This is a genomic window from Nocardiopsis sp. NPDC055879 (genome assembly GCF_053615935.1).
Window position 1 is genome coordinate 229,525 of record NZ_JBSHCT010000007.1, and the last position, 46,568, is coordinate 276,092.

Sequence of the window (46,568 nt, forward strand, 5' to 3'; positions counted from 1 at the left end):
CGCGGGCCTTGGCGGGGAACAACGGCGCGCGCTTGCCGGCGCTGACCCCGGGCACGAACACCACCGGCCACTCCAGACCCTTGGCGCCGTGCATGGTCATCAGCTTGACGCTGTCGGAACCACCCACCCGCTCTCCGGGGCTGAGCGCGCTCTCGTTCTCCTCGGCGGCGTTGAGGTAGCCGAGGAAGCCGCCCAGGGTGGGGTCCTCGGTGTTGCCGACGAAGCGCACGGCGTGGTCGACGAAGGCGTCGAGGTCGGCGCGGGCCGACAGGGGGTCGCGGTGGATGCGCGCCCCCACCTCGATGTCCAGCCCGAGCATGCGTTCGATCTCGGTGATGAGGTCGGGCAGGGGCTGGCCGAGGAGCTTGCGCAGTCCGCGCAGTTCCTCGGCCAGTCGGCCCAGGCGTTCGTAGGCGGTCTCGGAGTAGTTCTCGGCCGGTCCGGGATCGTCGACGGCGTCCACGAGGCTGCCGCTCTCGGCGGTCAGGTCCAGGACGGTGCGGCGCAGTAGGTCCTCGTCGGGCTCGTCCTCTTGGTCGGGGCCGGAGGTGGTCAGGTCACGCCTGGTGTGCCGGGCGAGTTCGGCGGCGCGGGAACCCAGGGCGGCCAGGTCACGCGGGCCCAACCGCCAGCGGGGACCGGTGAGCAGGCGTGCGAGTTCGTTACCGGCGGAGGCGTCGTGGACGACCCTCAGGGTGGCGATGATGTCGCGGACCTCGGGCACCATCATGAGTCCGCCCAGGCCGACGACCTCCACCGGGATGTCGTGGGCCTCCAGCGCCTCCCGCAGCGGCGGGAACTGCGAACGTTTGCGGCACAGGATCGCGATGTCACCGGGGCCGACGGCGCCATCGGAGGCCCCACCGGACTCCCCCTCCGGCCAAGCCCGACCGTCCGGGGCGAACACCGGGCCCCCCGAGTCGTCGGCGGTGGCGTGGACCAGGCGGCGCACCTGGTCGGCGATCCACGCCGCCTCCTCGGTCTCCGTGGCGAACAGCGCGGCCATGGCGGTGCCGCGGCCACGTCGGGCGGGTCCCGGATACAGGACGGGCACGTCGGCGGCCTCGGCGCGCAGTTCGTCGGAGACGCGCTCGGCCACGTCCAGTACGCGTTGGCCGTTGCGGAAGCTCACCGACAGGCGTCGCACCGGGGCCGGTCGCCCCGGAGCGACGGGGAAGTCGGTGGGAAAGCCGGTGAGGTTGGCGGCGATCGCGCCCCGCCATCCGTAGATGGACTGGCAGGGGTCGCCGACCGCGGTCACCGGATGGCCCTCGCCGAACAGGGCGCGCAGCAACGCCAACTGGGCGTGGCTGGTGTCCTGGTACTCGTCGAGCAGCACCACGCGGTAGCGGCCGCGTTCGATCAGCCCCACCTCGGGGTGGTTGAGGGCGATGCGCGCGGCCAGGGCCATCTGGTCGCCGAAGTCCATCGCCTCCCGACCACGTTTGGCGTCGTTGTAGCGGTCGATCAGCGGAAGCAGCTCCTCGCGGCGCCGCTGGGCGTCCACCAGGTCCTTGGTGGGTTGGGTGGGCTTGCGCCGCATGGCGTCCACGCCCGCCTGGATCCACCGGCCCACCCCGCGCACCTGGTCGGTGCTGGTGAGGTGGTCGGCGATCTGCCCGGACAGGTCCAGGACCCGGCGGGTGACGGTGTCCGCTCCGACGTTGATGTGCCCCATGGGACCGTCGTACTCGCCCACGATCCGGGCCGCCAGTTGCCAGGACTGACCTTCGCTGAGCAGTCGGGAGGTGGGCTCGACCGCCTCGCGCAGGGCGTGGTCGGCCACGATCCGGCCCGCGTAGGAGTTGTAGGTGGAGACCGTGGGTTCGCCGTCCAACGGTTCCTCGGGGAAGAGTTCGGTGGCGCGCAACTGTTCCAGACGCTTGCGCACGCGTTCGGCGAGCTCGGCGGTGGCCTTGCGGGTGAAGGTCAGACCGAGCACCTGTTCGGGTCGCACGTGTCCGTTGGCGACCAGCCAGACCACCCGGGCCGCCATGGTCTCGCTCTTGCCGGATCCGGCGCCGGCGATCACCACCCCCGGTTCCAGGGGCGCGGAGATGACCCGTGCCTGTTCGACGGTGGGTTCGGGACGCTTGAGGAGCCGGGCGAGTTCGGCGGGGTCGAATCTCGGGGTCGGGGGCGGGGTATCGGGGGCGGGGGTCTCGGGGGCGGGTGTGGGTTCAGACATGTCTGCCCTCGTCCTGGACCGGGCAACAGGCGCGCACGGCGCACGAGTTGCATCCGGTGTTTCGGGTGGCGGTGAACCGGGACCCGCCCATGCCGGTGGCGACCTCGCGCACGAGGGTCTGCGCCCACCCGGGGTCGGGGTCCTCGCCCAGGGGAGACTGGGCCTGTTCGCGCGCCTTCTTGCTGAGCGCGGCCTTGCCGACCTGCACGAGCGTGGCGCCCCCCGGCTCGGCCAGGCCGAGCTTGGCGAAGGCTCCCTTGAGCACGGCCATCTGGTACACGCCCAACTGGGGGTGGCGGGCCAGGTCATCGGCCTTGGTACCGCCGGTCTTGATGTCGACGACCACGGCGCGGCCCTGGTCGTCGCGTTCGAGTCGGTCGACACGACCGGTGATCTCGATGCCGCCCACGTCCACCTTGAAGCCCTCCTCGGTGACGACCAGTTCGCGATCGTTGCCGGTGTCCCAGTCGATGAGCTTGCGGACCATCTCGTCGGCGCGCTCACGCTGTTTGTCGGACTGCCATGGTCCGCCGAAGTCCAGGTCGGACCAGATCTCGTCCATGCGTTCGCCGACCTCCTCCGCGCTGCCGCCCTGGGCGACCAGGACGGCCACGGCGTGCACGACGGTGCCGAGCGCGGAGGCGGAATCGCCGGAGGAGGCGCCGGCGGCGCGTTCCAGCAGCCAGCGCAGTTGACAGTTGGTGAAGCTCTCCACCTGAGAGGGCGACACCCGGATGGTGTCCTCCGGCTCGGAGAGGGGTCGGTCGTCGCTGAAGGGGGTGAGGGCGTACCACTCGGCGGGGTCGGCGCCGCGCACACCCTCCTCGGCCAGGCGGGCCAGGTGGGCGGCGGAGGCCTGCCGAAGCGGCCCCGGAGCCTCGGGGTCGGTGACCACCGAACGCAGGTCCGCGACCAGGGCGGGCAGGGACAGCCATCGCCGCCCGGTGCTGATCGGTTCGGGGTCGCCCAGTCCGATCTCGGTCAGGAAGCGCGAGGGACGTTCCTCGGCGTCGTCACCGCCCACACAGGTGACGTAGAGGGTGCGGCGGGCGCGGGTGAGCGCCACGTAGAAGAGTCGGCGTTCCTCGTCCAGGAGTTTGGAGGCCAGGGCGGCCCCGTAGGAGTCCGCCGAGTGGCTCTGGGCGTCGACCAGCTCCTCCACACCGAGGAGGGAACCGCGAAGCCGCAGGTCGGGCCACTCCCCCTCCTGGGCTCCGGCCACCACGACCAGACCCCATTCCAGCCCCTTGGACCGGTGCGCGGTGAGGATGCGCACCGCCTCGCCCTCGGGGGCACGCTCGGCGAGGCTGTCGCCGGGGATCTCCTGGGCGGCCAGGTCCTCCAGGAACCCGTCGGGGGTTCCCGGCGGGAGGCGGTCACAGTAGCGGGCCACGCTCTCGAACAGGGCGACCACGGCGTCCAGGTCGCGGTCGGCGGCGGCGCCGCGGCGGCCTCCGGCCTGGCTGGCTCGCAGCAGTCGGTCGGCGAGCCCGCTGTCGCGCCACAGTTCCCACAGGACCTGTTCGGCGTCGGCGCCCTTGGCGTTCAGGTCACGCACGGTGCGCAGCGCCTTGGCGACCCGGGTGGCGGGCGCGGCGATCTCGGGGTCGACCAGGGTGAGTTCCCGTGGATCGCGCAGGGCTTCGACCAGCAGCCGGGCGGAGGAGCGGTACCCGATGTCCTGGTCGTCCCTCCCCTCGCCCTCACCGGCGGCGTCCTCGGTGACGCCGTCTGTGGTCGCGTTCTCCCGGGCGGACCGGACCCGGTCCAGGTCGAGTCGGCGCAGGGCCCGCACCAGCCGGCGCAACCGGACGGAGTCGGCCTCACCGAAGGCGCTCATCAGGAGTTCGCGGGCGGCCTCGTCATCCAGTTCCTCCGGGCGCAGCCCGTACCGGATGAGGCCGAGCAGGGGACGGACCAGGGGTTCGGCCGCCACCGGAAGTTCGTCCGAGCCCACCACGACCGGCACCGAGGCGGCGGTGAGGGCACGGCGGAGCACCGGCAGTTGTCGACTGGAGGAGCGCACCAGCACCGCCATGTCCGACCACGGGACCCCGTCGATCAGGTGGGCCCGGCGCAGGGTGTCGGCGATGACCGCGGCCTCCTGGGTGGCGCTGTCCGCCATCAGCAGGTGCACCTCGCCGTCGGGGATCCCCTCCGCGGGGGTGAGGTCGCGGTGGGCGTTGACCTGCCCGCGCGCGGAGGCCACGGCGGGCAGCCTCCGGGTCAACCCGCGGGAGGCCGCCAGCAGGGCGGCCCCGCTGCGGCGACAGGTCCGCAGCGCCACGACCGGGGCGTCCTCACGTTGCAACGTGGGGAAGCGGCTCGGGAACTCCAGGATGTTGTGCACCTCGGCGCCGCGGAACCCGTAGATGGACTGGTCGGGGTCGCCGACCGCGATCAGGTCTCGCCCGTCCCCGGCCAGGGCGCGCAACAGCTCCTCCTGGGCCGGGTCGGTGTCCTGGTACTCGTCGACGAAGACCACCTCGTGAGCGGAACGTTCCCGCTCCTGCACCTCGGGGTCGGAGAGCATGTTCGCGGCGACGCGCACCAGCTCGGCGTAGTTGAGCGTGGGCACGGGGGCGATGTCGAAGCGGCCGTTCATACGGGACAGGAACCCTGCGGCCGAGGCCCAGTCGTCGCGGTCGCGGTCGGTGGCCATCGCCGTCAGCGACTCGGGGCCCAGCCCACGTTCCTGCGCGCGCATCAGGAAGTCGCGCAGCTCCTCGGCGAAACCGCGCGTCTCCAGGGCGGGCCGGAGCCGTTCCGGCCAGGCCTCCCCACCGTCGGCGAGTTCCCACCGCAGGAGTTCACGGACCTCCATGAGCTGTTCGGGCCCGGACAGGAGCCGGGGCGCGAGGTCGCCCATGCGCTGGAACTCGCGGCGGATCAGCGAGTAGGCGTAGCTGTGGAAGGTGAGTGCCAGGGGCTCGCGAGTGGTGCGGCGCAGCCGACCGGTGATGCGTTCGCGTAGTTCCTGGGCGGCCTTACGGCTGAAGGTGAGCACCAAGATCCGGGAGGGATCCACGCCACGGTGGTCGATGCGGTCGACGACGGCCTCGACGATGGTGGTGGTCTTTCCGGTCCCCGGGCCCGCGAGCACGAGGAGGGGACCACCGGGGTGGTCGACCACGCTCTGCTGGTTCTCGTCCAGCACCGGCGGCGGCGTCGCCTGATGGGCGCGCCGCACGAGACGGTACGGGGATGTGTTCACCTCACCAGTTCACCAGAGGGAAACGACCATCCCGGACGCCCCGGGAAGAGTCGGGTACGTCCTCAGCCCCTGGTCCGCCCGTCCCAACGGGCTTGAACCATGTCCACCCGGTCGCTTCCGGGGCGCATCGGGGTGCCCTCCCCGGCGTAGTGGGACAGGGCACGCACCTCGTGCCCCGAGGCGGGCCGTCCGTCCGAGCGCACCACCCGCCACCAGGGCACTCCCCCTCCCCATCGGGACATGACCGCCCCCACCTGCCGGGGTCCGCCCCGGCCCACGTACTCGGCGATGTCGCCGTAGCTCATCACCTGTCCCGTGGGAATCCGTTCCACCACCGACAGGACGTCCTCGGTGTACTCGTCGGGTCCATCCTCTTCGGGCAACGCTTCGGTCATGGACGTGAGCCTAACCACCCCCACCGACAGGCTCACCGGTACCCGCACCCCTCCACTTCGGCGTGCGCCGAAACGTCGTCGGGGCATCCTGAAGACATGCTCGAAACCGACGGCCCCCATCTGGCGGCGCTGGCCGCCCTGCTCGCCGATCCCACCCGGGCGACGATGTGCCTGGCGCTCCTGGACGATCGGGCGTGGACATCCGGCGAACTCGCCCGGCACGCCGGGGTGTCCGCCTCCACCGCGAGCGAACACCTGAACCGGCTGGTCGAGGGCGGCCTGCTCACGGAGGTCCGGCAGGGTCGGCACAGGTACGTACGGCTGTCCGGTCCGGAGACCGCCCACCTGGTGGAGACCATGGCGGGCCACATCGCCCCGGAACGTCGGCCGGTGCGTTCGTTGGCGCAGAGCGCCCGACGACGGGCGCTGTCCCGTGCCCGCACCTGTTACGACCACCTCGCCGGGGCCCTCGGTGTGGACGTCACCCGAGCGATGTCCGAGCGCGGCCTCCTCGACCAGGAGACCGGGTTCGCGCTCACCGACGCCGGATCGGCCTGGTTCTCCGACCTCGGAATCGACCTGCGAAACGGGGGACGCCGCCCCTTGGCCCGTCCCTGCCTGGACTGGACGGAACGCCGACCACACCTGGCCGGGGTGGCGGGCGCGGCCCTGCTCTCACACGTCTTGGCCGCCGGTTGGTGCGTGCGGATCGGGGGCGGCCGAGCGTTGCGGGTGACCGACCAGGGCGTACGCGACCTGGCCGACCTGTTGGGGTTGGATGTTTCAGCCGGCGCCGAAGCGTCCGCGTCCTAGGGTTCGGCGCATGACCGTTGACTTCCTCCCCACACCTAAAGCCGGGGGATTCCAACCAGCGATAACGCCGGTCGGTGCGCCTGCCCTCGCGGGGGCGCTGGTTCCTGCTTCACGGACCGGGTAACCCCGAGGTCTCCGCAGGCTGACACCGCATGCCCTGCGGCGCTGAGGATGTTCTTGGCCGCGTTCACATCGGCGTGATCGGTGTGGCCACAAGAGGTGCACACGAACTCGGCTTGGCTCTTGCGCGAGTGGGCGTCCACCACCTTGCACCGATAACACGTCTGCGAGATGTAAGCGGGGTCGACCAGCACGATCCGCGTGCCGGTCTTGCGGGCGGCGTTGCGCAGCGCGAGTTCGAGCCGGTGCCACCCCTTGTCCAGGATGGCCCGGTTCAGTCCGGACTTTTGACGCACCTGCTTTCCGGGTACCTCGACGGTTCCCTTGGCGGAGGCGGTCATGTCGGTGGTGCGCAACCCCTCCAACACCACCACGTTGTGCCGGATGGTCAGTGTGCGGGCGAGCTGTGCGCAGAAGTCGGTGCGCCGGTCCACCGCACGGGTGGTGATCCGCCCCATGGCCTTCAACATCTTGGCCCGGTTGATCGACCCCTTCTTCTTCCGAGCGAGCTTGCGCTGAAGACGTAGGTACCGGGTCTTCTCCCCAGGTGTGACGTAGGGGCGGTCATGGAACGCGCCGGTGGACAACGTGGCCGCCACAGCCACACCCCGGTCCACCCCCACCGGGGTGCCCGGATGGTGCTCGGGGGTGAACAGCCCGTCTTCGACGAGGAACGATATGAACCAGTGCCCGCCCTTGCGAGATACGGTCGCCGAGCGGATCGTGCCGCCGAGGGGGCGGGAGGAGCGCAGCCGCACCCACCCGAGCTTGGGCAACTTGGCCCGCGACCACTTGCGGTTCAGCTTCTCCACCACGATGAGGTTCCCGGCGGGGAAACGGAACGACGGGCTCCACCGGTACTTGGCCCGCCACCGCACGTTGAAGGTGCCCTTCTGGTGGCATGCCCGGTCCAGGTCCTGCAACGTCTGCTGGAGCACATGCGAGGGGGCCGCCTTCAGCCAGGCCTCTTCCGTCTTGGCCTCGGCCAACTGCCCGGCCTGAAGGTGGTACCCACAGAAAGGACCCTGTCGGCCCCGGGTGTAGCGGTCGACGTACTGGCGGCGCTGGTCCAGGGCGGTGTTCCACACCGCCCGGCAGATGTCACCGAACTCGGTGCACATCGCCTCCTGCGCATCGGTCAGAGCAAGCCGGTAACGACGACCCGACAACATCGTGGAACACCCCCTCTCAGCGGCTCTTCTGGTTGTGCACGTACCGCTCGATCGCTTCCAGCGGGGCGCCTCCGACGGTGGCCACGAAGTAGCCGTTGGTCCACAGGGCCGGCAGGCGGGACTTGCAGGTGCCGAAATTCCTCGCGCGAGATCTCCTTCAGCCGTTCCTCGGCACAGCCCCCAGGACGCGGCCACGGTGCGTGGGGTGCCAGAGCGCGTGCCGGGCTCGTTGGAAGGTGATGCCGCAGATCGAGCGCGGAGTGACGGTCGCGTAACCCATCGTATGGCAAAGGGCTGTTCAATGATCCCGTTCGCGGAAAGACAGCTATCCCCAGGGCTGAAGCCCGGGGTCTGCCCCACCCGAAAAACTCTGATCAGTCCCGTTCCCGGGCCGCGCTCGTCGCGGCCGGCACCACCGTCGTCCTGTGGGCCTCGGCGTTCGTCGCCATCCGCGCGGCGGGCGAACACTTCTCCCCCGGTTCCCTCGCCCTGGGCCGGTTGGCCGTCGCCTGCCTCGCCCTGCTGCCGATCGTGCTCCTCACCCGCCGGGGGCGGCCACCGCGCGCGGCCTGGCCGGGCATCCTGTGGTCGGGCGTGCTCTGGTTCGGGGTGTACATGGTGGCCCTCAACCAGGGCGAACAGGAGGTGGACGCGGGCACGGCGGCGTTGGTGGTCAACCTCGGACCGGTGTTGATCGCCCTGCTCAGCGCCCGACTGCTCGGGGAGGGGCTGCCGCGGCCCCTGGTGGCGGGCACCCTCGTGGCGTTCTGTGGCGCGGCCGTGATCGGCCTGTCCACCGCCGAACACGAGGGTTCCTCCGCACTGGGCGTACTGCTGTGCCTGGTGGCCGCGGTCGGCTACGCGATCGGCGTGGTCGCGCAGAAACCGGCCCTTCGACACACCGACGCCCTTCAGGTGACCGCCTACGCCTGCCTGGTCGGCACCCTGTGCTGCCTGCCGTTCATCGGGACCCTGGCGTCCGAAGTCGCGGTCGCGCCTTGGCGGGCCACGGCGACCGTCGTCTACCTCGGGTTGTTCCCGACCGCGCTGGCGTTCACCACCTGGGCCTTCGCCCTGTCACGCATGCCCGCGGGCCGGTTGGGCGCCACCACGTACCTGGTGCCCACCCTCGTCGTGGCCATGTCCTGGGCGCTGCTGGGCGAGACACCCGTCCCCGGCGCGCTGGTCGGCGGGGCGCTCTGCCTGGTCGGTGTGGCCGTCTCGCGCCGTGGGCAGGGCACGGTCGCCGCCCCTGGGACGGCGCGGAGCCGCCCCCGCTGAGGGGAGCGGCTCCCGGACCCGGAGGGTCGGCCTATTCGGCTACTCCGGAACCACGTTGTCGTGGGTGCCCCAAGCCAGTTCGGGGTCGCGTCTGCGCGCGGCCCTGGCCTTGGTCAGACCGTAGACACCCAGGATCAGGATGGCTCCGCCACCGATCCACGCGGTCAGCGCGGCCCCGAGGATGTGGGTGAACCCGAGCAACCACGGCAGTGAGAACAGCACCGCCCCGCCTGCGATCACGCCGATCTCGGTGGTCAACGCGCCGGGGCGGGTCAACGACATCGTCGCGGCGAGGATGACACCCAGCCCCAGGATGAAGAACAGTCCTCCGGAGAACCCGTACATCCCGTGGGCGACCCAGCTCAGCCCCACCATCAAACCGAGGGCGATCGCCGCCCAGTCGGCCCAACGTCCCTTCACACGCATAACGCCACCTCCAGGCAACGGGGTGCGCGCCGGTGGTCGACGCGCGACCCGTGTGGGACCTGTACCCGTTCCGCGGCCGTCACTCCCCGGGGAACGAGTACGGGCGGTGCGGGGGAAGTCCCCCGCACCGCCCGTGAGCGAACCCTCGAACCCCGACCTAGTAGGCGGGCAGGCTCGGGTCGACCTGGTTGATCCAGGCCAGGACCCCGCCGCCGACGTGCACGGCGTCACCGAAGCCGGCGGCCTTGACCGCGGCCAGCGCCTCGGCCGAACGCACACCGGACTTGCAGTGCAGCACGACGCGCTTGTCCTGGGGCAGTTGCTCGAAGGCCTTGCCGTTGAGGAACTCGCCCTTGGGGATGAGTGTCGCGCCCGGGATGCTGACGATCTCGTACTCGTTCTTCTCGCGCACGTCCACGAGGAAGATCTCGTCGGGCTTGTTGTCGAGGAGCTCCTTGAGCTCCGGCGCGGTGATGGTGGAGTCCACGGCGGCCTCGGTGGCCTCCTCGGACACCGCGCCGCAGAACGCCTCGTAGTCGATGAGCTCGGTGACCGGCTCGGTCTCGGGGTCCTTGCGGACCTTGACCTCGCGCCAGGACATCTCCAGGGCGTCGAAGATGAGCAGACGGCCCACGAGCGGCTCACCGATGCCGGTGATCAGCTTGATGGCCTCGTTGACCATGACCGAGCCGATGGAGGCGCACAGCACACCCAGGACGCCGCCCTCCGCGCAGGAGGGGACCATTCCGGGCGGCGGCGGCTCGGGGTAGAGGTCGCGGTAGTGCGGCCCGTACTCGTTCCAGAAGACGCTGACCTGACCGTCGAAGCGGTAGATCGAACCCCACACGTAGGGCTTGTTCAGGATGACGGCGGCGTCGTTGACCAGGTACCGGGTGGCGAAGTTGTCGGTGCCGTCCAGGATCAGGTCGTAACCGGCGAGGATGTCCAGCGCGTTGTCCGACTCCAGACGCTCCTGGTGCAGGATGACCTCGACCCCGGGGTTCACCTCCTTGACGCTGTCCCGGGCGGACTCGGCCTTGGGTCGGCCGATGTCACTCTGCCCATGGATGACCTGGCGCTGGAGGTTGGACTCGTCGACGACGTCGAAGTCGATGATGCCGAGCGTTCCCACCCCCGCGGCGGCGAGGTACAGCAGGGCGGGGGAGCCCAGGCCGCCCGCGCCGACGACGAGGACCTTGGCGTTCTTCAGGCGCTTCTGACCGTCCATCCCCACGTCCGGGATGATCAGGTGACGCGAGTAACGGCGCACCTCGTCCACGGTCAGCTCGGCAGCCGGTTCGACCAGCGGCGGCAGCGACACGGTGACTCCTCATGTCTGTTCGGGTTGCCTCGCACCCATACCCGCACCGAGGGGTCCACGGCGGGAGGGGTGGTGCGCGAAGCGGCTTTCACTTATACCCAACCTAACGGGTGGGGTTTTCCATTCCCACCCCGGGGACGAGTGGCGCTCATCGCCCCACGGGACGTCCTGACCACCCCCAACCAACCGGACCCATCGGTTCATTCCGCGCGGTACCCCCGTGATCACGGTGGCGGCGGGTAGTGTCGCCGGTACCGTCGACGACGTTGGGGAGGACCCTGTGGCATCTTCCGAGCAGCGAGACACCGGACGGACGCCCGAGGCCGAGGCCGAGGCCGAGGACCCGAGTGTGGGCGTTCCCGAGGCCGACGCGGCCGAGCAGCGCACCTCCGCGGGTCCGGACGAGGAGGGCCGTCCTTTCGAGGACACCTCCCAGGACGCCTTCATCGAGGCGAACGAGGCGGATGTGATCGACCAGTCGATCGACGCCGGGGAGGACGAGGACGAGCGCCGTTGAGGTCTCTTTCGGTGATCGCGGTGGCCACCACCGCATGAACTCCAGGCCCTTCGTCTCACGTATTGGGGACTCGCTCGACGCCCTTCTCACCTGCGATGTCGGTTTTCCGGGTCGCCGGGCATCGGTGAAAGTTCGCCGCACGCCGCCCACACTCAACTTACGCGGGAGTAAGATGAGCGAAAAGCCGCGGGGCGCGACACGGGGCCGAGGCCGCGCCCGTAGGTATCAGCCACGCAGATGCCGAGTGAATGGCGCGCATCTGCCATGCCGAGTTCGGAGGGTGTGGGTGTGACAGCTCCTTCAGACGCACGCGCCCGGGGCACCCGCTTGCCCCGGGTCAGGCGCCGACGTCAACTCCTGTCCGCAGCGCAGGAGATCTTCGTCGCCCGTGGATACCACGCGGCGGCGATGGACGAGATCGCGGACCGCGCGGGTGTCAGCAAACCCGTCCTGTACCAGCACTTCCCGGGGAAGCTGGAACTCTACCTGGCCCTTTTGGAGGAACACTCCGAGGTACTGGTCGAGAAACAGCGTGAGGCGCTGGAGAGCACCCACGACAACCGGCAACGGGTCACGGCCAGCTTCCAGGCCTACTTCGACTTCGTCGCGGGGGACGGCGAGGCCTTCCGACTGGTCTTCGAGTCCGACCTGCGCAACCTCCCCGCGGTACGGGAGAAGAGCGAGCACACGTTCCAGCGCTGCGCCGAGCTGATCGGTGAGGTGATCCGGCAGGACACGAGCATCTCCGACGAGGAGGCGCACCTGTTGAGCATCGCCCTGGTCGGCATGGCCGAGACCAGCGCCAGGTACTGGCTGAACAACCACGGTTCGGTACCGAAGGACGCCGCCGAGCAGCTGGTGGCCAGGTTGGCCTGGCGCGGGATCAGCGGCTGGGACCTGAACCGTTCCGATGAGGACGACTGACGGCGACGGCCCGACCGCGGCCCACGACCACGAGGTCGGCCCCCGGACACTTCGAGTGTCCGGGGGCTTTTTCCGTCCGCACCTTCGCGGACCATCCCTTCCATCCCTCTCTCATTCTTCGGATTCACCTCGAAATCCCGCCAGAATGGTGTGCGGTCAGCACCGCAAACGGGTGTCGTCTCGTCTCACGAAACCGATTTCTTCAGGGTTTTACAAATTCCTTGCAAAGCCCGGGCAATCACCACGGGGAATCTTCGACAAAAGATTCGATCTCCCGTCGCCGGGTATCGCGGAACTGAGAAGTACCGCGCTTCTCTTCGCCGTATCCGCTCGGCCCCGGCCACCGGTCGATCGAGCGGTACCAGCGATTCGGGGGTGAAGACGTATGGACATCGGTCAGGGTCTGATGGACGCCTTGGCGGCCGTAGTGAGTTTCGTACCGCTGCTGCTGGGATTCCTGGTGATCCTCGTTCTGGGCTGGATCATCGCCTGGTTCGTGGGCAGGGGGGTCGCCAAGGGCCTCCACAGCGTCGGGCTGGACCGGGCCTTGCACCGTGGCGGTGTGGGTCAGTACTTCGAGCGCAGCCGTTGGACCGGAAGCGAGCTGTGCGGAAAGATCATCTACTACGTCGGACTGCTGTTCGTGCTGACGCTCGCGTTCAACGTCTTCGGTTCGAACCCGGTCAGCACGCTCCTCAACGATGTGATCGCGTGGATTCCGCACGGCATCGTCGCGCTGGTCATCGTCGTGGTGGCCGGCATGATCGCCAAGGCCGTCAAGGATGTCATCAGTAACGCCCTGAGCGGCCTGTCCTACGGCCGCGTACTCGCCAACATCGCCGCCGTGGCCATCCTGGCCCTCGGTGTGATCGCCGCGCTGAACCAGATGGGCGTGGCCGTGGCCGTCACCATGCCGGTACTGATCGCGGTGCTGGCGACCGTCGGCGGCATCCTCATCGTCGGTGTCGGTGGTGGCCTCATCCAGCCGATGCAGGCGCGCTGGGCGCGCTGGCTGGACGTCGCCGAGCGCGAGACCGGCAGGCTGAACGAGGAGAGCAGCTACAAGGCCGGCAGGGACGCGGCGATGAGCCGTCCCGGTTCCACCACGGCGACCGAGACCAAGGAGGAGACCACGAGCCTGTCCGGGCAGCGCGGCAAGAGCGGCGAGTCCACCCCGTAACCGCGAGGCCGCGCACGATCCGTCGGACGTGGGCCCGAGGAGGGCTCGGGAGGACATGAAAGAGGGCGGGGCCGGGTGGCCTCGCCCTCGTCGTGTGTCGCGGTGCTGCTCCCCGCCGGGGTGATCGTCGCCGTCCAGATCATTCGACGGCTCGACTCACATGAATTCGGAGTCGTCCAGCTCCATCCGGGAGAGGTGCTCGATGCGTCGAAAACCCAGAACGACGGTGGCGATCATCGGGAGGAAAGCCAGCCAGAAGACGATGCTCCCCGGCCCCGTGAATACCATCGACACGAGCGAGACGACGAAGATCAGTACGAAAAGCGCGAAGTCGACGCGATCCTGCTGGATCAGGACGCCGACGGGTGGGCGCGCCGCCCCATGTCGACCGCTCCTCATTCGCATTCCTTTCTCGCGACCGCTCAGGCCGCTCCGCCAGTTACGGTGTTCGGGCCCGCGACCGGGCCCTTGACACCACAGATCCCACGTTGCGTTCCGCAGGGCTCTGGTTCCTGTTGGACGCGCCGTCCATGAACGGTCTCTTGGGGCCACCGTCACATTTCAGCCTACGCCCGGTCTCGGCATTTCGCCGGGGAACCGGCAAGGGTGCCTGCCGCGAGAAGCCCGCGTCGAAGATCACACCGCCTGCGATAGGACCAACCTAGCGGACGAAACCACGCTCCTTGGCCAAGCGGCAGATCGCGAGAATTCGGAGAGTCTCCCAGTCATAGCCGGCGTCGTCGGAGTCCCAGCCGCGTTCGAGGCAACCATCGAGGAAGCCGTGCAGGTACGTTCCGAGTGTGCCGGCGTTGAGTTCGGCACCTCCGGAGACAATGCCTTCGCACACCTGTGCGGCATGCTGATCCAGCTCAGCGCACATCCAGGGTTCGAGTGGGCCCTGGAGCGGGCCGAGGCGGTGAAAGTCAAGGGTGAGTCCGGCCAGCGGGTGGCGCACGGAGGTCCCACGGGGCATGGAAGTACCTACTCGCGGTGGTCAGGAGACGGGAAACCTCCTCGACTATATGTGCTTCCCGCCAATGGATCGTAATGAATGTGTTGGAAATTACCCGCACTTGACCAAGTGGGCCCAAGTACCACCAAGGCAGGGTCAAGCCCCCGATTGAACGACAAAACCGGCATCCATCGACGCGGTCGGTCGACGGATGCCGGTTCTGCGAGGGATTACCGGCCCAGCCCCATCGCGGACAAACGCTTGGCGTGCCCTTCGGTGAGCGTGGCGAACATCCGACTCACCGCGGCGAGGTCGCTCAGCCCGGAACCGTCCTCCGCGACCTCGACGTCGCGGGTCACCAGGGCGGCGAGATCGGGCCGCTCCACCGCCACGGTCTGCGCCTGGCTCAGTGCCTCCCCCACGAGCCTGCGGGCCCACAGGGACAACCGACCGGCCAACTTGGGGTCCAGCTCCAGCGCCGCGCGGACCTGCTCGGCGATGAACTCGGCCCGACCGGTCTCGGCGAGCACGTCCTCGACCAGCTCCCGCGTCGCGGGGTCGGCGAGCTCGGCGACCTTGAGATAGAAGTCGCCGGCGATCCCGTCGCCGACGTACGCCTTGACCAGGCTCTCCAACCAGCTCTGCGGTTCGGTTCGCTCGTGCCAGGCGTCCAGCGGCTTCACGAACGGGGCCATGGCCTCCTCGGGGTCGACCCCGAGCTCCTCCAGACGGTCCCGCAGCAACCGGTAGTGCCGCTGTTCATCGGCGGCCAGACCGGCGAGGTCCCCCTTGGTCCGCAGCGACGGGGCCAGGCCCGCGTCGGCCGCGAGACGAAAGAAGGAGCCGAGCTCGGCGTAGGCGAGAAGTCCGAGGAGATCGATCACGCCGGGGTCGGCGGAAGGGCCTTTGGTCATGGTCGTCAGGGTATCGGCACACGCTCGGGGTGCCGACCGGGGACTAAACGCCGCCGGAACACGGTTGCACTCGCCAGGAGCGGGTACGGTCTCGGCCGTCCACGGCCACGGTGAACTGCTATGTCCACCGGGCGAGCCAACAGCTAGACTCTGTGTGATGACCAGCGCGCGTGATCTTCGCGCCGCCTGCCGCGCCCCCGACCGCGGGCCTTCCCGCGGGTACCTCTCCGGCGCCGCGGAGGCGAGCGCCCCGAGCGCGGGCGCCGGACACACACGACGTGTCCTCACGACCAGTGCGGCGTGAGGGAGCGATGGCCAAGCGCCCAGCGACGCACCGCACACGACAAACCAGCGGATGGATATCGCGGCCGGGGCACGTCCCGGGCCGCGCGGGTCCAGTCGGCAGCGCCACCGCGGCTCCCCCAGAGATGCGGGAACCCGATGAGCCGCGCCCTCCGCGGCGGTAGAAAGCCGTCCGCGACCGTACCCCGCCGCGGCCACGAACGACGCTGCGGCCCGCCTAGATGGAGGCCAGAGCCCTGAGCAGTACAGACGAGACAACGACACCCACTACACCCGCGACGACATTCCGCGATCTCGGTGTGAGCACCGAGCTCGCCGACGCCCTCGAAGCCGAGGGCATCGTCGAACCCTTTCCGATCCAGGAACTGGCCCTGCCCATCGCGCTGAACAGCAGCGACATCATCGGGCAGGCGCGTACCGGTACCGGCAAGACGCTCGCCTTCGGCCTTCCCCTTCTGCAGAGGGCCCAAGAGAACCCGGGCACCAGCAAGCGGCCACGCGCCCTGGTGGTGGTCCCCACCCGCGAGCTGGCCATCCAGGTCGCCGCGGACCTGACCACCGCGAGCAAGCGCAGTGGCGGCCGCATCCTCACCGTCTACGGTGGCCGTTCCTACGAGCCGCAGATCAACGGCCTCAAGGAGGGCGTCGACGTGGTCGTCGGCACCCCCGGTCGACTGCTGGACCTGGAGAACCAGAAGCACCTGCGGCTGGACGCCGTCGCCGCGGTGGTCCTGGACGAGGCCGACAAGATGCTCGACCTGGGCTTCCTCCCCGACATCGAGCGCATCCTCACCAAGATCCCGGACGAGCGTCAGATCATGCTCTTCTCGGCCACCATGCCGAGCGAGATCGTCACCCTCTCCCGCAACTACCTGCGGCAGCCCACGCACGTGCGTGCCGGGGACGACAACGAGATCGACGGTTCCGCCATCACCAAGCGGATCGCCCAGCACGCGTTCCGCACCCACCAGATGGACAAGCCGGAGATGCTCGCGCGTCTTCTGCAGGCCGAGGACCACGGGCAGAGCATGGTCTTCTGCCAGACCAAGAGGGCCTGTGACCGGGTCGCGAGCGACCTCAAGTCGCGCGGTTTCGCGGCCGCGGCCGTCCACGGTGACCTCGGTCAGAGTCAGCGCGAACGCGCCCTGCGCGCCTTCCGCAACGGCAAGATCAACATCCTGGTCGCCACCGACGTGGCCGCCCGTGGTCTGGACGTCGACGACGTGACCCACGTGGTCAACTACGAGACGCCCGACGACGAGAAGACCTACACGCACCGCATCGGCCGCACCGGCCGCGCCGGGCGCACGGGTACCGCCGTCACGTTCGTGGACTGGCAGGAGATGCCGCGTTGGAAGCTCATCAACGGCGCGCTCGACCTGGACTTCCACGAGCCGGAGGAGACCTACTCCACCTCCGCCCACTTCTTCGAGGCCATGAGGATCCCCAAGGGGACCAAGGGCAAGCTGGCCGTCGACAAGCGCGGTGAACACGCCGGGCTGGAGGCCGAAGAGGTCGAGGACATCGGCGACACCGGTCAGCCGCGCGGTGGCGACCGCGGTGGTCGCCAGGCTCGTGGCCGTGGCCGTGGTCGTAGCGACGCCGGTCGTACCGAGACCGGTGGCGGTGAGCAGGGCGGACGCCGTGGCGGACGCAACCGCGGCCGCAAGCGCACCCGCAACGGGGAGACCGTCGCCGGTGCGGCTCCGGAGCAGAAGCCGACCGTCTCGGCGGCCGCCGAACGCCCCTCCGGCGCCTCCGAGCGTTCCGGTGAGGGAGACGGTGCCCGTCGGATCCGTCGCCGTCGCCGTACCCGCGGTGGAGCCGCCGCTCGGGACCCCGAGAACACCTGATGTGTGTCGGGGCCGCCCGTGACGCCGTCGGCATCGTCTAGGGTGACCCGACGTGAGTACACCTGAGTTCCTTGATCTGCCGCCGGGTGTGCGGCGCACGGACCTACGACTGACGTATGGTCCGCTGTCCGCGCTCCGGGCTCTGCCCACCTCCGGCGGCACAGAACTGGCCCCCGCTGTCCTGGTGCACGGTTTCACCGGCAGCAAGGAGGATTTCATCGCCCTCCTCCAAAGCCTGGCGCAGGCCGGGCGGGAGGTGGTCGCGATCGATCTGCCCGGCACCTACCGGTCGCCGGGCCCCGAGACCCTCACCCCTCCGCCCGGGGTGAGGCTTCCCGACTACCGTCTCTCCTCTCTGGGAGAGGTGGTCGCCGAGGTCATGGACCAGGTCGGCGATGGCGGCCCCGTACATCTGGTGGGGCACTCCTTCGGCGGCCTGGTGTCCCGTGAGACGGCTTTGTTCGAGGGTTCCCCCTTGGCCTCCCTCACCCTGTTGTGCTCCGGTCCCGGCGCCCTGAGCGGCGCCGCCGCCGTCCGAGCCCGCAACCTCATCGCCGCGGTGTCGATGGACCCCACCAGCGCTCGCCTGCGCGAACTGTGGGACGAGGTGTTCGAGGCCGAGGCACGTGCGCGTTCCCCCAAGCCCGAAGTGGTCGACTTCCTCCGTGATCGCCTGCTGTACAGCAGCGCCCTGGGGCTCATACGCATGGCCGAGGACCTGTTGAGCGCCCCCGACCGCGTGGCCGAGCTCGCCGAGGTGGACGTGCCCAAACTCGTCGTCTACGGCGAGAACGACGACGCCTGGCCCACCTCCGAGCAGAACGACATGGCCGAACGACTCCACGCCCGACGCATCGTGGTCCCTGGTGCGGGCCACTCCCCCAACGTGGAGGCCCCAGAGACCACGGCGAGCGCGCTGACCGCCTTCTGGAACGAGACCGAGTCGGTCGGCCGACGCTGACCCCCGTCCGCCCGGGTGCCCCTCCTGTCGGGGACCGGGCCCACGAACACGACGTGCCGTCGCCCGAGCGGGCGACGGCACGTGTCGTTTCGACGGTCGGGATCAGACCCAGGAGTCGAAGTTCTTGTTCTCCCGCTCCACGGTGGTGGCGGGACCGCGGTCCGGGAGGATCCGGGTTTCCGGCGGCAGCGTCAGCAGGTTCTCACCGATGGTGGCGAGCTGTGTGGTGTAGTCCAGGTGGGTGTCGCCGACCATGCCGGGACCGCCCTCACGAAGCGTGTCACCACCGAACACGACGCCGAGCCCGCTGATGTAGAAGCCGATGGAACCGGGTGAGGTCCCGGGCAGGGGCAGGACGTCGATGTGCAGGTCCGCGACGTCCAGGGCGCCGCCGCCCTCCACCTCGATCTCCGGGCGGTGCTCCGCGCCGTGGACGCGGCGCCAGGCACGCATCTCGCGGGGGTGCAGGGCGATGTCCGCCTCGGTCTCCTCGGCGATGGCCAGGGCCGCGCCGATGTGCGGGCTGTAGCCGTTGGTGCAGGCCACGAGGTAGACCTCGCGGTCACCGATGGCCTTCAGGATCGCCTCCGCGTCGTGGGCGGGGTCGATGACGATGACGCCGTCCTTGTCGGCCTCGACGATCCAGGTGTTGCTGACGACGTCGAACTTCTCGTCGCCGAACTCGAAGACGCCGGCCGTGCGCACGCGGGTGATGCCCTCACCGTCGGGGCCGGTGACCCCGACCTGCTGTTCCTCGTCATCCGGGCCCGCGAAGACGTCGCTCTCCTCGGCCTCGTCGGCCGTGTCGGAGTCCTTGTCGGAGTCCTTGGCAGAATCGGACTCATCCGTCTCGGAGTCGTCCTTCTCCGCATCGTCCACGTCGGACTCGGTGTCGGACTCGGTCTCCTCCGCACCCTCCTCCTCGGCCGCCTCGGTCTCCTCCGTCTTCTCGGAGGCGGACTCCTCGGCCGCGGTCTCGCTCTCCGCGCCCTTGCCCTCGGACTCGACCGCGTCGTCGGTCTCCTCCTTGGTGTCCTCCGCGACCTCCGCAGCGGAATCGGTGGCCTCCTGGCCTTCCTGCTTCTTCGACTTCCGCTTCCAGAACACGGTGTCAGACCCTTCGTCCAGATATGTGCTGATTCAACGCTGTGACCATTGTCGCGCTCTCACGCAGTGGTCCGTACCGTACCGAACTCGACGCGCGCGGTGACCGTTCCGCCCGGTGGTTCCTCAGCCCTTCAGGAGCCGCGCCCCGGTCGCCGGCGCGATGAGCTCCTCGAACGCCTCCGGCGCCGTGGTCCTGGCGCCGAGCCGATGTCCGGTCAGAGCGCCGTGGTCGTCGCTGGACCCGGTCACCACGATGCCCAGATCCGCGGCGATCCCCCGCCACTCCTTGGTCTGCGGTCGGTTGTGCGCGGGGTGATCGGCCTCGACTGCACCGAGTCCGACGGCCACCATGCGTTCGGCCAACTCGACCGGGACCGACCCGTTCATGGCGCCCTCCGCCCGGGCCGGGTGGGCCAGGGAACACACCCCGCCCGCCTCACGGACCAGTCGCACCGCGCGGACCGGATCGATCGCGTACCGGGAGACGTAGGCGGGACCGCCGGAGCCGATCCACCGATCGAAGGCGTCCTGCACGTTCTTGGCCGCGCCCGCCTCCACCACCGCGCGGGCCAGGTGCGGGCGGCCGATCGTGTTGGCGTCGGCGTGTTCGGGGTGCCCGGCGCCGGCGATCTCCAACACCCGCTCCCAGGTCACGTCCACGCCGTTCCGCTGAAGTTTCTCCACCATCTCCTCGGCCCGGGTGGCCCGGTCGTGGCGTACCCGGCGGAGTTCCTCCGCCAGCCCCGGGGATCGCGGGTCGAAGAGGTAGCAGACCAAGTGGACGCTGGACCCCTGGTAGGCGCAGGACAGTTCCATCCCGGGGACCAGGGTGAACCCGGGGGGCAGATGCCGTGCGGCCTCCTCAAGGCCACCGACCGTGTCGTGGTCGGTCAGGGCGAGGACGTCCAGGCCGGCGTCGACCGCGTACGCGATGACCTCGGCGGGGGTATCGGTGCCGTCGGACACCGAGCTGTGTGAATGCAGGTCGATACGTGTCACCGGGCGATTGTACGTAAATCGCGCGGTCACCGCGCCGGTCGCGCGCTCGGGCCGGGTCGATGTGCCTTCCCGGTCAGGCCGACGCGTCCCGGTGGGCGAGCATGTGCTCCAGGAACGGGCTCGGCGCCCCGAACGGGGGTTCGAAGGCGATGCCACCGTCCCACAGGTCCCGGAGGTCGCGCAGGGCGCTGATCTCCCCCATGAGCATCCCGGTGTCGGCGGAGGCGAACACCACCCACAGCCAGTGGGCGAGCGCCTCACCGGCGTAGGCCGCGCGATCGCGCCCCACGTCCAGGTTCCACAGCGCCATCTCGTGGCCGTCGTAACGCACCTTGGCGTCGGGCGGACCCTTGTCGAAGCCGACGCCCGGGTCGGCGCCCTCCAGCCCGGCCAGGCGGGCGCCCAGGCCGATACCCGGATCCTCCGCGACGACGACGAGTTCGCCGATCCCGCCGAGCGGGTTCGGTCCGGACATGGCCACGGCGGTGGCGAGCGCACCGGTGCGTTCGTCGCCGACGTCGGCGAAACCGGTGACCACCCAGCCTCCGGGCAACGGCCATGGGATCCACACGGGAACCTGGGCCTGCGGGAGGACGGCCTCAAGCGTGGCGGGGCCCGGGGGGCGTACCGCTTGGAGCGGCGCCACCGGACCGTGGGCGTCACATTGCCAGGCGCTGGTCCACAACCCCGGGGGTTGCACACCGCGCCCGCATCGTGGACACGAGGGCTCGGGTTTCATGTCCTGGTCATCTACCCGGGTGGGACTCGTGGAAAACGCGAGGCGGGCGGGGCACAGGAGCCCCGCCCGCCCGATAAAGCCTCCAGGTCACGGAACCATGTCCGGGACCGGGGTCCTCAGCCGTCGCGACGCTTCTTGTTGGCGGTGATGCGACCGCGCTCCTTCTGGTCCAGGATCACCTTGCGGATGCGCACGTGCTCGGGGGTCACCTCGACGCACTCGTCCTCGCGGCAGAACTCCAGCGCCTGCTCCAGGGAGAGCTTGCGCGGCGGCACCAGCTTGACCAGCTCGTCACCGGTGGCCGAGCGCATGTTGGTGAGCTTCTTCTCCTTGGTGATGTTGACGTCCATGTCGTCGGCGCGTGAGTTCTCGCCGACGATCATGCCCTCGTACACCTCGGTGGTCGGCTCGACGAACAGGACACCGCGCTCCTGCAGGTTGAACATCGCGAAGGCGACGGCCGCGCCGGCCCGGTCGGCGACCAGGGAACCGTTGGGGCGGGTGCGCAGGTCGCCGAACCACGGCTCGAACTTGTCGAACACGTGGTGGGCGATACCGGTGCCGCGGGTCTCGGTGAGGAACTCGGTGCGGAAGCCGATGAGGCCGCGGGAGGGCACCAGCCAGTCCATGCGCACCCAGCCGGTGCCGTGGTTGACCATGTTCTCCATACGGCCCTTACGGACGCTGAGCAGCTGGGTGATCGCGCCCATGTAGTCCTCGGGCGCGTCCACGGTCAGACGCTCGACGGGCTCGTGCAGCTTGCCGTCGATGCTCTTGGTGACCACCTGCGGCTTGCCGACGGTGAGCTCGTAGCCCTCACGACGCATCTGCTCGACCAGGATGGCCAGCGCGAGCTCACCACGACCCTGCACCTCCCAGGCGTCGGGACGCTCGGTGGGCAGGACCCGAAGGGAGACGTTGCCGACGAGCTCCTTGTCCAGACGGTCCTTGACCAGGCGGGCGGTGACCTTGGCGCCCTTGACCCTGCCGACCAGCGGCGAGGTGTTGGTGCCGATGGTCATGGAGATGGCGGGCTCGTCCACCTGGATCAGCGGCAGCGCGACCGGGTTCTCCGGGTCGGCGAGGGTCTCACCGATCATGATCTCGTCGATACCGGCGATGGCGGCGATGTCACCGGGGCCCGCCATCTCCGCGGGCTTGCGCTCCAGCCCCTCGGTCATGAGCAGCTCGGTGATCTTCACCTGCTTGACGCTGCCGTCGGTGCGGATCCACGCGACCTGCTGGCCCTTGCGGAGTTCTCCCTGCTGGACACGGACCAGGGCGAGACGGCCCAGGAACGGGGAGGCGTCGAGGTTGGTGACGTGGGCCTGCAGCGGTGCGCCCGGGACGTACTCGGGGGCCGGGATGGTCTCCAGGATGGTGCTGAACAGCGGCACCATGCTGTCGTTGTCGGGCATCCCGCCGTTGGCCGGGCGCTCCAGGGAGGCCTTGCCATCACGCGCGCAGGTGTAGACGATCGGGAACTCGATCTGCGACTCGTCGGCGTCCAGGTCCATGAACAGCTCGTAGGTGTCGTCCACGACCTCGGCGATCCGGCTGTCGGGCCGGTCCACCTTGTTGATCACGAGGATGACGGGGAGCTTGGCCTGGAGGGCCTTGCGGAGCACGAAGCGGGTCTGCGGGAGGGGGCCCTCGCTGGCGTCGACGAGCAGGACGACACCGTCGACCATCGACAGACCACGCTCGACCTCGCCGCCGAAGTCGGCGTGACCGGGGGTGTCGATGATGTTGATGACCACGTCCTCGCCCTCGGGCGTGGTGTAGTGCACCGCGGTGTTCTTCGCGAGAATGGTGATGCCCTTCTCGCGCTCCAGGTCGTCGGAGTCCATGACCCGCGCGTCGACGTCCTGGTTCTCACGGAAGACTCCCGCTTGCCAGAGCATCGAGTCGACGAGGGTCGTCTTCCCGTGGTCGACGTGGGCCACGATGGCCACGTTGCGCAGGTCGGTACGGCGGGCGGAGCCCTCCAAGGGCGTGGCACTGGACATGCTTGAGACTCTTTTTCCTGTACTGGGTAGAGACCGCAGGGTGCCACGGCCCGTCGCCAGTTTATGCGGTCATAGTGGGCTGAGCGGGAAACGTACAGGTCGCACCGGTTACCTTCGTCACCGGGGAAGGCCCCTTCAAGGGGGTCGAAAAGTCCCTTTCGGGCGACGTTCCGGGCCTTGTCGGGGACGATTCGCATGCGCCGTGCACGGAGGTCAGGCGGGTTGTGAGTCCGCTTCCAGGATCCTCCCGAGGGGATCCAGGAAGGGGCGGTCGGCGGGCAACCAGTCGAGTTCGTGTAGCCGCGACGGATCGACCCATTTCAGTGCGAGGTGCTCCAGGGGACGGGGTTCGCCCACCAGGAGTTCGGCCCTGAACAGCCGCAGTGTCGTGGGACGGCCCAGGCGTTCGGAGATCGCTTGGAGGGGGACGTCGGGGCCGATCCGGTCGCCGGCCCGGATCGTGACGTCGAGTTCCTCCCGGCACTCGCGAACGACCGCCTCGGCGGGGTCCTCCCCCGGTTCGGTCTTGCCACCGGGGAACTCCCAACGGCCACGGGTGGCGGCGGGTGCGGCCCGCTGGGCCGCCAGGACCCGTCCGTCACGGATGACGGCGGCGCCCACCACGATCAGTTCGTCTCGCACATCGACCCAGCCTAGGGGACGGTGATGCGACCGGAGACCGTCCATCGCGGGCGCCACCGGCCGTCGGGCCGGGTGCCGGCCCACCCAAGGGCCGGCACCCGGTTCGGCGACGCTCTCCGGGGGGAGTGAACAGAGCGTCCGCCTGGGCGATGGTCCGGCGGCCCACCTACGGGAACGGGTTCCCTTCGACGGGGTCGGCCGTGCGAGAGCCTATGCAGCCGAAGCACCCCGTGGGGCGATTTCGGCGAATGTTCTGGTCCTTTTCACGTCCCGAACCGGACTTTCGACACGGAATGGGTTGTTCAGAACACCGATTCGGTGCCGTTACCGCTACGCAGTCGATGGGCCAGCCCGGTGTGCCGACGGCCGGAGGAGGCGTTGCGGACCGCTTGGGCCAGGGCCCGGCGGGAGCCCACCAGCACCACCAGCCTCTTGGCGCGGGTGATGCCGGTGTAGAGCAGGTTGCGCTGCAACATCATCCACGCGCTGGTGGTGACGGGGACGACCACCGCCGGGTACTCGCTGCCCTGGGAGCGGTGCACGGTGATGGCGTAGGCGTGCGCGAGCTCATCGAGTTCGGCGAAGTCGTAGGTGATCTCCTCGTCCTCGTCGGTGCGCACCGTCATCTCCTGGGCGACGGAGTCCAGGCCGGCGACCACTCCGAGGGTTCCGTTGAAGACGCCGTTGCGCCCCTTCTCATAGTTGTTGCGGATCTGGGTGACCTTGTCGCCGACCCGGAAGATCCGGCCGCCGAAGCGACGTTCCGGCACACGGTCCCCGGAGGGGGTCAGCGCCTGTTGCAGGGCGGTGTTGAGGTTGGTGGCGCCGGCCGGTCCGCCCTTCATGGGGGCCAGGACCTGCACGTCGCGGAGCGGGTCGAGCCCGAACCGGCGCGGGATGCGGCGCGCCACCACGTCGACGGTCATCTCGGCGGCGGAGTCGGCGTCCTCACAGGGGAAGAGGAAGAAGTCGTCCATCCCCTGGAAGTGCGGTGGTTCGCCCTGGTTGACGCGGTGCGCGTTGGTGACCACGCCGGACTGCTGTGCCTGGCGGAACACGTGGGTCAGGCGCACGTTGGGGATCGGCGACCCCTCATCCAACAGGTCCCGCAGGACCTGGCCGGCACCGACCGAGGGCAGCTGATCGACGTCGCCGACGAACAACAGGTGTGCCCCGGGCGGGACCGCTTTGACCAGCTTGTTCGCCAGGATGAGGTCCAGCATCGAGGCCTCGTCCACCACGAGCATGTCGCAGTCGAGGGGGTTGTCGCGGTCGTGCGCCGCCTCTCCACCGGGGCGCAATTCCAACAGACGGTGCACGGTGGCGGCCTCGTGTCCGGTGAGTTCGGTGAGGCGCTTGGCCGCGCGCCCGGTGGGTGCGGCCAGGATGATCTTGGCGTTCTTGGCCATCGCCATGGTGACGATGGAGGAGACGGTGAAGGACTTGCCGCAGCCGGGGCCACCGGTGAGCACGCACACCTTCCGCGAAAGCGCCTCCTTGACCGCTTCGCGCTGGGCCTCCGCGAGGGAGGCGCCGGTACGCCGATCGAGCCAGTCCAACGCCACCGGCCAGTCCACGTCGGTGAAGGCCGGCATGCGCTCCTCGGGGCCCGCCAACAGCGTGCGCAGCCCGGCGGCCAGACCCATCTCGGCGCGGTGGAAGGGCAGCAGGTAGACGGCGCGGACGGGTTCGCCCTCGGGGCCGGGCACGGTCTCGCGGGCCACCCCCTCATCGGCCACCAACCGGGCCACGCACTCGATGACCAGTCCGGTCTCCACCTGGAGGATCTTCACCGCGGCGGAGATGAGTCGTTCCTCCGGCAGGAAGCAGTGCCCGTCGTTGCTCGATTCCGACAGGGTGAACTGGATGCCGGCCATGACCCGTTCCGGGCTGTCGTGCGGGATGCCCACGGCCTGGGCGATGGTGTCGGCGGTCTTGAAGCCGATCCCCCACACGTCGGAGGCCAATCGGTAGGGCTCCTTCTGCACCACCTCGATGGAGGCGTCCCCGTACTTCTTGTAGATGCGCACCGCGAGCGAGGTGGTGACGTTCACGCCCTGCAGGAAGACCATGACCTCCTTGATGGCCTTCTGTTCCTCCCAAGCGTCGGCGATGAGCCTGGTGCGCTTGGGGCCCAGGCCCGGCACCTCGATGAGCCGTTTCGGTTCCTCCTCGATGACGTCGAGGGCGTCGGTACCGAAGTGCTCGACGATGCGTTCGGCCATCTTCGGGCCGATGCCCTTGATCAACCCCGAACCCAGGTAGCGGCGGATGCCCTGAACGGTGGCGGGCAGCACGGTGGTGTAGTCGTCGACGTGGAACTGGCGGCCGTACTGGGGATGGGAACCCCAACGGCCGCGCAGCCGCAGCGCCTCACCCGGCTGGACCCCGAGCAGGGAACCGACCACGGTGAGCAGATCGTTACCGCCCCGACCGGTGTCGATCTTGGCGACGGTGTAGCCGTTCTCCTCGTTGGCGTAGGTGACGCGTTCCAGGACCCCCTGGACCACCGCCTGTCCGCCGGAGGTGGACCGGGATGGTTCGGACACCGGGCGCTCCTCCTTCCTCAGTTGCGGGTGTCGATGGTCGGCGACTCATCGCCCAGGACGGCGAGCACCCGATCACGGTCGGGCCGGCGCAGACCGCGGGCGACCAGCCGGTAGGAGTGTTCGAGCATCTCCAGGAACTCGTCGTCGGGAACACCGCCGTCCAGCCGCACCGAGTTCCAGTGTCGCTTGCTCATGTGCCAACCGGGGGTGACCGCCGAGAACTCGGCACGCAACTCCAGGGCGAGTTCCGGATCGCACTTGAGGTTGACCACCGCCGGCTCCGATGGGTTGAGCAGAGCGAACATCTTCTGCCCGGAGATCTTGTAGACGAGGGGGCCGGGGCCGAAGGGTTCACTCTCGTCGGTCTCCGGGAACCACAGGGCCGCGTCGATGAATTGTTCCGGTGTCATACGCGCCTTCCCTCTCGCCGTCGCATCCTCTTAGAGCCTGCCAGAAGCCGATGACAGCCGGGAGCGCCGTTCCGGGATCTGTGGATGGCCGATGCCACTCCGAAGTCCGTGGGCCCCCGGATTCAGTCGCGGTCGAGGTCGGGGAGCTCGGCCACGCGCATGGCCATCTCCTGGGCACGCACCAGGGCTTCGAGTTCGGGATCGCCCGCCTGCGCGCCGACCGCCTCCACCGCGATGCCGTCCAGTTCCCTGGCCGCGCGAAGGTCGCGTTCCTCGGCCTCGGCCGCGCGGATCAGGTCGGCGTAGCGTTCCAGCAGCCGGATCCGCTCCTCGACCCGGGCGACGTCCCGGGTGAGCGCGTCCGCGGCGCGTTCGGCGGCCTCCTGTCCTCGTCCACCGGCTGTGGGGGCCACGTCCATGCGTCCTCGCAGCTCGGACTGGCGGCGCAGGGCGGTGGCCAGGGCCCACTCGGTCTCACCGAGCACCACCCGGTCCCGGATCGGGTCGCGCAACACCTCGTCGCTCAGGCGGGAACCGAGCACGGTGTCCACCGCCCGTTGGGCACGCGCCAAGAGCGCGACCGCCGGTTCGTCGAGCATCCCGGGGACCACGTAACCGCCTTGGGCCGCGGCGACGATCCGTCGCGGATCCTCCGCCGACGTCTCCTGGTTCCGTCGTTGCGTGTACAGGGCGGAGCCGCCCACGGAGAGGACCGCGAAGACACAGACCAGGACGGAGAGCAGGGTGGACATGCCGGGCAGCGCGATCCGCAGGAGCACGCACCAGCCCAGCGCGTACAGCACCAGCAGCAGCGGGCGGTAGGGGCTCTGGTTCGAGGGATCGGAGCCCGCGTCACCATCGGGAGGCACACCGTTCAGGGCCGATGCCAGACGGCGCACACCCTCCACGCCCAGTTCGGGGTCGATCGAGGCCCGGCCCCCACCGGAACCCTCCGTTCCGGGCGACCCGTCCACCACCCGCTCCCGAACGTCCATGGCGCGCGCGGTGAGGACGGGCGTGCCCCGGGAGTCGTTGACGAGGAGACCCCATCGGATGAGGTCGGCCTCGGTGCTGGGGGCGGCCGGTCCGGGGAGCCAGGAGTCCGCGGTGCCCGGGACGAGCGTGGCCTCACGTAGCGAACGGACCATCGCGGGGGTCACTTCGATGGTGGAGTGATCGGATAGCACGAGCTTCAAGGTGGGGGATCCTCACGGCCTGGTAGTCAACGTATTCCTACCACCAGGCCGCACGAGCCTCCGTGCGGTGGCCGACCTCAGAGCAGACCGAAGTAGGCGCGCCCCTCCTTGGAGAGCATGTTGCTCAGCATCCAGACGGTGAAGCCCAGCGGAACCAGCATGAGGAACTCCCCGTGGAACAGGCCCCAGCCCAGGGTGAGCCCGGCCAGCCCCTGGAAGAGCACGGTGCCCCAGTAGACCCCGACGGTGCGGCGGCGCATACGCGCGCCCAACAGCACCGAGAGCGCGCCGTAGAGTCCGGTGATCAGCGCCATCACGACCATCATCGAACGCATCATGGCCGCGTCGATGTTCATCTCGACGCCCTCGGCCGCGAAGTACGCGGACTGCTGGTCGAGGGCCTCGTTCATCGCCTCCTCCGGCGCTCCCAGACCCATGAGGAAGAGCAGGGCCAGCAGCAGGCCGGACACACCACCGATGAACATCAAAGTTCGGGTGGTGGTCACCTTCCTCGGCATGGGGGCGTCGGGACTCAGCGCCGCGAAGTGGGCGTTGAAGTCCGGCATCCCGTGCTGCGGCGGGACCCCGCCCTGCCTCGGGTCGTACGGGTCCTGGCCAGAGGAAAACACGGACGCCCTCCGAGGGAAGTGATCGGGATCGACTTTCCCCTCCATGGTAGAGGGGCCTCACCCCGAGGGCCACGAGCAAGGTCGCGGTAGCCGACCAACGAAATCGGAACGCGTCACCCAGGGCGGCCGAAGGCCGCCCATGGTGACCCAGGGCGATCCCTCGATGTCGAGAACCTCCGGAAACTCAGGAGGTTCTGCAAATCGTAACCCCGGCGTCCATGCCCGCACACCCTCGTCCCCTTTATGGTGAACGAACTCCGCCCCCGCCGATTCCCCCTAAGGAGTCACACAAGCCATGTCCAGACTCGTGCGCGCATCCGGCGCACTGCTCCTGACCGGCGCGCTGGTGGCACCCTTCGCGCCCGCCGCCAGTGCCTCCGCGCCCATGGACACCACCGATGACGCGGCCTTCACCCTCACCCTCCTGCACGGCAACGACCCCGAGTCGGCTCTGCTGAACGCCCCCGCCGACCCCGATTACGGCGGGGCCGCGCGCTTCACCACGCTCCTGCGAGAACTACGGACGAGCGAGGGCGCCGGCGAGGAGGCCGAGGACGGCGAGGCCGACAACCGCGGCGTGGTCACCGTCAACTCCGGTGACATGTACCTTCCCGGCCCGGAGTTCGCGGCCTCCCAGGAAGACGGTGCTCCCTTCTACGACGCGATCGCCGCCTCCCACGCCGAGTACGACGCGGTCTCCATGGGCAACCACGAGTTCGACTTCGGCCCGGACCTGTACGCGGACTTCATCGATGGGCTGCCCGAGTCGACCCCCGTGGTGGCCGCGAACGTGGACGTGTCCGCCGAGCCCGCGCTCGCCGCGCACGAGGCCGCCGGCCGGATCACGCCGAGCACCGTGGTCGACGTCGAGGGCGAGCGGGTGGGCATCGTCGGGGCGCTCTACCCGGACCTGGCCACCATCACCAGTTCGCGCGACGTGGTGGTCGACGAGGTCGTCGACCCGGTCCAGAGCGAGGTCGACCGGCTCTCCGGCGAGGGCGTCGACAAGATCATCATGATCTCCCACCTGCAGAACATCACCTTCGAGGAGCGGGTCGCGCAGGAGCTGACCGGCGTCGACGCCATCGTCGCCGGTGGCGGTCACGAGGTGATGGCCAACGAGGGCGACGCGCTGGTCCCGGACGACGAGGTCACCGTCCACCCCGGTACCGGTGAGCCCCTCTCCTACCCGCTGGTCGCGCGGAACCCCGAGGGCGCCGAGGTCCCGATCGTCACCGCGGGTTCCAACCACAAGTACGTGGGCCGCTTGGTCATCAACTTCGACGCCGACGGCGACATCGTCTCCCTCGGCGACCGTTCCGGTCCGGTCGTGGTCGACGGTTCCGTGGAGCCGGACGCCGAGGTCGACGCCCAGGTCACCAAGCCCGTCTCCGAGTACGTCGACGAGCTCGCCGAGACCGACGTCGCCCAGAGCGAGGTCGCTCTCGAAGGCCGCCAGGACCCGGGTGTTCGCACCCGGGAGACCAACCTCGGCAACCTGCTGGCGGACTCCCTCATGGACACCGGAGCCCGTAACGCCGAGGAGTACGGGGTCCCCGAACCGCAGATCGGTATCCAGAACGGCGGCGGAATTCGCAACGCGTCGCTGATCCCGGCCGGGACGATCAGCGCGTTGGACACCTACTCCATCGCCCCGTTCGCCAACCAGGTCGCGGTGGTGCCGGACGTGCCTCGCGCCCAGGTCAAGGAGTTGCTGGAGCACGGGGTGTCCGCGGCCCCGGCTTCCAACGGCGGATTCATGCAGGTCGGCGGGGTCAACTTCGCCTACGACCCCGAGCAGCCCGCGCAGGAGGTGAACGAGGACGGTGAGGTGCTGGGCGAGGGCGAACGGGTGCGCGACGCGGTCCTGCACGACGGAACCGTGCTCGTCGAGGACGGCGAGGTCGTCGACGGCGACCCCATCACCATCGCCACCAACGACTTCTCCGCCCGCGGTGGCGACATGTACCCGTTCCGCGGCGCCGACTTCACCGTGGTGGGCTCCACCTACCAGGGCGCCCTGGAGCTGTTCGTGTCCGACACCCTGGCCGGTGAGATCACCGAGGCGGACTACCCCGAGGGCGGCTCCGGCCGGATCGTGGTCGGCGACGAGGCCACCACCCCGCCCGGAAACGGCGGTGGTGACGACGGCGATGACGAGGACGGTGACGACGCCGGACCGTCCCCCTCCCCCAGCCCGTCCGACGACCCGAGCGAGGGTCCTGACGGCGGCGGTGGCGGTGGCGGTGCCGACGGCGACCGTAAGGACGACAAGGGATCCCTGCCGCTCACCGGCGGCGCCCTGACCGGTCTGATCATCGCCGCGTTGGTGGCGGTGGGCGCCGGCGGCGGTGCGCTCTACCTCAGCCGTAAGCGCGCCACGACCCCCGACGCCGGGGAGATCGACGCCTGACCCTCCCCGCCATGACGAGGTGCGGCCCCGCTCGGAACGCCGTGGGGGGGGGGGCCGCCCCCCGGCAAACCAGCCGGGGCGGGCCCCCCATGGGCCCCCCCGCGCCGGGCGCCCGCGCCCCTCGGAACGCGTTCCGGGCGGGGCCGCACCTCGTCATCAGCAGCGGGGCAGGCCCTCGATGGGCCGCCACGGCTCGGCGACCCGGAACGCGGTGGCGCTGACGTAGACGTCCCGGTTGCCGGTCTGGTCGTCGGTCAGCGCCCACCAGGTCGAGTAGCCGCCCTCGCCGTCGGAGTGGGCCTGTCCCTCGGTCTGGCAGAAGAAGGCGTGTCGGCCGGTCCACAGCAGCCCGCCCGACGGGTAGCGGTTCTCCGGTGACCGATAGCTGTGCGCGTCCCGCCAGGTGGAGTAGTGGTGGCGGTGCGAGTGGTCGTTCACGAGCTCCGAGGGCCCGGGGGCCGCGGAGACGGGGGCCGCCGCCAGGGTGAGCGCCGTGGTCAGCCCCAACGCCACCGCTCCGGACCGCCCCGGCCACCAGGTGGTTCGCCGTGCCATCGATCGCTCCTCGTGTCCCGGCCCCGGAACCGCCGGGGCCGCGCGGATATACCCGATGGGGCCCGATCCGCGGGGACCCGAGACCACCACCTCCGGCTCATTATCACCGAAAGTGACGAGTGCGTGACACATGGACACGAATGCGGCGTCGTCAGCAGCCGACGATGCCCTCGACGTCATCGGTCATCGCACCACGATCGGATTCCTCCATGCCACCGCGCTCGAACCAGATGAGCACGATGTGGCAGGCGCTTCGGAAGTCCACCGCCATGTCGGCGCCCTCCGCGTCCTCTACCTCCTCCTGGTTCCGCAGGCCCAGGACGACGGTCGTGGCGACGAGGGAGTTCTCGTAGGAGATGACCCGGACGAGGTTGGTCTCCACCGCCATGGTGCAGACGAAGAGGTCGTCCTCCTCCTCGGAGACGCATAGCTCGTCACTGACGTCCAGCCCGTCGGTGAGGTCGTCGTGCCGTTCCCGTAGTTCCGTCACCACCTCCTCGGCCGTCATGTCCCAGAGCGCGGCGTCCGCGCCCTCGGAAGGCTCTTCCGTCGACGCCTCGGTGGGTTCGGGGGTGGGGCTCGGTTCGTGGGTGGGTGCGACCGAGGGCTCCGGGTCGCTCTCCACCGCGGTCGGGGTGGGGTCGGGCGCACCGGCGGCGGCGACCCGGTCGGTGAACGCGCCCGCGATCGCGAGCGTGCCGCCCAGGGTCGAGGCCCCGGCCAGGATCGCGATGACGGTGAGCACCGCGAGCAGCCCGCCTCCGTAGCGCCCCTGCGGAGACGGCGCCCCCTGCCACGACCCTTGGGGGCGGAATTGCCCCGGGTAGGGAAAATCCTCCCCTCCTTGGGGGGAATCGGGGTGGGGGTTCACTACCGGACTCCTCTGCGTTCGCGAAAACAAGAAGGTGACACTTCGTACCCTCCGGGACAACCTTCCCAGTTCCATCAAGAACGTGCAAAGAAAAGGCCAGTGGTGGCCACTTGCCCCCATTTGACCGTTATGTGATTAGCGTATTTTCAACCAACCTTGGGGCATCCGGCGCGCATAATAGGGAAATGCGCCACCCGGGTCCTACCATCGGCACCATGACCTGCGTTTTGCTGGCCGAAGACGATGTCTCGATCTCCGAGCCTCTCGCCCGCGCACTTCGTCGCGAGGGCTATACGGTGGACGTGACCGTCAACGGCGTCGAGACACTCGACCGCGCCCGTGCCGGAGACATCGACCTCATGGTCCTGGATCTCGGTCTGCCCGAAATGGACGGCCTAGAGGTGGCACGTCGGCTCCGCGCCGAAGGCCACGGAACGCCCATCCTGATCCTGACCGCCCGAGCCGACGAGGTCGACACCGTCGTCGGTCTCGACGCCGGGGCCGACGACTACGTCACCAAACCCTTCCGACTCGCCGAACTCCTCGCACGCGTGCGTGCCCTACTGCGCCGTGGTGGCGCCGAGGTGCCCGTCGTACACGGAGTCCGCATCGACAACGACTCCCGCCGCGCCTGGCTCGGCGACCGCGAGCTCCAACTCACCACCAAGGAATTCGACCTGCTTCGCGTCCTGGTCCGTGATGCCGGCAAGGTGGTGACCAGGGAACAGATAATGCGTGAGGTGTGGGACACGAACTGGTGGGGGTCGACCAAGACCCTCGACATGCACATATCGTGGCTGCGCCGCAAACTCGGCGACGACGCCAACCAACCGTCCTACATCACGACCGTCAGGGGCGTCGGCTTCCGATTCGAACGAGACTAACGGGGTCTTGGCTTCGACACGCTCCTCGGTCGCCCTCTCCAGGGTCGGACGGACGTGAGGTGACATGCGCAGACGGATGGTCTTCTCCACCCTGGTGGTGACCGTCATCGCGGTCATGCTGCTCGGACTGCCCCTGGGCGCTCTCACCTTCAAACTGGTGCACGACGAGAGCGCCCGACAGCTCGAAGGCGAGGCGGAGCTGATCGGTTTCGAGAGCGACGCCATGATCGAACGCGACGGCGAGATCGATCTCGCCGAGTTCGACCAGGAGCATCCGGGCCGCTTCATCCGGATCACCGACGACAGCGGTGAGACCGTCCTGACCGCGGGCAACCCGGAACTCGACCCGACGTCCGTCGACTCGCCGGGGCTGATCCGAGCGGCGGCGACCACCGAACTCGGCACCACCGTCGAGGTGTGGTCCGGTTCGGAGGCCCTACAGGAGAGCGTGATCCGGGCCTGGCTCGGGATCGCCTCACTATCCCTGCTGGCCATCGGGGTCGCGGTCGGGCTCTCCATGTTCCAGGCGCGCAGACTCACGCTGCCGCTGGTCGACCTGGCGGCCACCGCCGAACGACTCGGCTCGGGGGTCACCACCCCGTGGGGGCACCGCTATGGCATCCCCGAGGCGGACCGTGTCGCCGAGGTGTTGGACCGCAGCGCCGAACGCATCGCGGGTCTGATCGCCACCGAACGCCACTTCGCGACCGACGCCTCCCACCAGCTGCGCACGCCGTTGACGGCGCTCACCATGCGGTTGGAGGAGATCATCGCCGAGGCGAACGACCCGGGCGTGGTCCGGGAGGAGGGCGAGGCGGCCCTGGCCCAGGCCGAACGGCTCACCGAGACCGTCGAGAGCCTGCTCGGCCGGGCTCGAAAGAGCCAGAACTCGGAGGTCGAGGCGGTCGCGCTCGACCCGGTCCTCAATCGCCTCCAAGCCGAGTGGTCACCGGTGTTCCAACAGGAGAATCGCAAGCTCCTGGTGACCGGTGTCTCCGGACTGACGGGCATGACCGTCCCCACCGACTTCGCACAGATCCTCGCGACCCTGGTGGAGAACGCCTACAAACACGGCGCGGGAACGGTGACCATCCGCCGCCTCGACACCGGGCAGTCCGTCCGGGTGGAGGTCAGCGACGAGGGCGAGGGCGTCCCCGAGCACCTGTCCGGACGCATCTTCGAACGCGAGATCAGCGGAGGCGGCGGCACCGGGCTGGGGCTGGCCCTGGCCCGGCACATAGCCGAGTCCGAGGGCGCCCGCATCGAACTGGTGCAGACCAAGCCGACCACCTTCGCGCTGTTCCTGCCCTCCGGCGCCGGGGGCCTGTCGAAGATGACCGGCCCCGTCTAGGTGGTTCGGTGGTTCACCGACCCGCCACGGCGACGTCGGAGGGTGTGGGTTCGGGGACCCGGCCGCTGACGACCAGATCGCTCCACAGGGAACGCACGCGCTCCAGGCCGTACACCGAGGTGATCTCGGACCGGGCCCGTTCGCTCTCCTCGGTGAACCCGCCTCGGGAGACGGTGGCGTGGATGGCCTCGGCCATCGTGACCGCGTCGTCGTGGATCCAGTGCGGATCGTAGATGGTGTCCGAGCCCGGCCACGGCAGCAGGGCGGGGATCCCCCCGGAGGCCGCGCACTCGGCGGGCGCGAGGTGGAACGACTCATCGTCGCTGGTGGAGAGCACGAACCCGATCCGGCGCAGCCAGGTGGCCACGTCCGGGCCGAACCCGTCGAAGATCACGCCACCGGCGAGCCGTTCGTCACGCTGGATCCGCCGATACACCTTCTCGAAGTAGGCGCGTTCCTCCGGCCGGTTCCAGATCCACCAGTAGTCCCACGGCTGCTTGGTCTTGACCGACAACGTGTAGCGGGGGTCCATGCGGCGCAGCTCCGACAGCACGTCCAGGCCACGGTCCAGGCGCTTACGGGAGGGCGCGATGCCGATCATCCCCAGCGAGTACTCGGCGCCGGCCAGCTTGGGTCGGTCGAGCTGCCGATCATCCACCCAGTTGGGCAGGACCACCACCTTGTCGTGGGGCCAGCCGGTGATCTCCCGGGTCAGGTCGGCGTAGTGGGGGCTGACGCACACCACCGCGTCGACCTTGGACACGTCCAGGCGGCGCGGCCACTCCGCGTACAGCTCGAAGCGGTGCAGGCGGACGATGAGACGCTGGTCGGGGCGCTTCCACTTGGCGTAGAACAGGGCGTTGGGTCCGCACCACTCGCAGATGACCACGTCCGCCCAGGACGCGAGCTCCCGGGACCGGTACTGGTCGTGGGTGCTCAGCCCCTCCCACTCGTCGATGCGCACGTCCAGACCCGGGAGGGAGTCCAGGTACTCGGCGAGGCGGGTGAAGAACTTGAGGTCGTGCCCGGCGATGACCACCTTGAGCGGTCGTTCGGGGTCGGTGCCCTCCGGGGCCGCCGGCAGTGCCTCGGCCAGGTAGCCGCGCAGACGCTCGGAGGCCCGTTCCAGGGCATGGTCGGCCGCCGCCGCACGGCAGCGCTCGGCGGCCAGGGCGTACACGGCCCGGTCGTGGTAGGCGCGGGCGATGACCGTGGCCACCGACCCGGAGTCCTCACCGGCGAAGAGGGGGTAGTCGACACCGAGCAACGCCTCGTGCATGGGCGTGCGGTTGAGGACCACCGGCAGGCCCAGCGCCCCCAGCTCCAGGACCTTGGTGGACAGCTCCAGGCTGGCGTCCATGTCGGGGTCGCGCCAGGACAGGCCGAAGTCGCACTCGGCCGACTGGCGCAGCGCGTCGGCGCGGGCCATACCGCCGCGCCAGTCGACGTTCGGGGTGCTCTCCAGGGCCTTGCGCATGCGTTTGGCCCAGTCGGCGGGTTCGGCGTGGATCTTGTCGCCGATCATCACCAGTTCGGCGTCCACCCCCATCCGGTTGAGCTCCTCGGGCAGGCCGGTCATCTCCAGGGTGTTCCAGCGCGGGGCGAACTTGCCGGTGTAGGCGAGTCGGGCGCGGGCGTGCACCTGGCCCTCCGCGGCGACGTCCTGTGGCACGACGACGACGGGGGGAAAGAGCACCGAGCGTCCGCACGCGGCGGGCACCGTCGATTCCAGGAACGCGCGCAGTTCCTCGGTCTGGCAGAGCACGAACCGGGAGGCCAGCGCGATCTCGGTGAGCTCGGCGGTGGCGGTGGCGGTGAGCTCGTCGACACTGTGCGGGAAGTCGGTGAGGTAGGTCCACAGTCGTCCGCTCAGGGACTCCTCCTGGGCGGCCAGCCCCGCCAGGCGACGCCCGCGTACGACCACCAGGTCGAAGGCCCTGCGCCCGTGCATACGCCCCATGAGCTCCACGGCCTGCTCCGGGGTGAGCCCCCGGGGACCCAGGTCGGAGAGCATGCGGTCCTCGTAGGGGCGGACCAGCTTGATCCCGTCGGTCTCCTGCAGGGGCGCGGTGAGCCGATCGGTGCGCACCGGCGCCTTCAACAGCACGGTGACCTCACAGCCTGCGGCGGCCAGGGCCTGGGCCATCGACTGCGCCCAGATCGCCGAACCGTCGATGATGTTCAGGTCCACGTCGCCGTACAAGAGTGCGCGCGGAGGAGCTGTGCTCACGTTCTTCCCTTCGGATGCTGATGTGGCCGGCGTTGCGCGGGTTTCACCCGAGGGCGCCGGTGGAGGCGTCGGCGTGGGTCGGGTCCTCGCCACCGCTGTCGGTCCCGGTGCCGTGGTCGGGTCCCAGGGCCAGGAGTCGGCTGCCACGCCGGTTCCACTCCCGAGGCCCCCAGGCCCGCCTCAGCAGCTCGGTACGGGCCAGTTCGGGGTCGATGTCGGTGACGTACACGTATTGTCCGGCCCCGGCGGCACGGTCGAAGAACCCGCGTTCACCGGTTCCGATGACCGTGGGGTCGGTCTCCTCCGCGGTCTCGCGCGGGGTCCCGACCGCGTCGGCGCCGGAGCATTCGGCGGCGCAGGCGAGGTCGACCAGACGGTTGCGTCCGGTCGGCCCGGTCCACATGAAGGCCCAGGGCACGGTGGCCCGTTCGGCCAGGTCCGCCCACTGTCGGGGCGTGAGCCCGCCGGGGGCGGCGTCGTTGTCGTCCCGGGTGAGCTCGGCCGGGGAGTCGGGGGCGCCGAGGCGCACCGTGCGCACGGTGACGCCCTCCGAGCGCAGGCGGCGCAGGCCGGGCAGTCGGGCGGAGGTGTCGGGGACGACGACCTCGGCCGGACGCAGGCGGGAGGAGAGCAGGTCCTCGGCGAGCCGATCGGCCTGCTCCTCGCCGTCCGGGTCGGCGAGGACGGCCACGCCGCGCCCGCTGAGCGGAAGCTCGACGCCCGGAACGGTGGTCGTCGGTTCCAGGCCCTCCAGGAGGGTGGACAGACGGACCGGGGTGGCGTCGTCGAGGAACACCTGGCGGAGCATGGTGCGGATTTCGCGCTGGGTGGGGGCCAACGCGCGCAGTCGTGGCACGCTGACGGTGAGATCCTCGCCGCCCGGTACGGGCACGGCCGGGTGTGCGACCACCCGGGTGCCGCAGGCCCAGGCCCGGCGGCGCAGGCCGGCCTCGCCCGGGGTGTTCTCCGGGATGACGGCGACGGTGGCCGCGCGGAGGGCGTCCGCCAGGTCGGGCGAGTCGACGTCGACCACTCCCACCCCGAGTTCGAGCAGTACGTCGGGGACCGGGGTGTCGACCCCGGTTCGGACGTAGACGGCCTCCGGGCCGAGGGCGAGTTCGGCGGCGACCGGATTGAACACGTGCAGGGGTACCCCGGCGTCGCCCTTGTGGACGCGGTCGAACCCGAGTCGGCGCAGGGCCGGCGGCGCGGGCGCGTCGTCGAGCAGGACCGTGGGGATCCCTCGGGAGGCCGCGGACTCCATGACCCAGTGCAGGGCACGGGTGCGGTCCACCACGGCGGGGTCGCCCACGTGCGCCCAGGGCGACCCGGGGGCGGCGGCCGAGGCCGACACCAGGAGCAGGTCCACGTCCACGGCGTCCATGACGATCTGGGCGTCGTGCGGGCGCAGGGCGACCGAACGCAGGTAGGGGTCGATCGCGGTCTGCACGGCGGGGCCCACGACGGTGGCGGCGACCAGTTGGTCGGCGGTGCCACCGCTCAGGCCGGTGAGGAGCCGGGCCTCTTGGCGGTCGGCGTCGAAGGAGCGGACGGGTTCGGTCCGACGGCGTTGGACGTGGTTGGTGTTACCGCTGTGCCGCCAGAGCCGGTAGAGGTCCCGGGGCAGCCGTACCAGGGAACGTCCCGGACGCTTGGCCGCGGCGGTGAGCGCACGACCCACTTGCAGCGAGGTCGATCCCTCCAGGGCTGCGAGGCGGACCTGCGCCTCCTGGAGCTGGGCCTCACGCTCGGCCAGGGCTTGCCGAAGTTGTTCGGTCTGGCTCTGTTCACGCCGTTTCACGGTCTGCCACCTTGTACTCGGGTCTGGCGGTTCCACGGTCCCCCGTGCCTGTGGCGTCCGGGGTCGGCGGGTGTGCGGTCCGACGTGTGCCGGGACGGGTGCGAGTGGGGCGCCGGGCGGCGCCTCCGCATGGCGGGCTCATCGGTGTCGTCACCTCGACCACCTGGTGAGGACGGAGGCGATGCGTTCACCGGAACGACCATCCCACAACGGCGGAGTGTCACCGAGACGTTCGTCGACTCGTCCGTCGAGGACCTTGTCGAGGCTGGTGACCAGGTCGGACTCGGTGACGAGCTGGTTGGTCCCGTGCGTGATGGTGACCGGACGTTCGGTGTTGGGGCGCAGGGTCAGGCAGGGAACACCGAGGATCGTGGTCTCCTCCTGGACCCCGCCGGAGTCGGTGACGACGGCGGCGGCGCCGCGGGTGAGCGCGACGAAGTCGAGGTAGCCGAGCGGTTCGAGCAGACGCACGCGCGGGTGGTCGCCCAGACCCGCCCGGTCGAAGGCCGCCTTGCCGCGCGGGTGCACGGGCATGACGACGTCGGCGAGCTCGGCGACCTCATGCAGTCGCGCGGTGAGACGGGCGACGTTGTCGGGGTCGTCGACGTTGGCGGGCCGGTGCAGGGTGGCCGCCACGTAGCGCTCGGGAAGGTCGAGGCGGGTGCGCAGGGCCTGGGCGTCGAACCGGTCGAGGTTGCCCAAGAGGGTGTCGATCATCGGGTTGCCGACGAGGTGGACCCGGTCCGGGGACACGCCCTCGGCGGCGAGGTGGCCGATGGCCTCGGGGCTGGTCGCGAAGCACAGGTCGCTGATCTGGTCGGTGACCCGGCGGTTGATCTCCTCGGGCATCGTGTTGTCGAAGGAGCGCAGGCCCGCTTCGACGTGCGCGACCGGGACACCGAGCTTGGCCGCGACCAACGCGGCGGCGACGGTGGAGTTGACGTCGCCGTAGACCACCACCATGCCGGGGGTGTTCTCGGTGAACTCACGTTCCAGGCCGACCATGAGGGCGGCGGTCTGGGCGGCGTGGGACCCCGAGCCGACGCCGAGGTCGACGTCGGGGGTGGGCAGTCCGAGGTCACGGAAGAAGACCGCGGACATGCGGTCGTCGTAGTGCTGTCCGGTGTGCACGACCCGCTGGTGGGCGCCCCGGTCACGTAGGGCGGAGACCACGGGCGCGGCCTTGACGAAGTTGGGGCGGGCGCCGACCACGTGTGCGATCGCGGTGTCCGGACTACCTGGGGGGGCGCTCGTTGCCACTGGTGTTTCCTTCGGTTCTCGCGTTGATGGGATGGGAGGTTCGGCCCCCGACATCCGGGGGGTGCGGGGTGTTCGATCGGATCGACGGGCTTCCTTGTCCGGCCCGTCCCGAACGCGACGCCGTGGTGTCACCACTTGGTCACGTCCACGTGGTTGTGTGACTGACCGTGCAAGACATCCGGACTCCCGAACCCCGACCGCCGCGTCCACGTACCTTGTGGCCGCGTGCGGTGACCTTCACCGCCACCTTGGCCTGGCGTCACCTGCGGGACGAACCCGCCCGGCTGCCGTTGTTGGCCGCCAGACTGATGCCCGGTCCGCTGCGCGGATCGGCGCGTGCCTTGGCCAGGCGTTCCGGTGCCCTTCCGCGCGCCTACGCCCTGTGGGACCAGGGTCGGCGCGAGGAGGCACGTGAGGTGTTGCTGACCGCGTCCCGGCGCACATCCCCTGCCGGGGTGGGCCGCCTGGTGTCGGCGGCCCTGGCCGCCGGGGACGCGGATACCGCTCGTGAACTGGTCGAACAGATCCCGCCGGGTCGGCATCGCAGCGCCGCCGAGTACCGGACGGCCCTGGCCACGGGACGCGCTGTTCCCGAGTCGTTGTCCGTTTCCCCTGACCGTCACGGCTTCACGTTAACCCGCGGTGCGCCAACGCGGCCTGACGACACGGTGAACGCTCGGCGACCGACGGCGACGGACTCGGTACCGCGAGTTCTACACCTGGTCACCAACGCGCTTCCGCACACCAACGCCGGCTACACCCAGCGCACGCACCGCATCGCGGTCGCCCAGCGTGAGGCGGGCATGGACGTGCACGTGGTCTCCCGTGCCGGGTACCCGCTCACCAAGGGGGTGCCGGACCCGCGCACGCTCGTGGAGGTCGACGGCATCTTCTACCACCGGCTCCTGCCGTGGAAGGCCCCCGCCGACCACGACCAGGAATTCCAGGTCGGGTTGCGAATGGGGTCCGAATTGGTGGAGACGCTGCGGCCGGACGTGCTGCACGCGGCGAGCAACCACCACAACGCCCGACTGGCCCTGGAACTCGGGCGTAGATACGACCTGCCCGTGGTCTACGAGGTGCGGGGCTTCCTGGAGGAGTCCTGGCTGTCACGGGACCCCTCCCGAAGCGTGGACGACGCCTTCTACCGGGCGGAACGCGCCGCGGAGACCGAGTGCATGCTCGCCGCCGACCTGGTCGTGACGCTCGGGGAGGCGATGCGCGCCGACATCGAGGCCCGCGGGGTGCCCCGTGAACGCCTGTTGGTCGTGCCCAACGCCGTGGACGTCTCGTTCCTGGAACCACTGCCCTCGGGCGAGGAGGTCCGCAAGGACCTGGGCATCGGACAGGAGGAGTTCGTGGTGGGCACCACCACCAGTTGCTTCGGCTACGAGGGACTGGACGTGCTGTTGGACGCGGTCTCGCTGCTGCGTGAACGCGGGGAACCGGTCCACGCCCTGATCGTCGGCGACGGGCCGGAACTGCCCGCCTTGCGGGCACGGGCCGAACGGTCCGGGCTGGACGGAGCGGTGCACTTCACCGGACGCGTCCCCGCCGACCGGGTACGTCACCATCACGCGGCACTGGACGTGTTCGTAGTGCCCCGTCGTGATGAACGGGTGTGCCGTCTGGTGACGCCGTTGAAACCCGTGGAGGCCATGGCCGGCGGACTTCCGGTCGTTGCCAGTGATCTTCCTGCTCTTAGGGAGATTGTGGAACCAGGGGTGACAGGAGAGTTAATTCCGGCGGGCGATTCGGCACGTCTAGCTGATGTGGTCGCCAATCTCGCTTACAGTCGGCGAAAGCGGACCTCCTACGGTCGAGCAGGTCAGGAGCGTGTCGGAGTCGACCGCACATGGGCCCAGGCCGTACACCGCTACAACCAGGCGTATCGGGTTCTCATTGGGAAAATGTCCGAACCAGGCCAGAACCCGTAATCATGGACAACGCGTGCCTACACTCAGACGTCCTGCACTCTGAAATGGCAGTCCTCGAACATTTGCGCCCGTTCACGAAATGAATGCGAGTGTGACCACGAAGTGGATGCCGCAGCCTCTAACCCGGCCAATGTCCCCGAGCAGAGCACCGGATCGGTCGATCTCGTCGTCCTCGGTCTCGGCTACGTCGGTCTGCCCCTGGCAGCCGCAGCCGCGTCCGCCGGAGTGAAGGTCACCGGACTCGACGTCAACACCCAGGTCGTCGACGCCCTCAACCAGGGCGACTCACACATCGACGACCTGACGCCGGACGACGTCCGCGCCATGCTGGACCAGGGGTTCAGCGCGACCACCGACCCGGCGTGCCTGGCGACGGCGCGCACCATCGTCATCTGTGTCCCCACTCCGCTGTCCCCCGAGGGCGGCCCCGACCTGGGTGCGGTCACCGCCGCGTCCAAGGCCATCGCGGACCGGCTCTCACCGGGGACCGTGGTGATCCTGGAGTCCACCACCTACCCGGGCACGACCGACGAGGTCGTCCGTCCGCTCCTGGAGGAGTCCGGCCTGGTGGCCGGGGCCGACTTCCACCTGGCCTTCTCCCCCGAGCGCATCGACCCGGGCAACCCGACCTTCGGCGTGACCAACACGCCCAAGGTCGTCGGCGGACTCACCGAGGAGTGCGGGGAGGCGGCCGCGGAGTTCTACGGCCGGTTCGTGCACCAGGTGGTCCGGGCCCGCGGCACCCGTGAGGCCGAGATGGCCAAGCTGCTGGAGAACACCTACCGACACGTCAACATCGCCCTGGTCAACGAGATGGCCATCTTCTGCCAGGAGCTGGGCGTGGACCTGTGGGACTCCATCGCCGCCGCGTCGACCAAGCCGTTCGGCTTCCAGGCGTTCTACCCCGGTCCGGGTGTGGGCGGTCACTGCATCCCCATCGACCCGAACTACCTCTCCTACAAGGTCAAGACCCTCGGCTACCCGTTCCGGTTCGTCGAGTTGGCCCAGGAGATCAACAGCCGCATGCCGGCCTACGTCATGCAGCGCGCCCAGGAGTTGCTGAACGACTCCGGGCTGGCGCTGTCCCGTTCCAAGGTTCTGCTCCTCGGAGTGACGTACAAGGCCGACATCGCGGACCAGCGCGAATCGCCGGCCCGTCCGGCGGCGCGCAAGCTCGCCGCCAAGGGCGCCACGTTGACCTACCACGACCCGTACGTGGAGTCCTGGCAGGTGGACGGGGTGGACATCCCCCGTTCCACCGACCTGGAACAGGCCATGGCCGACGCGGATCTGACCATCCTGCTCACCGACCACAGCGACTACCGCCCCAAGCTCTTGGAAGAGTACGCGCGCCTGCTGCTCGACACCCGCGGAGTGTTGCGCCGGTCGGAGACCGACGAGCCCACGACCACCGGATCCGAGGTTCCGGCACAGGCTCGCCGCAAAGTACAGCGGGAGGGCCTCCAGGTCCTGTGATCGGCCCTGCCACCTAGGCACGCCGGACGGACGCCCCACGGCGTTCGACGGCGTGCCTTCGTGCGTTCACCGACGACCGACCGAAGGTTCACCCGGCGCACGCCGGGTGTCCATCCGACCGTCCTCGGCGTGTTTCTCCAGGTGAATACCGTGTCGTGCAGCGGTTCCCGCCTGGTAACGGCGGATCATCGCTGTAGTCGGAGCCAACCGGTGACACACGTAGGTGATCTTCATGCACGCACTCGTGGCGACGATTGTGCACCACCCCGAGGACGCCAGGATCCTGCACCGCCAGATCCGGGCGCTCGTCGAGGCAGGGCACACCGTCACCTACGTCGCCCCCTTTCGAGAGTGCGGGGTGACGCCGTGGGACCAGGTCCGTTCGGTGGACGTGCCGCGCGCCCAAGGGCGCGACCGCCTGCCCTCCCTGCGGGCCGCCCGGGCCGCCCTGACCAGGTTGGCGCCCGAGGCCGACCTTCTGCTCTTCCACGATCCCGAACTCCTGCTCGCGCTGCCCTCGAAATCGAAGCGGCCGCCGGTCACGGTGTGGGACGTGCACGAGGACACCCCGGCGGCGCTGCTCACCAAGCCGTGGGTGCCGGGGCCGCTGCGCCGTCCGCTCGGTCGGGTCGTGCGCGGCTTCGAACGTGGCGCCGAACGTCGACTGCGGCTGCTCCTGGCCGAGGAGGGCTACCGTTCCCGGTTCCGCGGTGACCACCCGGTCGTTCCGAACACCACGGACGTGCCGGACGCCCCGCTCAGACCCGCCGGTGACGACCGCGTCGTCTACCTGGGGCACGTCTCCATGGCGCGAGGCGCCCGCGAGATGGTTCGCATGGGTCGGCGGTTGCGCGACCACGGGGTGCGCCTGGAGGTGATCGGCAACGCCGACGCCGAGGTGCGTCCCCTGCTGCGCGAGGCCCACCAGGAGGACGCCCTGCACTGGTACGGGTTCGTGCCCAATGACCGGGCCCTGCGAATGGCGGCCGGCGCCCTGGCCGGGATCAGCCTGCTGCACGACACCGACAACTACCGGCATTCACTGCCGACCAAGGTCGTGGAGTACATGGCCCACGGCCTGCCGGTGGTGACCAGCCCGAACCCGATGGCCGAGGCCCTGGTCAGTCGGCGTCCGGAGGGGCGCTCCGGGCTCGTCGTCCCGTTCAACGACGGCGACGCCGCCGCCCGGGCCGTACTGGAGCTGCGCGACAACGAGGAACTGCGCCGGGATCTGGCGAGCACCGGTCACCGGATCGCGCGGACCTCCTACCACTGGCCGGTCCAGGCGCGAGTGTTCGTCAAGCAGCTGGAGGAATGGGTCGCCCAGGCCGGCGGTACGGTACGCCCTAGGCAGAGCCCGGAGACTCCGCCGGCGCCACTCCCCGATCTGCCCTCCCCGCCAAGGGTCCCGGTCGTCCCGGGCAAGGTGCCACCGCCGCGGGACAGACCGCGCAGTGCGCTCAGTGAATGAACTCACAAATCATATAATCTAGAAATATCTTCCCAGTCAACAAGGTTGTGCCTCGTGTCCGCCACAGGCGGGCTTCTCTGACCCCGAAGAAGCACAACCGAGGTTTCGACTATGACTGACACGCTGGTCCTCGACAAGAAGGCACAGGACCTCCTGTTCCACAGCGCTCGCACCGCCAACTCCTTCACCGACGAACCGGTGACCGACGAACAGCTGCGAGTGATCTACGACCTGGTCAAGTTCGGTCCCACGGCGATGAACAACCAGCCGCTGCGGGTCACCGCGGTGCGTTCCCCCGAGGCCCGCGAACGCCTCGTCCAGCACATGGCCGGCAACAACGCCCCCAAGACCTCCACGGCCCCGCTGGCGCTGATCCTGTCCGCCGACAGCGACTTCCACGAGCACTTCCCCACCACCTTCCCCGTCGCCCCGGACGCCCGTGAAAACTTCGCCGGCATGCCGGTCGAGGCCCGCGAGTCCATGGCCTCGCAGAACGCCCTCCTGCAGGTCGCCTACCTGATCATCGGCGTTCGCGCCGCGGGTCTGGCCGCCGGCCCGATGACCGGTTTCGACGCCGATGGCATCCGCAAGGAGTTCTTCGGCGAGGACTCCAGCCGGCAGCCGATCGTCGTGATGAACATCGGTAAGCCCGGTCCGGACGCCTGGTTCGACCGCCTGCCGCGCCTGGAGTACGAGCAGGCCGTCACCGAGGTCTGATCCCGGAGACCACGAAGGGGGCGGGCGCCGAACGGCGCCCGCCCCCTTCACCGTTTCAGGCGGAGAAACCCGCGAACCTCCCCCGTGCCGCTTCCTGGCGCCGTACGCTCTGACCTACCCTTGGTTCCGAACCAAGCGTCGCACTCGTACATACCGAACAGCTGGGACACCGCATGGTTCGACCACGCCACCCCGACAAGGATCTGGAACCGGTGCTCAAGGGCGCAGAGGACAGAGGATGGCGTGTCGAACGCAGGAAGAAGTACTACAAGATGTACTGCCCCTGCGAGAAGAAGCACTTCAAGACCGTTAAGCTCTCGCCTTCGGGGGCGAACTACCTCAAAGATCTCCTCGGGCAATTGCGACGGGCCACGTGCTGGGAGGAACAGGAACGGTGATCACGCACCACTTGGCGGTCGACCTGGCGTTCGAGAGCAGGAACGGCGTCACCACCGACGACGACTTCGACACCTTCACCGACCGTTTCATCGACGAGCTCGACAACCTACAGGAATGCGACCCGGGCATCATCGATCCCGACGTGGTCGGCAGCCTGACCCAACGAAGCCTCTGCGTGACGATGGGGGTTGGTGCGGACAGTCTGGAGGACGCCATCCGGTTGTTCTCCGTGAACGTCCGTGCGGCGCTCCACGCGGCCGAGTGTGGAACTCCGACCTGGCCGCACTTCGTACCGACGACTCAGAGCCCTGAGGTCCGCCCGGTAGACGCCGCTACCGGCTAACGGACCGAGTGTTCGGGGCGGGGAGGGGCGGGCGCCGTTCGGCGCC

40 protein-coding genes and 1 pseudogene (1 of these 41 running past the window's edge) are annotated in these 46,568 nt (G+C 69.5%); 17 read left to right on the forward strand and 24 right to left on the reverse strand.

Going from position 1 to position 46,568, the window contains the following annotated elements; translation table 11 throughout:
* The 3 genes from ACWGKS_RS10630 to ACWGKS_RS10640 all read right to left on the reverse strand — a co-directional run.
* Positions 1-2,188 carry the 5' portion of an ATP-dependent helicase gene (locus ACWGKS_RS10630; protein ID WP_452522432.1) on the reverse strand. The gene continues 1,391 nt to the left of window position 1, outside the view, so 2,188 of the gene's 3,579 nt are visible here — the first part of the coding sequence; its start codon is at positions 2,186-2,188; the stop codon falls past the left edge of the window.
* Positions 2,181-5,378, reverse strand: a complete 3,198-nt coding sequence (locus ACWGKS_RS10635; protein ID WP_358503521.1) for an ATP-dependent helicase — start codon at positions 5,376-5,378, stop codon at positions 2,181-2,183. The genes ACWGKS_RS10630 and ACWGKS_RS10635 overlap by 8 nt, the downstream gene beginning before the upstream one ends.
* Before the next feature lie 86 nt (positions 5,379-5,464).
* Positions 5,465-5,797, reverse strand: a complete 333-nt coding sequence (locus ACWGKS_RS10640) for an MGMT family protein (RefSeq protein WP_358503497.1) — start codon at positions 5,795-5,797, stop codon at positions 5,465-5,467.
* 96 nt (positions 5,798-5,893) lie between these two features.
* On the opposite strand from ACWGKS_RS10640, the gene ACWGKS_RS10645 reads away from it, so the two are divergent.
* Complete coding sequence (locus ACWGKS_RS10645; RefSeq protein ID WP_358503501.1) at positions 5,894-6,610, forward strand: ArsR/SmtB family transcription factor; 717 nt, start codon at positions 5,894-5,896, stop codon at positions 6,608-6,610.
* A 35-nt stretch (positions 6,611-6,645) separates the two neighbouring features.
* Here ACWGKS_RS10645 and ACWGKS_RS10650 read toward each other — a convergent pair whose 3' ends face one another.
* Together ACWGKS_RS10650 and ACWGKS_RS10655 are read right to left on the reverse strand one after the other, a co-directional pair.
* The gene (locus ACWGKS_RS10650) at positions 6,646-7,902 is read right to left on the reverse strand and encodes an RNA-guided endonuclease InsQ/TnpB family protein (protein WP_452522435.1); all 1,257 of its coding nucleotides are present in this window, start codon (positions 7,900-7,902) and stop codon (positions 6,646-6,648) included.
* A 16-nt stretch (positions 7,903-7,918) separates the two neighbouring features.
* A pseudogene (locus tag ACWGKS_RS10655) lies at positions 7,919-8,029 on the reverse strand (transposase); the annotation flags it as partial.
* A gap of 296 nt (positions 8,030-8,325) precedes the next feature.
* Here ACWGKS_RS10655 and ACWGKS_RS10660 point away from each other — a divergent pair.
* Positions 8,326-9,183 carry a DMT family transporter gene (locus ACWGKS_RS10660; RefSeq protein ID WP_452522456.1) on the forward strand — a complete coding sequence of 286 codons (858 nt, stop codon included), beginning with the start codon at positions 8,326-8,328 and terminating at the stop codon, positions 9,181-9,183.
* A gap of 39 nt (positions 9,184-9,222) precedes the next feature.
* Here ACWGKS_RS10660 and ACWGKS_RS10665 read toward each other — a convergent pair whose 3' ends face one another.
* Together ACWGKS_RS10665 and moeZ are read right to left on the reverse strand one after the other, a co-directional pair.
* Positions 9,223-9,609: a hypothetical protein gene (locus ACWGKS_RS10665; protein ID WP_358513573.1), complete on the reverse strand. Its 387-nt coding sequence runs from the start codon at positions 9,607-9,609 to the stop codon at positions 9,223-9,225.
* Positions 9,610-9,766: 157 nt separating this feature from the next.
* Complete coding sequence (moeZ, locus tag ACWGKS_RS10670) at positions 9,767-10,930, reverse strand: adenylyltransferase/sulfurtransferase MoeZ (protein ID WP_358513575.1); 1,164 nt, start codon at positions 10,928-10,930, stop codon at positions 9,767-9,769.
* A gap of 280 nt (positions 10,931-11,210) precedes the next feature.
* On the opposite strand from moeZ, the gene ACWGKS_RS10675 reads away from it, so the two are divergent.
* From ACWGKS_RS10675 to ACWGKS_RS10685, 3 genes are all read left to right on the forward strand, one after another.
* Positions 11,211-11,447, forward strand: a complete 237-nt coding sequence (locus tag ACWGKS_RS10675) for a hypothetical protein (protein ID WP_358513577.1) — start codon at positions 11,211-11,213, stop codon at positions 11,445-11,447.
* Between the two features lie 288 nt (positions 11,448-11,735).
* Positions 11,736-12,371 carry a TetR/AcrR family transcriptional regulator gene (locus tag ACWGKS_RS10680; RefSeq protein WP_358513579.1) on the forward strand — a complete coding sequence of 212 codons (636 nt, stop codon included), beginning with the start codon at positions 11,736-11,738 and terminating at the stop codon, positions 12,369-12,371.
* 385 nt (positions 12,372-12,756) lie between these two features.
* Entirely contained in the window at positions 12,757-13,551 is a 795-nt protein-coding gene (locus ACWGKS_RS10685; RefSeq protein WP_358513581.1) for a mechanosensitive ion channel family protein, read from the forward strand.
* 156 nt (positions 13,552-13,707) lie between these two features.
* Here the strand turns inward: ACWGKS_RS10685 and ACWGKS_RS10690 are convergent, their stop codons facing one another.
* From ACWGKS_RS10690 to ACWGKS_RS10700, 3 genes are all read right to left on the reverse strand, one after another.
* A complete protein-coding gene (locus ACWGKS_RS10690; RefSeq protein WP_358513583.1) occupies positions 13,708-13,950 on the reverse strand; it encodes a hypothetical protein in 243 nt (80 codons plus the stop codon).
* Between the two features lie 262 nt (positions 13,951-14,212).
* On the reverse strand, positions 14,213-14,524 hold the full coding sequence (locus ACWGKS_RS10695; protein ID WP_358513585.1) for a DUF6401 family natural product biosynthesis protein: 312 nt from the start codon (positions 14,522-14,524) through the stop codon (positions 14,213-14,215).
* A gap of 209 nt (positions 14,525-14,733) precedes the next feature.
* On the reverse strand, positions 14,734-15,417 hold the full coding sequence (locus ACWGKS_RS10700) for a ferritin-like fold-containing protein (RefSeq protein WP_358513587.1): 684 nt from the start codon (positions 15,415-15,417) through the stop codon (positions 14,734-14,736).
* A gap of 157 nt (positions 15,418-15,574) precedes the next feature.
* On the opposite strand from ACWGKS_RS10700, the gene ACWGKS_RS10705 reads away from it, so the two are divergent.
* From ACWGKS_RS10705 to ACWGKS_RS10715, 3 genes are all read left to right on the forward strand, one after another.
* Positions 15,575-15,721 (forward strand): hypothetical protein, encoded by a 147-nt coding sequence (locus ACWGKS_RS10705; protein WP_358513589.1) that lies wholly within the window; start codon positions 15,575-15,577, stop codon positions 15,719-15,721.
* 298 nt (positions 15,722-16,019) lie between these two features.
* The gene (locus ACWGKS_RS10710; protein ID WP_358513591.1) at positions 16,020-17,573 is read left to right on the forward strand and encodes a DEAD/DEAH box helicase; all 1,554 of its coding nucleotides are present in this window, start codon (positions 16,020-16,022) and stop codon (positions 17,571-17,573) included.
* Positions 17,574-17,625: 52 nt separating this feature from the next.
* Positions 17,626-18,534, forward strand: coding sequence for an alpha/beta fold hydrolase (locus ACWGKS_RS10715; RefSeq protein ID WP_358513593.1), 909 nt, complete (start codon positions 17,626-17,628; stop codon positions 18,532-18,534).
* A gap of 102 nt (positions 18,535-18,636) precedes the next feature.
* On the opposite strand, the gene ACWGKS_RS10720 is transcribed toward ACWGKS_RS10715, so the two are convergent.
* The 9 genes from ACWGKS_RS10720 to ACWGKS_RS10760 form a co-directional block, all read right to left on the reverse strand.
* Positions 18,637-19,641 (reverse strand): MBL fold metallo-hydrolase, encoded by a 1,005-nt coding sequence (locus ACWGKS_RS10720; protein ID WP_358513595.1) that lies wholly within the window; start codon positions 19,639-19,641, stop codon positions 18,637-18,639.
* A 123-nt stretch (positions 19,642-19,764) separates the two neighbouring features.
* Complete coding sequence (locus tag ACWGKS_RS10725; RefSeq protein WP_358513597.1) at positions 19,765-20,640, reverse strand: PHP domain-containing protein; 876 nt, start codon at positions 20,638-20,640, stop codon at positions 19,765-19,767.
* A 73-nt stretch (positions 20,641-20,713) separates the two neighbouring features.
* Complete coding sequence (locus ACWGKS_RS10730) at positions 20,714-21,379, reverse strand: DUF6758 family protein (RefSeq protein WP_358513599.1); 666 nt, start codon at positions 21,377-21,379, stop codon at positions 20,714-20,716.
* A 116-nt stretch (positions 21,380-21,495) separates the two neighbouring features.
* Positions 21,496-23,388: a translational GTPase TypA gene (typA, locus tag ACWGKS_RS10735; protein ID WP_358513601.1), complete on the reverse strand. Its 1,893-nt coding sequence runs from the start codon at positions 23,386-23,388 to the stop codon at positions 21,496-21,498.
* Positions 23,389-23,601: 213 nt separating this feature from the next.
* Positions 23,602-24,030, reverse strand: a complete 429-nt coding sequence (locus ACWGKS_RS10740) for a (deoxy)nucleoside triphosphate pyrophosphohydrolase (protein ID WP_358513603.1) — start codon at positions 24,028-24,030, stop codon at positions 23,602-23,604.
* Positions 24,031-24,332: 302 nt separating this feature from the next.
* The gene (recD2, locus tag ACWGKS_RS10745) at positions 24,333-26,540 is read right to left on the reverse strand and encodes an SF1B family DNA helicase RecD2 (RefSeq protein WP_358513637.1); all 2,208 of its coding nucleotides are present in this window, start codon (positions 26,538-26,540) and stop codon (positions 24,333-24,335) included.
* Positions 26,541-26,596: 56 nt separating this feature from the next.
* Positions 26,597-26,989, reverse strand: coding sequence for an MmcQ/YjbR family DNA-binding protein (locus tag ACWGKS_RS10750; RefSeq protein WP_358513605.1), 393 nt, complete (start codon positions 26,987-26,989; stop codon positions 26,597-26,599).
* Between the two features lie 122 nt (positions 26,990-27,111).
* Positions 27,112-28,185 carry a hypothetical protein gene (locus ACWGKS_RS10755; RefSeq protein ID WP_358513607.1) on the reverse strand — a complete coding sequence of 358 codons (1,074 nt, stop codon included), beginning with the start codon at positions 28,183-28,185 and terminating at the stop codon, positions 27,112-27,114.
* Between the two features lie 77 nt (positions 28,186-28,262).
* The gene (locus tag ACWGKS_RS10760; RefSeq protein ID WP_452455234.1) at positions 28,263-28,814 is read right to left on the reverse strand and encodes a hypothetical protein; all 552 of its coding nucleotides are present in this window, start codon (positions 28,812-28,814) and stop codon (positions 28,263-28,265) included.
* 295 nt (positions 28,815-29,109) lie between these two features.
* Here ACWGKS_RS10760 and ACWGKS_RS10765 point away from each other — a divergent pair, with 295 nt between their 5' ends.
* A complete protein-coding gene (locus ACWGKS_RS10765; protein WP_358513611.1) occupies positions 29,110-31,227 on the forward strand; it encodes a 5'-nucleotidase C-terminal domain-containing protein in 2,118 nt (705 codons plus the stop codon).
* Between the two features lie 156 nt (positions 31,228-31,383).
* Here ACWGKS_RS10765 and ACWGKS_RS10770 read toward each other — a convergent pair whose 3' ends face one another.
* A complete protein-coding gene (locus ACWGKS_RS10770) occupies positions 31,384-31,782 on the reverse strand; it encodes a hypothetical protein (RefSeq protein ID WP_358513613.1) in 399 nt (132 codons plus the stop codon).
* Positions 31,783-31,933: 151 nt separating this feature from the next.
* Positions 31,934-32,653, reverse strand: a complete 720-nt coding sequence (locus tag ACWGKS_RS10775) for a hypothetical protein (protein ID WP_358513615.1) — start codon at positions 32,651-32,653, stop codon at positions 31,934-31,936.
* Positions 32,654-32,868: 215 nt separating this feature from the next.
* Here ACWGKS_RS10775 and ACWGKS_RS10780 point away from each other — a divergent pair, with 215 nt between their 5' ends.
* Together ACWGKS_RS10780 and ACWGKS_RS10785 are read left to right on the forward strand one after the other, a co-directional pair.
* Positions 32,869-33,537 (forward strand): response regulator transcription factor, encoded by a 669-nt coding sequence (locus tag ACWGKS_RS10780; RefSeq protein ID WP_014911258.1) that lies wholly within the window; start codon positions 32,869-32,871, stop codon positions 33,535-33,537.
* 64 nt (positions 33,538-33,601) lie between these two features.
* Positions 33,602-34,888: a sensor histidine kinase gene (locus ACWGKS_RS10785; protein WP_358513617.1), complete on the forward strand. Its 1,287-nt coding sequence runs from the start codon at positions 33,602-33,604 to the stop codon at positions 34,886-34,888.
* A 13-nt stretch (positions 34,889-34,901) separates the two neighbouring features.
* Here the strand turns inward: ACWGKS_RS10785 and ACWGKS_RS10790 are convergent, their stop codons facing one another.
* From ACWGKS_RS10790 to wecB, 3 genes are all read right to left on the reverse strand, one after another.
* On the reverse strand, positions 34,902-37,091 hold the full coding sequence (locus ACWGKS_RS10790; RefSeq protein ID WP_358513639.1) for a glycosyltransferase: 2,190 nt from the start codon (positions 37,089-37,091) through the stop codon (positions 34,902-34,904).
* A gap of 70 nt (positions 37,092-37,161) precedes the next feature.
* Positions 37,162-38,919 (reverse strand): hypothetical protein, encoded by a 1,758-nt coding sequence (locus ACWGKS_RS10795; RefSeq protein WP_452522443.1) that lies wholly within the window; start codon positions 38,917-38,919, stop codon positions 37,162-37,164.
* 150 nt (positions 38,920-39,069) lie between these two features.
* A complete protein-coding gene (wecB, locus tag ACWGKS_RS10800; RefSeq protein ID WP_358513621.1) occupies positions 39,070-40,179 on the reverse strand; it encodes a non-hydrolyzing UDP-N-acetylglucosamine 2-epimerase in 1,110 nt (369 codons plus the stop codon).
* Between the two features lie 230 nt (positions 40,180-40,409).
* Between wecB and ACWGKS_RS10805 the strand changes: the two genes are divergently transcribed.
* The 6 genes from ACWGKS_RS10805 (at position 40,410) to ACWGKS_RS10830 (ending at position 46,522) form a co-directional block, all read left to right on the forward strand.
* Positions 40,410-42,116 (forward strand): glycosyltransferase family 4 protein, encoded by a 1,707-nt coding sequence (locus tag ACWGKS_RS10805; RefSeq protein ID WP_358513623.1) that lies wholly within the window; start codon positions 40,410-40,412, stop codon positions 42,114-42,116.
* A gap of 102 nt (positions 42,117-42,218) precedes the next feature.
* Positions 42,219-43,592: a nucleotide sugar dehydrogenase gene (locus ACWGKS_RS10810; RefSeq protein ID WP_358513625.1), complete on the forward strand. Its 1,374-nt coding sequence runs from the start codon at positions 42,219-42,221 to the stop codon at positions 43,590-43,592.
* A gap of 232 nt (positions 43,593-43,824) precedes the next feature.
* On the forward strand, positions 43,825-45,063 hold the full coding sequence (locus tag ACWGKS_RS10815; RefSeq protein ID WP_358513627.1) for a glycosyltransferase family 4 protein: 1,239 nt from the start codon (positions 43,825-43,827) through the stop codon (positions 45,061-45,063).
* Positions 45,064-45,174: 111 nt separating this feature from the next.
* Positions 45,175-45,780: a malonic semialdehyde reductase gene (locus tag ACWGKS_RS10820; RefSeq protein WP_358513629.1), complete on the forward strand. Its 606-nt coding sequence runs from the start codon at positions 45,175-45,177 to the stop codon at positions 45,778-45,780.
* A gap of 212 nt (positions 45,781-45,992) precedes the next feature.
* Positions 45,993-46,178 carry a hypothetical protein gene (locus tag ACWGKS_RS10825; RefSeq protein ID WP_358513631.1) on the forward strand — a complete coding sequence of 62 codons (186 nt, stop codon included), beginning with the start codon at positions 45,993-45,995 and terminating at the stop codon, positions 46,176-46,178.
* Positions 46,175-46,522 carry a hypothetical protein gene (locus ACWGKS_RS10830; protein ID WP_358513633.1) on the forward strand — a complete coding sequence of 116 codons (348 nt, stop codon included), beginning with the start codon at positions 46,175-46,177 and terminating at the stop codon, positions 46,520-46,522. Before ACWGKS_RS10825 ends, ACWGKS_RS10830 begins: the two co-directional genes overlap by 4 nt.
* The last annotated feature ends 46 nt before the right edge of the window (positions 46,523-46,568 follow it).

Coding starts and splice junctions, on each gene's coding strand:
- ACWGKS_RS10640 (WP_358503497.1), bottom strand. CDS start 5,797: ATGACCGAAGCGTTGCCCGAAGAGGATGGACCCGACGAGTACACCGAG.
- ACWGKS_RS10645 (WP_358503501.1), top strand. CDS start 5,894: ATGCTCGAAACCGACGGCCCCCATCTGGCGGCGCTGGCCGCCCTGCTC.
- ACWGKS_RS10650 (WP_452522435.1), bottom strand. CDS start 7,902: ATGTTGTCGGGTCGTCGTTACCGGCTTGCTCTGACCGATGCGCAGGAG.
- ACWGKS_RS10665 (WP_358513573.1), bottom strand. CDS start 9,609: ATGCGTGTGAAGGGACGTTGGGCCGACTGGGCGGCGATCGCCCTCGGT.
- ACWGKS_RS10685 (WP_358513581.1), top strand. CDS start 12,757: ATGGACATCGGTCAGGGTCTGATGGACGCCTTGGCGGCCGTAGTGAGT.
- ACWGKS_RS10690 (WP_358513583.1), bottom strand. CDS start 13,950: ATGAGGAGCGGTCGACATGGGGCGGCGCGCCCACCCGTCGGCGTCCTG.
- ACWGKS_RS10695 (WP_358513585.1), bottom strand. CDS start 14,524: ATGCCCCGTGGGACCTCCGTGCGCCACCCGCTGGCCGGACTCACCCTT.
- ACWGKS_RS10700 (WP_358513587.1), bottom strand. CDS start 15,417: ATGACCAAAGGCCCTTCCGCCGACCCCGGCGTGATCGATCTCCTCGGA.
- ACWGKS_RS10705 (WP_358513589.1), top strand. CDS start 15,575: ATGACCAGCGCGCGTGATCTTCGCGCCGCCTGCCGCGCCCCCGACCGC.
- ACWGKS_RS10730 (WP_358513599.1), bottom strand. CDS start 21,379: ATGAAACCCGAGCCCTCGTGTCCACGATGCGGGCGCGGTGTGCAACCC.
- typA (WP_358513601.1), bottom strand. CDS start 23,388: ATGTCCAGTGCCACGCCCTTGGAGGGCTCCGCCCGCCGTACCGACCTG.
- ACWGKS_RS10750 (WP_358513605.1), bottom strand. CDS start 26,989: ATGACACCGGAACAATTCATCGACGCGGCCCTGTGGTTCCCGGAGACC.
- ACWGKS_RS10765 (WP_358513611.1), top strand. CDS start 29,110: ATGTCCAGACTCGTGCGCGCATCCGGCGCACTGCTCCTGACCGGCGCG.
- ACWGKS_RS10770 (WP_358513613.1), bottom strand. CDS start 31,782: ATGGCACGGCGAACCACCTGGTGGCCGGGGCGGTCCGGAGCGGTGGCG.
- ACWGKS_RS10780 (WP_014911258.1), top strand. CDS start 32,869: ATGACCTGCGTTTTGCTGGCCGAAGACGATGTCTCGATCTCCGAGCCT.
- ACWGKS_RS10785 (WP_358513617.1), top strand. CDS start 33,602: ATGCGCAGACGGATGGTCTTCTCCACCCTGGTGGTGACCGTCATCGCG.
- ACWGKS_RS10815 (WP_358513627.1), top strand. CDS start 43,825: ATGCACGCACTCGTGGCGACGATTGTGCACCACCCCGAGGACGCCAGG.
- ACWGKS_RS10820 (WP_358513629.1), top strand. CDS start 45,175: ATGACTGACACGCTGGTCCTCGACAAGAAGGCACAGGACCTCCTGTTC.